We start from the raw sequence: 57671 nt of genomic DNA on the forward strand, positions 1-57671 counted from the left end.
TTGCGGAGTATGAAGCTACCTTAGAGAGCTCCGATCGGGAATCTTCTCTGGAAACACTCCTTAGTTGTGCTCCTCGTTACAACAGTTCCGGGCGTAGTCGCAGAGTTATCACAGGTGTTCTCAAAGACCTTATTGACGATTGTCTTCAGAAGAACATACAGAAGCGCTCTATTGGTCTTAAAAAGCAATGTATGCTGGGTAAGGATATTTACGAGTTCGTTCTTGATAAAGGTTTTAAAGTCAGCTACTCGGGCGTTTGTAAATACATCAAAGAGTCCAATAGTTTAAAGAAGGATCAAAGCAGTGAGGCTTTTGTTCGGGGTTATTATCCGCCGGGAGAAGCTTGTGAGTTCGACTGGGGCGAAGTTAAGCTTTATCTTGGAGGGAAGCTCCAACGACTGTATATGGCTGTCTTTACCTTCAGCCACAGTAATGGACGTTATGCCTGGCTCTTTCGTCATCAGGATACGCTGGCCTTCATGGAATCTCACCGTAACTTCTTCGCCCAAGTACATGGCGTTCCCGATGTGATGGTCTATGATAATATGCGGGTGGCTATCAAAGAGTTCGTGGGTGCAGAGAAAAAGCCTACCGATGCCTTGCTTGGCCTGATTTACAGCTACATATTCTGCTATCGTGCTCGGGATAAGAGCTATTACAGTAGAAGGTATTGCATTTGATTGTCTATTGATAGTTCCATCTATACTATCCCACTCCCCATCTAAATCAAACTCAATTTTGAATTTATCATAGATAACATCATAGCTATCATTATCTTTTGTTATATTCAAAATACCACTATTTCCTCCAAAATGAGTTTCTAAAAATGTTTGTGCTTTAGTTGGAAGGTCGCCGTATGTTGCTTTTTTATCATCATCATCGCTACATGCCACAAATGAGAATATAAAACCCAACAGAGTTAAAGTCATAAATAATTTTTTCATGTCTATTGCCTTTAAATTTTGTTTGTAATTAATTTATCTATCAAATTTTTCTTTAAGAATTGTCCCATCATATTTTATTTTCATTGTCACTTCCTTTTTATGATGCTCAAGTTCAACCTTATAAATAAGATCAGTTCCTATATTTATTTCTTCTATATCTTCAAAATCATAGTCTGGATATTTAGATATAGCCGTATTTTTCACGACAGCCGGCAATTCTGACACTTGAATATCACGAGTATACATAAGTAAATCTGTTCCTTTATAAAAGGCTTTATAGTCAACTCGTCCAATTTCAAACTCTACTTCATAAATATCGGCAACTGCTTCCCAGTCTATATCTTTTGCATTCGGAAAATCCAGATTAAATTTAGAAACTAAACTTGCTGGTGCTGTTGCATCCTGACTATATCCATTCTTGAAAGAAGAAATCATTTCTTGAATTTTCTCATTCGAATACTTCGTAGAAATAACAGGCTTTGGCTGCGCTACCACCGATTGACATGATAGCAACAAGGCTATTGTACATAAAACAGTTATAATCTTCTTCATAATCACATAATATTTATATTTTTTATGATACAAATATTGCATGCCAATTCTGAAAAGATTGACGGAGCTGTGGATTTTGAAGAAAATGCACAAATTTTGGGCAAAATTGATGAAGAGCCTAAGGTCATGTTGTGTTCCGGCGAAAATGCACAAATTTTGTGCAATTCTGACCAAAGTGCACAATTTTTGGGCAACAATAACGAAAGTGCACAAATTTTGAGCATCAGCAGTGAAAATGCACAATATTTGGGCACAGTAAATAATATAAATAATAAAATAAAAGAAATTAATCAAAGTTACTCTGAAATCGAGGTCGAAAATCGTCTTCTAAAAAATCATATTCATGTTCTTTTTGAAAAGAACCAAAACACTCAAGTGGAAGCTAGCGCTTCAATAAACTTTGACAACTTGTTCCCAGAACTGAGAAATAGTAAAAGAGAGGGAGACCGTTACGAAGAGGTAAGAGAAGAAGAAAACGAATACGTCTCAGCTTACAACCTAATTGGTGAATGGGTGGACTGCACCGTCAAAGAGAAAAACGAGTTTACTCAAGCTAAGCTAAACGACCCAAACTGCCAGCTTGTCTACCGGACAATAAAGAACGAGCTTGAAGAGGGTCAGCAGTTGAGTGGAAAAGAATTTCACGAACTCGTTCAAGCTGTCGTTGATGAAATACTTGTGATTGAATGTTCAGATCCAGAAACCGGAGAGTATGTCAAGAAAACATACGAGTCATTTGTGAAAGGTCTTGGAGAATATCAAGACTTATCTCCAGAAGAACAAGAAGAGTATTACGAAATGTTCAAGACTCTTGAGATACGAAGATTTTGCAAGAAGGAGTACCAAAAGATGTTCCCCCACTTCCAGTGGGAAGGTAGAACAGTATTCGCATACTTCAGCCCGAGAACAATCAAATCAGATGAAGAGCGTATCGAAGAGTTTGAAGCACTACACTCCCAGTTCGACCACACGTTCAGTGAAGAAGAGATCGCTCTCGAGAACTTCGAGAAACATGACGTGCTTGTAAAACGTTTTAACGAACGCTTCCCAGAAGATGAAGAATTCTTAGTCGCGGATATGGTAGAGGCCATGAGAACCGATATGATCGACATAGGCCTGTTTTCTATCAGCGGATACGAATACGACTCGTACAGCATACTTAACGGATTTGGTGGAATGATCAGGTTAGAATACGACATTGACGGCCGATTTGCAAAACGGCTTAAATGGAAGTCGTTTTACGACCTTAAAAAAGAGGCGGAGACCGAGAGGCTGGAAAAGGAGTTTGAGTCGCTTAAATCGAACGCAAATGTGGTCAGAAGCGATAATTTTGACTACGGTAGACTCCTCGATGGATTTAAACGCCCAAGAGTCAAGTTAACGTCGGAAGGACTCATCCCAGCCAATCCAGCTTTGGTTGAAGCCTTTAAATATCTCCAGTTTTTTGATGGCAAGGTGCTAGAGTACTGGGAGCTAGAGCAAATCTGCAACTGCTTATTGAAGAGTTACAACCATCTGGGGACTGGCATTAGCAACTTCCACAATATCAGCTGTTGCCTTGATTGTGATTGGGCTGCCGACAAATTCACTGTTAAGAACATCGGTTCCCAGACCGTTACAGAGCCTGTTACAAACAGCAACGAGGAAGCGGATACATACATCCCACTCCCTCGTGAAAAAAGAAGAACGACGCGACGTCGTTAATTCATGGATCAACATTAGATCGTAAAACGCCAAACAAGGCTACTCCCAATTGATTTAAGACACTTTGATCTCGGATTGGACTAACAGATCGTTTTGGATAAAACAATGGATTAAAACAGCTTAAAATCACTCGCTGGTTTATACAATCACACAACACCCTTGTTAGGTTCTGCGTGAAAAGTTTTGATGGCATGGATTGCTCGTGATAGGGCTTCCATGCCATCTTCTTTTGTCTTAAAATAATTTCCGCTAGCGTATCTCCTGTTGTCCAGTGTTGAAAGCGTTTCATGCACTTTGATGACATAAAAACGATCATTGATGAAGTAATACGGATCACCTTTCGGGACTCGGAGATTATTGTCTTCAATCCGTTTCACATACGGGTTCCATGACTTGCCAGCCCTATCCAGTTCATCTAAAAGAGATTTTTTCTCAACTGAACTAAGCACCCTAAACTGAAGCTCATCGGATAATCCGATATTGATTTCATAGCTATACCGAACTGGATCGTCACCTTTTTTAAAGCAATACATAATAACGTTGTAATCAATAATATGACTAAAAACTCCAGCCCCTTCCGAACCGTCAGGAAACGTTACACAAACATAGTTGCCGTTCAGTGGCATAAACTTTTCAACTGCTTTGCTGTATTCATAACTCCACTCCAGACCAGCTCTTGATAAAGCTTTGTGAATTGACTTCACTTCGGTTTCTGTTGACTCTCGATACCCGCTGATCGGAAAAGACAGGTAGTTTGTGACGAGGATTCCGTCTGAATACAAAGTTGCTCCGGATCTGATCTCGTTTATTCCTACAAAATAAACAATCACTACAACCTTTCCAGTGCCCTCTTCACACTCATACGTGACCACATCGCCATTACTCGGCGATAATGAATACAACCACTCTTTAAATTCCCCAAACGTGAGCTTTATAGGGTTCTTGACTGATTTTGCGGCGAAGTTAAATCGCTCGTTGAATAACTGGTGACAAAGCTGTTTGATGGCTAGTTCATCGATTTCATTTAGCCCTATTGATGATTTCAGTAACAGCTTTACGTGCTCGATTGTTTTAGCAATCACGTTGCTATCGCTTATTTTTTGGCTCATAAGTTTGATCGGTTTTTATTTCATAGTCCACCTCCAGACGTTTCTGCGGCGCATACTACAAAAATAATGTTATTTGTGAATTATATGTGCTTTGGGAGCGGTCACTTTTACCAACCACTTACAGCTTCGCTTTTAACGACATAAGAACTGGAAGATAATTCGGCTTAACATATCACATGTTTCAGAAGTGCTGCAATTGACAGCCAGAAATGATAGCATATTCCTTTGACCAATAAGTGCTTGTAGAGCGATTTTGAGACACGTTTTAGACACTTTTATTGCGTTCTGGGAGCGAAGATTGTTCAGCTATCTTAAAACGCCACAGAGAGCCTTTATTTTAAATCATTGAAAAGCTGGAAAAGCCGGACTTGGAAAAATCACCCCCGCCGGAAAATCAGAATTAGAAAAAAGTAGTTTTATAATAACCTATCCAGAAAAAGTCGGACTTGGGAAATCTGGTCAAATCGCACGTATGGATTTCGCTCCAGAGGAAGTACCCTCCCCGTTATTTTTTTATCAATAGCTACATCTACCTATTTTAATGATTGATAATCAAACTCTTCATTGTTCTATTTTTCATAAAAGTAAAACATATAAAAAAACAGTATATATATTACTCATTCATAAATATCATGAATAGTTATTTTCAAAGTATAAATTTATTTATCGGGGAAAGTGGGTTCAAACGCCACAAATTCTGTATTTCAATTCAAGAATAGAGAAAATTATATACATACATCCCACCCTATTCATCAAAAACCTTCTATGAATTTATCTACATAATCTTTTATCTTTGCCAGTATTTTTTCAGCTTTCGATTTGCGTTCTTTCAGAGCTGGACGGGTTTTCATTGTTTCTACCAGATCATCACGGAGAGGTGTTCGACCTGTATACAGATAGTCACTGATAACAGACTGAAGCTTATCTTCCTTCAATTCTTCCTCTTTCGACAACTTGTTTAGAGCTTTCAACTTCTCTTCATCCCAGAATTCGAAGAACTTGCTTTCCAAATCATCTTCATCAGTCAGGTGTAATAAATTCTCATTGATAAATTTCTCTATCAGTTCGCGCTTACTACGCATAGATGGTGTATTGGTCAATGAATCCATCAACGACTTGCGAATAGTAGCTTGCTCTTCATCCGAACTTTCACGCAAACGACCGAGCAAAGTCAGAATATAAGCTACATTGATCTCGTCGCGATGAATAAGCTCCAGTTCGAAGTTAATATCGTTCAATATGGATACTTTATCAGGCTTCTCCCGATCGACTTTTATATCTTCATACAGATCAAGGTACTTGCTCTTATAGTCTTCGTAAGTCTGTTTTTCGATATCCAGATCGGTGAACGTGAATTGCGAGAAACATTCCAATTTATTCATCAGTCGCATCAACAAGCGATAACTCTTTACAAAAGCAATCTGAGTATCTTCGTCTGCAAGTGAAGATACACTATCAGCCGTTGGTACAAGTTCGTAAAAATCGACTAAAGCAAGGTTAAACTCACGGACAAAGTCTTCGTAAGGTGGCATGATGATAATGCTTTGAGCCTCTTTGTTGGCAAAGAGTTCAATAGCTGCATCAGTTTCTGCTTTGAGATTGCGGAAACAAACAATGTTACCTTGCGATTTGACGGCATTCAATATTCTGTTGGTACGTGAATATGCTTGAATCAAACCGTGATATTTCAGGTTCTTATCCACATAGAGCGTATTGAGTGTCTTGCTGTCGAATCCTGTCAAGAACATATTGACAACAAGCAAGATATCCACTTGCTGAGATTTTACTTTCTTGGCTATATCTTTATAATAATCGTAGAATATATTGGTACTGAAGTTTGTACCAAACATCTTGTTATAATCGCCGATATACTCATCCAGCTTCTCACGTGAGTGTGCATATGGCACTGCCACTTCTTCTTCCATAAACTCGTCGTCCAGATCGACTGTTCCCATTCCGTTGGCTTCTTTGTCCTCCTCATTGGCCTGAAAAGAGAAAATAGTAGCCACACGAAGATTATGTTTGCCCTCTTGCTGCTTTTTCTTGAAAAGCTCGTAATACTGAATCAGCATCGGCACAGAAGAAACGCACATCATAGCGGTAAACTGACGAGAATGTGTTTTACGGTTGTGGTTGGCTAAAATATAATCTACATTATTCTCCAGACGACGGGGATCGTTCAATACTTCGGCGGTATCTATTGCCTGAACCTCTTCGTCTTGTATATTGTCTTTCTTCTTGTAAGTGCTGTAATATTCTACCGAGAATTTGAGGACGTTATTATCTCGTATCGCATCGGTTATCACATATTTATGCAAGCACTTGTCAAAAAGTTCTTCTGTGGTACGTTTGCCTAGTGCATTCTTGACTGCATTTTTAGGGAAAATAGGTGTACCCGTAAAGCCAAATAACTGAGCTTTAGGGAAGAAGTTGCGGATGCGTCGGTGTGTTTCGCCAAACTGGCTGCGATGACATTCGTCGAAGATAAAGACGACTTTCTCGTCGCGGAAACGCTCCATAACTTTGGCATAGCGTGAACCGCTGATAGCTATATCGAGCTTCTGAATAGTGGTTACGATCAGTTTCTTTTGCGGATCGGGATCTTTGAACTGCTTGACCAACGCTTGTGTATTGTTCGTACCGTCGATGCTACCTTTGCTGAAACTGTTGAACTCCTTGACAGTCTGATAATCCAAGTCTTTACGATCGACTACGAAAACAACTTTTGCAATATCGGGGATGGAAGTGATTATCTGGCTCGTCTTGAACGAAGTGAGCGTCTTTCCGCTACCCGTAGTATGCCAGATATAGCCGTTTTCGTCACTCTCTTTGACACGTTTCACTATCTCCTCCACGGCATAATACTGATAGGGGCGAAGCACCATCAGCGTATCAGTAGACTCGTTGAGAACGATGTATTTGGTTATCATCTTCGACAAGTGGCAAGTGTCGAGAAACTGATAAGTAAAGTCTTTGAGCTGCGTTATTTGATTGTTCAGTGTGTCAGTCCAATAGAAAGTCTGCTCGAAACTGCGGGCGCTGATCTTGCTATTGGCATAGTATTTTGTATTGACTCCGTTGCTGATAACAAAGAGTTGGATGTACTGAAACAGCCCATACCCTGCCCCATAGCTATGACGCTCGTAACGGTTGGTCTGATTGAAAGCTTCTTTCAACTCCAAGCCGCGACGTTTCAACTCGATCTGAACCAAAGGCAAACCGTTGATAAGGATAGTAACATCGTAACGATTCTGATATTTGCCGTCGATGGTCACCTGATTGGTTACCTGATAAGTGTTCTGACAAAAATCGAACATATCAATCAGATCAATATAGCCTACGGTATTGTCGTCGCGCGTATAATCCATTTTCTGACGAAGCGTCTTGGCTTTGTCAAAGATGCTGCCTTTTTGCAGCTTGTTGAGTATCTGATCGAACTCGCGATCGGACAAGGGTGCTATTTTGTTATGTCTTTCGAGCTGAAGCTTAAAATTGGCTAGTAAATCAGCCTCGTTGGCAATGGTGACGTACTGATATCCCAGCTGTTCGAGCTGTTTTACCAACTCGGTTTCCATTTGTGCTTCGGTCTGTATGTTGGTCATAGTATTTAGGTTTTTATCAGTCTTTACACAAACATCTGCTGAAGCAATCCTTTTTTGTATTGCTCGGTAGATGCGATTTGCTTGCTAAGTAATGAGATTTTATCGTCGATAGCCGACAAGAAATCGGCTATTTGGCGTTGTTCGTCTTCAGATGAAGGCAAGGATATACTTGCACCATTCAAAAATGTTTCATTATTTATATTCATTGTATTCTTTGCACCTTTTTGTACCAATGGAACTAAATAATTATAAGTTCTTATTTCTGAAGAAAAATAAGCATCCAGATAGTAACCTAGAAATTTATTGGTTGGTCTAAAAACTCCATAAAGTGTAGATACAACTCCTGTTCTATTTGTTTTGTTTTGTTTAATTATCCCAAAAGGGAAGCCACTTGTAGGACTTTTCGTATATATTATATCAAAGGGATAAACAACCTTATAATTGCTAATATCATCTGCGGCGTATGAACGTCCTAGATGTTCTATCTGATTTATTACACCTTTTTCTTTTGCAACAGAAAAGACTTCATCAACTTCAAGTTTTGAATTTCTAGATTTATGCTCAAATAAAACCTCCTCCAACCTTTTCTCCACCCAATCGGGATAAGCAGAGCCATCGGTACGAGTGAAGCGAAGTTCCTGCGAAAAGATGCGTTGCATCACTCCACGTTTATATTCTTCTAGCTTTGTTTTCTTGTCTTTCAATAGCTGCAATCGCTTGTCTATTGCCGATAGAAAATCAGCTATTTTTTGCTGTTCGGGAAGTGAGGGCAATAGCACCTCTAATTTGATTAAGTCATTAGTATATATTGCAGCTACACTAGTCGTTCCTGTTGCTAGTCTTCTTAATGCTTTCAACCCCAAAGAAGTATTAAAAAGAGCATTCATGAAGAAATTGTTTTCAAATTCTAATCTTAATATATTTGAATTGTAATAAGCTCTATCTAATTCACCCTTCCATATTGCGACTTTACCAACTAGCTCAAGAGTATTACGAGTATTAAATAATAAGTCTCCATACTTGAGAAGATCATTCTCATCGATTATCTCACCGTCCTTTATATATTCTATTTTATCTAGCTTAATAAATCCTCTGTCTAGATTTCCCATCTTAATTAAAGGATTATTATTGGAAGCTTCTGTATTTGTATAATTTCCCCCAAGCTTTTGAGAAATAATAATATCTCTCAATCTTTTCTCTTCCCATTCGCCCGAAAACTCAGGAAAACGCAATGCAGGTATTTTCTGTTCTGTATTCTTCATTGTTTTCTCCTCGCTCATTAGAATGGTGCATCTATACCCAGTTGTCGGCAAAAGTCGGCAATCTGCTTGTCGGCATCCGATAGCTGTAGGTCTATTTCTTTTATCTCCTTAGCCACTTGTGCAATATCTACACGCGGTTCGGCTTCGAAGGTATCCACATAGCGCGGAATATTCAGATTGTAGTCGTTTTCGGCTATCTCGTCCATCGTTGCCACATAGCTGTATCGATCTATATTGATGCGTTGGCGGTAGGCACTCACAATCTTGTCCACGTGTTCGTCGGTCAGTACGTTTTGCGTACCCTCTTTGTCGAAGTCTTTGCTGGCATCTATAAACAACACATCGTTGGGCGAAGTGCGGCATTTCTTCATCACCAATATACACGTAGGGATAGATGTCCCGTAAAACAGATTGGCAGGAAGCCCGATCACCGCATCCAGTGCATTCATATCCTTGATGATGTATTCGCGAATCACAGCTTCTGCACCTCCACGGAACAGCACGCCGTGTGGCAGGATGCACGCCATCGTGCCATTTTCGGCAAGCTGATAGAGCATATGTTGCACAAAAGCATAGTCGGCAGCACTTTTGGGTGCTACACGTCCGTATCGGCTGAAACGTTCGTCTTGTGCATTCAGTGGATTATCGTCGCCTTTCCATTTTGCCGAGAACGGCGGATTGGCAACAATCGCCTCGAACTGCTGATCTTTGTGCAAAGGATTTTCGAGCGTATCGTCTTGCTTCAGGTTGAACTTGCTATAATGCACTCCGTGCAGAATCATGTTCATACGAGCCAAGTTGTAGGTGGTACGGTTCATTTCCTGTCCGCAGTATTCCGATACTTCCACTTCTTTACCCACACGCAACAGCAGCGAGCCCGATCCGCAAGTCGGATCATAGACGTTTAGGATGCGTTTTTTGCCCGTTGTCACCAGCTTAGCCAGCACTTTCGATACCTGTTGTGGTGTATAGAATTCGCCTGCTTTCTTGCCAGCTCCCGATGCAAATTTTCCGATCATATACTCGTAAGCATCGCCCAATACATCCGATTCGCTGTTCGACAGTTCGAAGTCGATCGCATCCAAATGCGTCAGCACACGCACGATAATATCGTTACGGGCTTCGGTAGTACGTCCAAGTTTGGTGGAGTTCAGGTCTAAGTCTTCGAAGAGATTGATAAAATCGTCTTCGCTTTCAGTACCCATCGTACTGTTTTGTATATCGTTGAGTATTCGTTGCAGATCGTCAAGGATGAAATTGCTTTTCCCCGACTTGTCGCCATTGCCTCGTTTGGCTATATTGCTAAACAAGTCTTCGGGCGGCAGGAAATAGCCCAGTTTTTCGAGTGATTCTTCGCGGATTACGTCTATTGTTTCGGGATCGGTTACCAGACGATAGTCTTCTACTTCCTCGCCAACCAATAATTCGTTGTTGGCATACAAGTATTGCTTCTCCGACAGGTATTTAAAGAAAATGAAACCTAATATATAATCGCGGAACTCATCGGCATCCATCTTTCCGCGTAGTGTATTTGCTATATTCCAGAGCTGCTGCTCAAGCTGTTTTTTTTGATCTTCAGACATTCTTGTAAGGCAGTTATTAATTTTAGAGATCAAAGATACAAAATTCAAATCAGTTCAAACGAATACAAATTGTAATAAAAAAAGAGAATAAGCAATTGGAAAATCCAGTTCAGATTGCCCCCGTAAACCAAACGAATTTGCCCCTTGTTCTAAAATAAGGTTGCCCCTTCTATCCAAAATAAAAATGACACCCATTGAAATGTATGCCAAGATAGATTTTGTGTAATTCCATAATACAGATTGTGGGAAAGGAAAAGAAAACTGGATGAACGAAATAAAGAACCGCCTAAGGATGGTTTACTAAAATAAAAATGTCCCCACTCATCAGGATATTTGGGAGACAAAATTAAATAATTTTCAGGGGTCAAACCTGTTTGGGATTAAGGGGTCACCACACATTGGATTTTCCAAACGGCAACATTCCAGACGGATTACGACCCGTACAGAAACCCTTGGCTTACATAAAAACGGGGTGGGTATCAAAAAATAGTGATTGTCAAAAAGATGTCAAATCGATTTTGATGAAATTGTATGTGGTTGATTTTCAATCCATAAAGTAGCCAAAACACGTTACTCAAAGTAGCGTGTCTACCAATTCCACCACGTGTGCTTACGTGAACTACTGGACTTTCATTCTGGCGCGAAGATACAAAAAATATCATTATTCCATAATTTCATTATTATTATTTAATAGCAGATATTCTATATTTAAAAACATAGTTTTATCACTTTTTCGTTTTAATTAATACTAATTCAAAACTTTAATACGAGAATTAAGAAAAACTCATAGTTATAAAATGTATTTTTGCTCTCGATTAATGATTCATCTATATGAAAAAGATTTTTATTATACTCATCACAATATTCGTCGGAGCAAATCTATCAGCTCAGAGCTACGAAGAATTAGTCAATAAATCGTTCGATTTTGCCGATGCAAAAGATTATACGGGAGCTGAATTAACACTTAAACAAGCTATGCGCTTGGAGCCAGACAATCCAATGAACTCGGCTTTGTTACTCAATTTAGGAACGTATCAGCGTAATCTCGGAAAATTGGATGAAGCCTTGATATCGTATAATGCTGCATTAGGAAGATCACCACAAGCAACATTCTTACTGCACAATCGGGCAGCTTTATACTGCGAGATGGGAAGTTATGACAATGCCTTAATTGATTATAGTTCAATCTTAGCGAAAGACCCCGACGATATGGAAGCTCTGTACCGACGAGCCTTGATTTTCACTACGCGTGGCGGATTGCTTGAAGCTGAAGCCGATTTCAATAAAATTCTAGCAAAAGATCCCGATAATCTGGATGCAAAATCAGGCTTGGCAATGCTATTGAAACGCCGTGAACAATGGGAAGAAGCAGAAATAGCATATACATATCTCTTATCAAAAAATAAAAGTAACGCTGAATTATATTTCCAACGTGCAGAAGCATATTTTCAACAGAAAAAACTTGCTCGCACATTAGAAGATTTATCCAAAGCTCTAAGTCTTGGATATGACTACCCTACCCTATATATTCTTAGAGGGCGTGTACGACTAGCTCAATATGATAAATATTCGGCAAAACAAGATTTTCTTAAGGCTCAGGAAATGGGTGCTCAGGAGGATATCATCGAACCTCTACTGAAACTGTGTAAATAGGGGTTTCCTAAATGAGTTTTTTCAAGCAATCACTCGATTCCTCTGGAAACATCAACCCACTCTTCGAAATCAACATATTTTTCTAGCTCTGCTATAGTCAACTCTATAGCACTATTGCTGCTTCCACAAGCAGGGAATACAGTTTCAAATCTTTTTAATGATTGGTCCAAATAGATCGTAACATCTTCGTTGACTCCAAAAGGACAAACTCCGCCTACGGCATGTCCTATATTCTCTTCCGTTTCGGCAGGAGAAAGCATTTTTGCTTTGGTCTTAAACTTCGCTTTATATTTCGAATTATCAATTTTAACATCACCAGCTGTTACGACAATTATACAACTATCTTTTACTCTGAACGCAAGAGATTTTGCAATTCTTGCAGGTTCACAATTCAAAGCTTTCGCAGCTAGTTCGACAGTAGCACTCGACACTTCAAACTCTTGAATCCGATCAGAAATCCCATATTGGCCTAAATAAGTTCTAGCTTTTTCAATTGACATGATAATAGATTTTGTTAGTGTTTTCTTGAAAAATAAAGATACCCATTTCCTCTGATTTTAACTGTAACACACAATGTGAATGATTATCTTTCGCATAAAATTTAGAATAATCAATAACATATCTCTGAAACTTTATCTATACAGAAAATAATAAGCAAGCAAAGTCACACATTCTGAAAAACAACAAAAAACTGTGTACAAGTGTTACTTTTTTTTGTTTTACATTACTCTCGGCAAAAAAGTTTATGTTTGCAATCAATAAGCTGATGTACATTATGAATATCCGGAAATACATAAAATTTGTTCTGATAAATTTCATTATGATAGCATTCGTTCTATCAATAGTTCTTATTTTCTTCAATTTAGGACATGGTATTCCTTATAAGATGCTATCCATAGCATTAGTATGCGCATTGATAATTGTTTTTGCACAATATCCCATTCTATGCAAATCCAAAAATTGGTATTTGAAAACACTGGTATTTTTCTTATCAATGAATATATTTCTGCTTCTGTATGGCGAAGCACTTTGTTTTGCAGACGACTGCATAGGCGACTTCCCCGGATTAAAAATGATCGTATTCGGAAATATAATGGGTGCAGGTATTGGATTTATAGTCGTCATAGCAGTAAACTATATATTCAGGAAAGATTTATTCTAATATGTAGATATATTCGGAAAGTTTATCTATACAAGATAAGCTGTAAACCAGAAAAAGGTCAAATAAAAAACAACAGAAAACTGTACACAAGTGTTACTTTTTAACAACTCGCTATTTCGAGTTATTTTATGTAAGTTTGTACCTCGCTAAACGAGCCAGAAAATGAGCAAAAAGAAAATTATCAATGATCCGGTTTTCGGATTCATCAATATACCAAACGATTTTTTATACCAAATCATACAGCATCCACTGCTGCAAAGGCTGAATCGTATCCGACAACTAGGTCTCGCATCCTTTGTTTACCCCGGAGCGCAACATACCCGCCTACACCACTCTATCGGGGCAATGTATCTGATGGACGAAGCTATCAAAAACCTACGTCTCAAAGGACACGACATCACTCCCGATGAAGCTAATGGGGCAATGGCTGCCATATTGATGCACGATATAGGTCACGGGCCATTCTCGCACGTTTTGGAACATACGCTAACAAGCGGAATCCACCACGAAGAATTTTCGCTGGCTCTGATGCAGAAACTGAACGAAGAGTTGGACGGCGGTCTCGAACTTGCCATAAGCATTTTCAAGGATGAATACCCGAAGAAATATCTTCATCAGCTGGTCAGTGGACAATTGGATGTAGATCGCCTAGATTATCTGCGTCGCGACAGCTTTTTCACCGGAGTTACCGAAGGGAATATTGGATCGGCACGCATCATCAAGATGCTCGATCTGTACAACGATCGCTTGGTTGTAGAATCGAAAGGAATCTATTCAATCGAGAATTTTCTGATGGCTCGTCGTTTGATGTACTGGCAGGTATATCTGCACAAGGCATCCATTGCAGCCGAAAAGATGCTTATCAAGACTTTGACTCGCGCCAAAGAACTTACCGATCAGGGAGTCGATCTATTCGCTTCGCCATCGTTGAAGTACTTCTTCAAACAAACGATTAATAAAACCTACTTCAACTCCAATCGCGAAGAGGTTCTGACAAACTTCGTCAATCTCGATGATAATGATATCTGGTGCGCACTGAAAGTTTGGGCAAATCACGAAGACAAGATTCTATCCACTCTCAGCCAAGGATTGATATATCGTAAGCTATTTAAGATTAAACTTTCGGCAGAACCATTCACGCAAGATCAGCTTGAAAAATGCACCGAAGAATATGTAGACAAGATGTGTATCAGCAAACACGAAGCATCGTACTTATTCTCGACGGGCTCGGTCACAACCAACATGTACAACGAAGCCGACGACAGTATAGACATCATGTACAATGACGGCACAATAAAAGACATATCCGAAGCTTCGGATATGCTCAATATACAACTTCTATCTAAGAAAGTGGAAAAATACTACCTCTGTTATCTGAGGTAGTCTAGTTACATCACAAATTTCTCGGGATGACGAGCAGTCACTCCTTTATAGCATTCTTTGATGATCGCCAAATCTGCATCTACATCACCCGAAGGGATTAGTACTTTTTTGAAGTCGGCCACTTTCAGTTTGTAATCTATTGCAGCAACTACTACCGGTACTTTAGCCTCAAGAGCTATGTAGTAAAAACCTTTTTTCCAGTCGGAGTTAGGCTTGCGAGTAGCCTCGGGAGTGATAGCGATCTGAAACTTCTCACGTTTCGAGAATTCTTCTGCAATTTGCTCGGTCAACGATGATTTTTTGGAACGGTCTACGGGTATTCCGCCCAAGGCTCTAAAAATAGGACCTAACGGAAAAAAGAACCATTCTTTCTTCATCAGAAAGTATGATTTTCGTCCTAACGAAGTATTTACGATCAGACCTATCAGAAGGTCAAAATTACTAGTATGGGGAGCAACACAGATTACACATTTCAATGGATAATCAGTCTGTCCTATAACTTTCCACCCTATCAGATTAAGGATGGACTTACAAATAAATTTCATTCGCTAATATTTAAGGCAAGGCTTCTATTTCTTTGCCTATTTCGTCAACTCTAGTTTTAAAATCTGCTCTTAATTTTTTGAAATACATGCGAGCTCTACCTTTCACTTCTTTCCCTTCAGAGACGTTAGCACGACCAATGAATTCGCTATGCAGAACCGGTAGCTTTTTGATTATTTCATCAGCTGCAGCACGATCTGCACCTACCACATACACTTGGTACAATATGCAATCAGCATATAGCAATTCCATTGTTTTATCTATCTCTTTTTTCAGTAATCTTCTGCTACTCATAGCTATTTATCAATTATTAATGGTTACCTAAGTTTTTATTATGTAACTTTGTTCGTTTTTTTTTATCTTTATAGATGGTAAAGATAGGCAAAAAGAGCTAAAATTGCCCCTTATACCAAACTTTTAACTAGTCGTTCGTATATATTGATATTATACAACAGTACAAACTTGGAAATTTATATTAATAGATGTCAAAGAAGAATTTTACACCAGATTATATATTCGAAGCAAGCTGGGAAGTATGTAACAAAGTAGGAGGAATCTACACAGTATTATCAACAAAAGCCAAATCAATGCAAGAGAAGCATCAGGACAAAGTCATATTTATTGGACCTGATGTATGGAAAGACAATACCAATCCTTGGTTTATTGAAGACTCTTCATTACTTGCCGACTGGGCTGATGCAGCACGTTCGAAAGATCATTTAAAAATAAAAGTCGGAAGATGGGATGTTCCCGGAAAACCAATAGCTATACTGGTTGATTTTTCAGATTTATTTGTTCTGAAGAATACGATATATGGAGAAATGTGGGAAAAATTTGGAGTCGATTCACTGAATGCATACGGCGATTACGACGAATCATGTATGTTTGCCTACTCTACAGGATTAGTTATTAGCAGCTTTTATAAATTTTTCAAATTAGAAGAAAAGCAAGTTATAGCTCATTTTGACGAATGGATGCTAGGAATGGGATTATTATATATCAAGAGCCATTTACCACGCATTGCTACCGTATTCACAACACATGCCACAACAATCGGACGTTCTATCGCCGGCAATGGGAAACCGCTTTATAATTATTTATCAGAATATGATGGGAACCAAATGGCACGTGAATTGAATGTAGTAGCAAAACATTCAGTAGAAAAAGCAGCAGCACTACAAGCCGATAGTTTCACGACAGTAAGTGCTATTACGGGCAGAGAATGTAAATTCCTTTTAGGTCGCAATCCAATAGTAACGCCCAACGGATTCGAGAAAGACTTTGTCCCGAAAGGAGCTCAGTACACTAAAAAACGTAATGAGGCCAGAAAATCTCTTATCGGTGTTGCTCAGAAACTATTCGGATATGAATTGGAAGAAGATGCTGTACTAGTAGCAACAAGCGGACGTTATGAATATCGCAACAAAGGAATTGATGTATTTATTGATGCACTAAGCAGACTTAATCGCATCAAACAACTCAACAAGGACGTAGTTGCATTCATTATGGTACCCGCATGGGTTGACGAAGCTAGAAAAGATTTATCGGACAGAATTAACGGCAAGAACAATATTGTAGATGCCCTGCCCCACCCTAATATAACCCACTGGTTGAAGAATATGAACCATGATTCTGTACTCAATCAGTTATCATATCTTAACCTCCACAACAACCCAAAAAGCAACCGAGTTAAAATAATATTTGTACCTTCGTACCTAAATGGTAATGACGGTATATTTAACAAAACATATTACGATCTGCTTATAGGAATGGATATTACAGTATTCCCTTCGTACTACGAGCCATGGGGATACACTCCGCACGAAAGTATTGCTTTTTCGGTACCGACTATCACAACAAGCTTGGCCGGATTTGGGATGTGGATGCGCCAAATGGGAGACGAACCAGGCATGCATGACGGAATTGAAGTAATACAAAGAGATGACTACAACTTCATAGAAGTAGCAGAAGATATCTGCAATCGTGTATTTGAAATGACTACTAAAAGTAGTAAAGAAGAGAAAATCTTAAGACAAGCAGCACTTGACAGAGCAAATCGCTCAGGGTGGGAAGACTTTTACGTATATTACGATGAGGCATACTCTGAGGCTATAGTGAAATCGCTGGAAAGGAAGAATATTAACATTAGATATTAGTAAATGAGAATCAAAACAAGCTTAACAAACGCACCTAATTGGCGTAATGTTTACACACAGGCAAATCTGCCTGAGAAACTAGCAGGACTAGAAAAATTGAGCAAAAATCTTTGGTGGGTATGGAATAATGAGGCCACAGATTTATTCATGGAATTGGATAGAGAACTTTGGTCTAAAGTAGGACATAACCCAGTTATGTTATTGCAAAGATTAACATTAAACCGTATTGACGAGATTCTAAACGACAACAAACTACTAGCAAAAGTAGATAGCGTTTTAGCTAGCTTCGAGAAATACATGAGCGAAAAGATGGACGAAGCAAAACCTTCAGTTGCATATTTCAGCATGGAGTACGGTTTTACTCACGTATTGAAAATCTATTCAGGAGGTCTTGGAGTACTTGCAGGCGACTACCTTAAAGAAGCTAGTGACAGCCATGTAGATCTTACCGGAGTTGGTTTCTTGTATCGTTATGGTTACTTTACTCAGAGTATTTCGCCTGACGGACAACAAGTAGCAAAATACGAAGCGCAAAACTTCGGCGAACTTCCGATCGAACAAGTATTGAACGAAGACGGAAAACAAATGATTCTTGCAGTACCTTATCCAGATCGTTCTATCTATGCAAACGTATGGGTTGTAAACGTAGGAAGAATCAAACTATACTTACTGGATACAGATATTGATTTAAACAGCGAATTTGACCGTCCTATTACTCACCAACTATATGGTGGCGATTGGGAAAATCGTCTAAAACAAGAATATCTTCTTGGTATTGGTGGTATCATGCTACTAAATAAGCTTGGTGTTAAAAAGGATGTTTATCACTGTAACGAAGGACATGCAGCTCTTATCAACGTACAACGTTTACTTGATCTTATAGAAGGTGAAGGATTGACATTCAATCAAGCTCTTGAAGTTATTCGCTCTTCAGCTCTATATACAGTGCATACTCCTGTTCCTGCAGGGCACGACTATTTTGACGAAGGTCTTCTTGGCAAATATATGAGTTCATATCCGGCTCGTCTGGGTATCTCTTGGCAAGAATTCGTAGACATGGGGCGTGCAGTACCAGGATCGGGCGAAAAATTCAGCATGAGTAACTTTGCTCTGAATACTTGCTTGGAAGCTAACGGTGTAAGCTTGTTACATGGTAAAGTTTCTCGCGAAATGTTTAGCAACCTATGGCCAGGATACTATCCTGATGAGCTTCACGTTGGTCACGTAACAAACGGGGTACATATGCCAACATGGACATCGAAAGAAATGAAAGAGCTATACGAAAGTTCTTTTGATAAAAATTTCTACAACGATCAGTCTAATCACGCAATATGGGAAAAAATATATGATATTCCAGACGAAAAAATCTGGGAAATTCGTCAACAACAGAAAAGACGCCTTATCTCTTATGTACAAGAACAAGTAAAAGATGGTTGGATAAAAAACCAAACTGCACCATCTAAGATTCTTGATCTGGCTGACAAAATCAACCCAGATGCTTTACTTGTAGGTTTCGGACGCCGTTTTGCTACTTACAAACGCGCTCACCTATTATTTACAGATCTTGATCGTCTGGAAAAACTTGTAAACAACGAAAAATATCCGATCCAATTCCTATATACCGGAAAGGCTCACCCTGCTGACGGTGCTGGACAAGGTTTGATCAAACAAATCATCGAAATATCACGCTTACCACAATTCTTCGGAAAAATAATTTTCCTTGAGAACTATGATATGCGTTTAGCTAAACGCTTGATTTCGGGTGTCGACATTTGGCTAAATACACCAACGCGTCCTCTTGAAGCTTCAGGTACATCTGGCGAAAAGGCTGAGATGAATGGAGTTCTAAACTTCTCGGTGCTTGACGGATGGTGGTACGAAGGTTACAAAGAAGGTGCAGGATGGGCATTGACAGACAAACGCACATTTGATAATCAGCAATATCAAGATGAATTGGATGCTAAAATCATCTACAATACTTTCGAAAACAAGATATTGCCTCTTTATTACGCTAAGAACTCGAAAGGATATTCGCCAGAGTGGATTCAGTACATCAAAAATTCGATTGCTCAAATCGCTCCAGAGTACACAACTAAGCGTATGATTGACGATTATATAAATTGGTTCTATAAACCACTAGCTAAACGTCACGACATGGTATTGGCTGACAATTACAGCAAAGCTAAAGAATTAGCTGCATGGAAAGAAGATACTGCCAGCAAATGGAACAACTTTACAGTTGAATCGTTAGAAGTAGAGCGCGACTCGGAAAGCGTTCCACACTATGGAGACAACTTTGTATATACTATCGGATCAACTGTCACATTGAAAATAACTCTCGACAAAAAGGATCTAACAAGCGATCTTGGCATCGATATGATTATACTTCAATACGACACCGATCTAAATGTAGATAAATTTGTTAAAGTAGTTCCATTCGAACTTGTTAAACAAGAAGGCAGTCTACTACATTTCGAGCTTAAATACAAAGTAGATATTGCCGGAATAGGTAAATATGCATACCGTGTATATCCAAGACATAAGGATATGGCTCACAAGCAAGACTTTGCTTATACAAGATGGATATAAAATCCAATACAATTTAAAAGAGGCTTTCTAATAGAAAGCCTCTTTTTTTATAGAAGCTGAAATATGCTCTTAAACATCCAAAAAATGTTAATTCAATTAAAAACAATCCTAATTAATTCACTTATTATAAGTACACATATTATCTTTGTAACTATTTTAATTTAAAACTTAAGAATGATGACGGATAATGTAAACAAGGAGCTAGCATCACACGATGAGGCTGGTAATTTGATCCGAAAGATTATGAAAATGTGGCGACGAGCTGTAAGCAGAAGAATAGAAGAATTCAATGTTACAGTTCCGCAACTAGAACTACTTGGAGCAATTCTATATTTGAGATCTGAGAATATAGAAACAACCCAGATAGCTCTTTCGCAAGAAACGGATACAGATCCGATGACAACATCTACTATTATACGGAACTTACAGAAAAAAGGCTTAATCACACGAGTGGAAAGTAAAACCGACACTCGAGCCCGAATAGTTGATTTGACAGAGGAGGGTAGCAGAATAGTACATGAATCTAAAAATAGATTAATAGCACTACATAACGAGATTACTACTGACGAATTGGATAGGCTACTAATCAACAAACACTTAAAGATATTATACAACAATTTAATAAATATAGAAAACAACGATAAAATCAATTAACTAGGTATGAAGCTAAAAAGGATTAGTATTGGATTTTTCGCTTTATTATTACTCGTTTCGTGTGGTAATAAGCAAACGCAAGCAGAAGCAGCTGCTCCTGAACTGAAAGTAACGATAGCAAGTGAACAAAACATTGAACTAAACAAGGTTTTTGCTGCAACTATCAAAGGAAGCGATGATGCAGAGATTCGTCCTCGTATCGATGGTTACATCGATAGAGTATACGTTGAAGAAGGGCAGATTGTAAGAAAAGGACAACCATTATTTCTTATCAATTCACCAATGGCTCAACAACAACTCAGAACAGCAGAAGCCGCTCTTAAAAGTGCTGAAGCTAATGTAGCGACGGCAAAACTAAATGTAGACAGAACTCGTCCACTTGTAGAAGAAGGTATTATCAGTGCTGTTCAGCTACAGACATACGAGAATGTTTATCAAACAGCTCTTGCAGCTCAAGCCCAGGCTCAAGCAACGCTAGACAACGCGAGATCTACAATAAGCTGGACACGCGTTGAGAGCCCGATTGATGGTGTAGTAGGACGTATCAATATGCGTATTGGTAACCTTGTCAATGCATCAAATATATTGACTACTATTGCAAATACAAAGAATGTATATGCTGAATTCTCGCTGAACGAAAAAGATTTAGCTAGCTGGCTAAAAAATCTTGATGGCAAAACTCAAGCAGAGAAAATCAAGAATATACCTCCTGTCACACTACGTCTGAAAGATGGCACTGAAATTCCTGAAAAAGGGAAAATTGAAACAATTGCAGGAGTAATTGACGTAACTACAGGATCAGTTAATTTAAGAGCTGAATTTCCTAACTCTGATGGATTGATCAGAAGCGGAAATAGCGCAACTGTAATTATACCCGAATATCTTAACAATACAATCGTTATACCACAAAGCATAACTACAGCTCTACAAGACAAAGTGATTGTATTTAAACTAGTGAATGATACAGCTAGACAAACTGTTATTGATGTAGAATCAACTCCTGATGGAAAACAATACGCTGTACTAAGCGGTCTTGCTACCGGAGACAAAATCATCTCCGAGGGCATAGGTACAATACGTAACGGAATGGCTGTAAAAGAGAAAAAATAAACATACAGGTAACAAATATAAAATAGAAGTAAAATGCTAAAAACGTTTATAGAAAGACCTGTATTATCTACCGTTATATCTATCATCATCGTGGTGTTAGGTATTATCGGTTTGGCAACCTTACCGGTCGAACAATATCCAAGCATCGCACCACCTACCGTTCAGGTTATAGCAACATACCCTGGTGCGAATGCCGATGTGGTTATGAATAGTGTCGTAATCCCTCTTGAAGAACAAATTAATGGTGTAGAGGGAATGACATACATGACGTCATCTGCAAATAATAGTGGTAGTGCAAACATCACCATCTACTTTGCGCAAGATGTCAATCCCGACATTGCCGCGGTAAACGTACAAAACTTGGCTGCTCGGGCAAACCCTTTGCTCCCAGCAGAGGTAACAAAAAATGGTGTAATCGTACGTAAACAACAAAGTAGTACGATCATGATGATCTCTTTGACATCAACCAATCCCGAATACGACGCCCAGTTTGTACAGAACTACGCAAACATCAATATCCTACCACAGATCAAGCGTGTATATGGAGTTGGTGATGCCAATGTTTATGGAGCGAAGGACTACACTATGCGCATCTGGCTGAAGCCTGATGTGATGGCAGGCTACAAGCTAACACCTCAAGAGGTGATGGCTGCGCTTTCGGATCAAAATATAGAAGCTGCCCCGGGAACACTCGGAGAGAATGCTGATCAGACATTCCAATATACAATGAAATTTACCGGACGTCTGAAAACAACCGAAGAGTTTGGTAATATCATCATTCGTTCGCAGAATGGTCAGATTCTATATATGAAAGATGTAGCAGACATCGAACTTGGTGCTGCCAGTTACGCTGTAAGATCGCAAAGAAATGGACTGGAAACAGTATCAATCGCTATTGCTCAAACAGCTGGATCGAATGCTCAAGAAGTTATTAATAATGTAATCACAGTATTGGATGATGCTCAGAAATCCTTCCCTCCGGGAATGGAATACACGTTGCTAATGAATGCTAATGAATTCTTGGATGCATCTATCGAAAAAGTTATACATACTCTTATTGAAGCATTCTTGCTAGTATTCTTGGTTGTATTTATATTCTTACAAGATTTCAAATCGACACTTATCCCGGCTATTGCTGTTCCAGTGGCTATTGTGGGAACGTTCTTCTTCTTGCAAGTTTTCGGTTTCTCTGTAAATATATTAACTCTATTTGCCCTAGTATTAGCTATCGGTATTGTCGTCGATGATGCCATCGTCGTCGTCGAGGCCGTCCATGCTCAATTAGATGCTGGAGAAAAAGATCCGAAGCAGGCCACAATGACTGCAATGAAAGAAATTGCACCAGCGATTGTTTCCATCACACTAGTTATGTCGTCGGTATTTATTCCAGTAAGTTTTATTGGAGGTACATCCGGTGTATTCTACAAGCAATTTGGTTTGACTCTAGCTGTAGCGATTTTGATTTCGGCGGTCAATGCACTTACTCTAAGTCCAGCTCTTTGTGCTATATTACTAAAACCACATCAAGAGCATGAAAAGAAAGGCTTACTGCAACGTTTCTATTACTCTTTCAACATTGCATTTAACGCTGCAACTCTGAAATATAAATCATCTCTACATTTCTTAGGGAAACGAGGCAATCGTTGGATCACTGCCGGAATCATTATTGTCAGCAGTTTGATTTTTGTTCGTCTAATGGAAAAAATACCTCAGGATTTCGTTCCGAATGAAGATAGTGGTGTACTTATGGGTATCATTACCATGCCTCCGGGAACTTCTTTGGAAAGAACAGACTCTATGGTCTTGCAAATCGTAGATTCGGTACGCAGTGTTCCGCATATGGCACATGTCATGAACCTAACTGGTGTGGACTTCCTAGGTGGTGGTCTTGGATCTTCATTTGGTGCTATTATTGCAAAAATGGACAATTGGGCTGATCGTCCTGACTATACAGTGAATGACGCAGTAGCAGAAATGACCGCCAAAACAAAATCAATCAAAGACGCAACATTCCTATTCATGGGTGCTCCTACGCTGCAAGGTTTTGGTTTAGGTGCAGGGGTAGACCTTCGATTACAAGATCGTACGGGTGGTGATATAAGCACATTCTATGATATTACAACAAATTTCATACAGAAGCTTAATGAACATCCTGACGTAATGATGGCAATGACTACATTTAACCCTAATTTCCCTCAAAAAGAAATTGTGGCAGACATTGCTAAAATCAAAGAATCGGGACTAACACTTAGTACTGTGATGTCTACACTACAAGCTTATGTAGGTAGTATATATGCATCGAACTTCAACCTATATGGTAAACAATTCAAAGTATTTGTTCAAGCATCACCTGAATACAGAAGTAAACTTGAAGATCTTAGTCAAGTCTTTGTGCAGACAAGCAGTGGAGAAATGGCTCCGATTACAACCTTTATAAGCATAAATGATGTAGTAGGACCACAGACATTGAATCGTTTCAATATGTTCTCGGCGATGTCTTTAACAATCATACCAGACCTACGTAACGGTAAGAGTACTGGTGATGTTATCAACGCTATTGAAGAAATATCTAAGACTACCTTACCTCAAGGTTTCAGTTACGAATACGCAGGTATGGCTCGTGAGCAAGTTCAAAGCAGCAGCCAAACAGGATTGATTTTTGCTCTTTGTTTGATATTCGTTTATTTACTACTAGCGGCATTGTACGAAAGTTATATTATACCATTAGCCGTGATCTTCTCACTACCGGTAGGTCTTGCAGGTGTATACATCTTCTTGATGATATTCGGGGTGACACAAGGTATAGTAAATAATATCTATGTACAGATCTCGCTCGTCATGCTTATCGGACTGCTCGCCAAGAATGCCATTCTGATTGTAGAGTATGCTGTTCAGCGTCGTCTGCAAGGAATGAGTATCATCGAAGCAGCCGTAAATGGTGCAGTTGCTCGTCTCCGTCCTATTTTGATGACATCATTTGCATTCATCTTTGGTCTGATGCCTTTGGCTATATCAAGTGGTGCTGGAGCAGTAGGTAATAAATCAATTGGTATCAGTGCTATCGGAGGTATGTTCATTGGTACAATGATTGGAGTGCTTGTAATTCCATCGCTTTATATCATATTCCAAACAATTCAAGACAAGTTTAGTAAATCGGGTATGGTAAATTCAAATGATGAGCTAATTAAAAGCCAACAAAACAAATAAATCAGTATGAATAGAAAATATATAAAAGGAATCGCATTGTTGGGGCTAATTGCCTCAATAATGCTACCATCCTGCCAATTGGTAAATAAATACAAGACGCCTGAAATTGATACTGAAAATATGTTCCGCGACCAGACTTCGTCTGACACGACAACAATTGCCAATATCCCATGGCGCCAGTATTTCAACGATCCTATTTTGCAAGGTCTAATCGAAGAGGCATTGACCAACAACTTCGATATGCAAATTGCCGAAACCAGAATCAAACAAGCTGAAGCTAGTTTAGGCATGGCTCGTGCAGCTTACTTCCCTAACGTAGCTTTAGTCGGTAATTTTGACCAAACCCGTTTAAGTGCAAACGACCCTCTAACCGGAGCTCCCAGAGACAGAAATAGCCTTGCTTATCATAAAGAAAGTTACACTTTGGGTATTTCAGCAAGCTGGGAACTTGATATTTGGGGAAAAATCAATCGTCAGCACCGTGCTAGCCGCGCACAACTGATGGCTACTCAGGCTGGTAAGAACTTAGTTCAAACTTCATTGATCGCCAACATTGCAACAACTTATTATTCATTGCTGGCACTTGATGAAAAAATGAGCACTACGCTTGCCATGATTGAGTTGCTAAAAGAAAGCACGAATACAATGGAAAAACTGATGCAAAGCGGTTCTTCGGGTATTACAGGCGCTGCTGTTGAACAAAGTAAAGCTCAGCTATACTCTACTCAAGTTACAGTAAACACTTTGAAAAGTTCGATCCAAGAGTTGGAGAATGCATTGTCAACAATGCTAGGACGCAAACCAGGACCTATATTTCGCTCTCAGTTTACGAACCAACAAGTGGTTACACAACTAAACTACGGAGTACCTGCACAAATGTTGGCAAAACGTCCGGACGTACAACAAGCTGAACTTGCATTCCGCTCGGCATTTGAACTAAAAGTTGCAGCACAAGCAAGCTTCTATCCTCAGATTACACTTACATCGGGTCTGTTAGGATATAGCCAGACAAATGGTTTAGCTCAATTTTTCAAACCTGAAAATCTGTTTGCAAGCATTGTTGGAGGATTAACTCAACCTTTATTTGCTAAAAATCAGTTACTAGGCCAGTTGAAAACTCGTAAAGCTCAGGAAGAAGAAGCATTGCTGACATTCCAAAAAACTGTACTTGGAGCTAGCCAGGAAGTTTCTACTATTTTGTATTCGTACCAACAATCGTTAGCTAAAAACGAGACTCGTTCGAAACAAGTGGAATCGCTTGAAAAAACCGTAGACTACACTCAACGTTTGCTGAACAGTGGTTTTGCCAATAGCTATTTGGAAGTCATCACAGCTCAGCAAGGATTGTTACAAGCTCAGCTAGATCAAATCAGCGACAAGCTAGAACAATTACAATATGGTGTAAACCTATACAGAGCTCTTGGTGGAGGTCTAGAATAAGAAATAAACTTCAATAATGAAAGGAGTCATATCTATTGCTTAGGTACGGCTCCTTTCTCTTTCGTAGACATAGGATGCTCGTTATAAATAGATTATCATCCAACATCAAAAAAATGCATCTAAAAATCAAAAAAACATGAGCAAAAACCTTGCAAATACTAGAATATTATCTATCTTTGCACCGCATTGAGACAAATGGTGGTTGTAGCTCAGTTGGTTAGAGCGTCGGATTGTGGTTCCGAAGGTCGCGGGTTCGAGACCCGTCTCCCACCCCAAGAAAAGGATCTATAGTATTATAGATCCTTTTTTCTTTTTATACGCCCTAAATTTACTAAGGACATTTATGCAAACAGATTTTTACTTATCTTTATTCAGCATAAACGCACCTCTACAAATCTATAACACGTAAGAGACAATGATTATTAAATATTTTACAGATAACGACCTCTATAAATTCTCGGTAATGTATGCTATACAACGACTATACCCATGGTCGTATGTGAAGTATGAATTTACAAATCGCGGAGAGAATTCATTCCCCGAAGGTTTTGCCGAACGCCTGAAAGAAGAAGTAGCAGCTATGGCTACATTGAAATTAACAAAAGAAGAAAGAAGCTTCATCGAAAAAAGATGCTATTTCTTCGATCCTGTATTTTTCGACTTCCTTGACGGATATCGTTACGATCCCAACGAGGTTCAAATAAGTCAAGAAGGAGGAAAGCTCTCGGTACAGATAGAAGGTTTTTGGTACAGAACCGTATTATGGGAGGTTCCTCTCATGGCTATCATATCCGAATTATACTTCATCATGGCTGGAGCAAAACCAAACGACTTCGAACAAAAAACGATCGATAAAGCCGTTGCTCTGAGAGATATTAAAGCCGATTACTCCGAATTTGGTACTCGCCGAAGATATTCACTTGATGTTCAGGACAAAGTAGTAGGACTATTAAAAGCGAATTCCGGCGATTATTTCAAAGGTACAAGTAACATGTATCTGGCAATGAAACACAATACAACACCTATTGGTACAATGCCACACGAATGGTTTATGTATCATGGTGCATTGTTTGGCTACCGCGCAGCCAATATCAAGGGACTCGAAGCTTGGGTAGATGTATTTCAAGGTAGTTTAGGGATATCCCTTACCGACACCTATACAACTGACTCATTCTTCAAATCATTCAGCTTGAAACAAGCTAAATTGTTTGACGGAGTACGTTGCGATAGCGGAGACCCGATCGAATTTACCGATAAAGTCATCAAATTCTACGAAGGATTAAGAATAGATCCTGAGCTGAAAACTGTTGTCTATAGCGATTCGCTCAATATTGACGTAGTTAAGAAGATTAAAGAACATGTAAACGGACGCTTGCACGACACATATGGTATAGGAACATACTTCTCGAACGATGTTGGTGTAAAACCTCTGAATATGGTAATCAAAATGTCGGGAGTAAAGGTTCATCCGAACGAAAAGGAATTCCTTTCGGCAATAAAATTATCTGATGTTTATGGTAAGAACACAGGTAATAAAAAAGAGATCGAAATATGTAAACTAACACTAGGGCTGGATTAATCCAGCCCAAAAAAGATATAGCATACGCATATATCCCTACCATAAAACATCTATATTTTTAATATTGATTGCTTCTTGGATATATTTCAAGCATATATTCTGCATAACACTCAGTTCGCACTCTAAATTTTTCTTATCAACAACATACTCCAGCACTAGAAAAGAATCATCATCGTAATTTATTCTAAAGTTTCCGGTACGAACAAATAATTTATTTACAGAATAATTTTCTTCGTCATAACCATCAACGATAGATGCAATATCATTAAATGATACTATACTGTTTAGCATACCAGTACACTCATTATTAACAATCCTTAGATTATCATTTTCATCCCATAAACATAGATGTATTCGCTCTATTTCGAGTATTTCCTCATCCTCAAAAAGAAGACATACCTGCCTAAACGTCACTGGTATTATTGTCAAATTAATGGCAGACTTATCTTCGTCAAAATCTAATTTAAAATTCAATCCACTCATAAGCAAATCCATAAATAACTACCTCAAGATAACAATTAGATTGATAAAAGCCTGAAATAAGCATAAGTAATTTTTACGATTAAGACTATTATAATGTAGTAAACGAAATCTTCATAAAAAACGATTCGTAACAACAACCGCATCGTTCGAGCTAATCGGGTGATAAACATCACATTTCGCGATCTAATTTTTAGCCACTTTTTCTTTTTTAACCCGATTTAAAAGGCTACTTTTGTAAGGATACTTTGTGCTCAAAAAGCTTTTATAGAAGCCTCAAATCGGGCAAAAAGCATAAGTAGTTATAAATAAATGCTATATAGCATAAATAGAAATTATATAGAGATCAATATACTTGTAAATTAAAAAAGAATTTAAGAATTATGGCTAACAAGAACGAAAAGCTTTTCTCTGAATTCCCACCAGTATCTACCCAAGAATGGATGGATAAGATCACTGCCGATCTGAAAGGTGCTGACTTCGAGAAAAAACTCGTTTGGAAAACAAACGAGGGGTTCAAAGTAAACCCATTCTACAGAAGTGAAGACAACGAAGGTTTGAAAACCGTAGATTCACTTCCTGGCGAATTTCCTTACGTACGCGGAACAGAAAAGACTAACAGCTGGTACGCACGTCAGGACATCGAGGTTAACGATATCAAAGCTGCCAATGCTAAAGCTTTGGATCTTTTGACTAAAGGAATTACATCTCTTGGATTTAAAATCAACAAAACAGATGTTAATGCTGAGAATGTGAAAGCTCTACTACAAGGTATTCCGGTAGAGGAAGTCGAACTTAACTTCAGCACATGCAACCAAAAATCTATTGAATTGACTAAAATTTTGGCTGACTACTATGTCGAGTCAAAAGCTGATTTATTCAAATGTTATGGTTCAGTTAACTACGATCCATTCAAGAAAATCTTGAAAAAAGGTCGTGACTGCGAAGGATGGGTTGAAAAAGCTTCTGAAATCGTTAAAGCTGCTGCTAAACTTCCACGTTTCCGTGTATTGGCTGTTAACGCATTCCAATTGAGCGACGGCGGAGCATACAGCTACCAAGAACTTGGCTATGCACTTGCAAATGCAAACCAACTGCTATCAGCACTTGTTGAAGCAGGACTAGATGCAATGGTAGTAGCTAAAAAAATTAAATTCAACTTTGGAGTAGGACCAAACTACTTCATGGAAATAGCAAAATTCAGAGCTGCTCGCTGGTTATGGGCTCAAATAGTTGATGCTTATCACCCACTATGCAAATCTGAAACTTGTACAAACAAAGCAGAAGATGGTACTTGCAAATGTGCTGCCAAAATTTACACACATGCACAAACATCTCGCTTCAACATGACTATTTACGATGCACACGTTAACTTACTACGTACTCAGACTGAAGCTATGTCGGCTACTATCGCAGGAGTAGACTCGTTAACTGTTCTTCCTTTCGACGAAACATACAAATCGGCTGATGATTTCTCTGAAAGAATTGCACGTAATCAACAATTAATTCTGAAAGAAGAATGTCACTTCGATAAGATAACTGATGCTTCAGCAGGTTCATATTATATCGAACATCTGACTAAAGCTATTGCTGAGCAAGCATGGGCTCTATTCTTAGAAGTTGACGAAAAAGGCTTCTACGAAGCTATAAAAGCTAACATTATTCAGTCTGCAGTTAAAGATTCTGCCGATGCTCGTTTCAAAGCATTAGCTACACGTCGCGAGTCGTTGCTAGGAACTAACCAATTCCCTAATATTACAGAAATGGCTACAAGCAAAATTGTAGAAAGCTCTCATAGCTGTGGATGTGGTTGTTCTGCCGAAGACGGAGATGCTCCATATATGGCATTACCGAAAGGACGTCTTGCTGAAGATTTCGAAAGAATGCGTATCGCTACCGAAAAACATGGTGCTCCAAAAGTATTCATGCTTACTATCGGAAACTTAGCTATGCGCTTGGCTCGTTCTCAGTTCTCAGGAAACTTCTTTGGTTGTGCAGGATACAAAATTATCGATAACCTTGGATTCGAAACAGTAGAAGCTGGAGTAAATGCAGCTCGCGAAAAAGGTGCAGATATCATCGTTCTATGTTCAAGCGATGACGAATATGCAACATTCGCGCCTGAAGCTCACAAACTAATCGCTGGAAAAGAACATTTCGTAGTAGCAGGAGCACCTGCATGCATGGACGAATTGAAAGCTCAAGGAATAGAACATTTCATCAACGTGAAGAGCAACGTTCTTGATACATTGAGAGTGTTTAACGCTAAATTGGGTATCCAATAATTAAAACGAAGAAACATGAAACCAAATTTCAAAGATATAAATATAAATACGTCAGGTTTTGCTGCAACAGATGCTGCAAAATGGACTGCAGACAACGGTATCAAAGCCGACTGGATGACTCCAGAGCTAATTGCCGTTAAGTCTGTTTATACAAAAGAAGACTTGGAAGGTATGGAGCACCTTAACTATGCTGCCGGACTTCCACCATTCCTTCGTGGACCATATTCAGGTATGTACGCTATGCGTCCATGGACAATCCGTCAGTATGCAGGATTCTCTACAGCTGCCGAATCAAATGCATTCTATCGTCGTAACCTTGCAGCAGGGCAGAAAGGTCTTTCTGTTGCATTCGACCTTGCTACACACCGCGGATACGATGCTGACCACCCTCGCGTAGTTGGTGATGTTGGTAAAGCGGGTGTATCTATTTGTTCGATTGAAGATATGAAAGTTTTGTTCGATGGTATTCCATTGAATAAAATGTCAGTATCGATGACAATGAATGGTGCTGTACTTCCTATCCTTGCATTCTACATCAACGCTGGTTTGGAACAAGGAGCGAAATTGGAAGAAATGGCAGGTACAATCCAAAATGACATTCTGAAAGAATTCATGGTGCGTAACACTTACATCTATCCACCTGAATTCTCAATGAAGATTATTGCTGATATCTTCGAATATACATCTCAAAAGATGCCTAAATTCAACTCGATCTCTATTTCGGGTTACCACATGCAAGAAGCGGGTGCTACTGCCGATATCGAGTTGGCTTATACACTTGCTGATGGTATGGAATACTTGAAAGCTGGTATCGATGCTGGTATCGATGTTGATGCTTTTGCTCCACGTCTATCATTCTTCTGGGCTATCGGTATGAATCACTTCATGGAAATAGCTAAGATGCGTGCAGGACGTTTGTTGTGGGCTAAGATTGTTAAGAGCTTCGGTGCTAAAAACCCTAAATCTCTTGCACTTCGTACTCACTCTCAAACATCAGGATGGTCACTTACTGAGCAAGATCCGTTCAACAACGTTGGTCGTACTTGTATCGAAGCTATGGCTGCTGCTTTAGGACATACACAATCATTGCATACAAATGCACTTGACGAGGCTATTGCACTTCCTACTGACTTCTCAGCACGTATTGCTCGTAATACACAAATCTATATCCAAGAAGAAACTAACATCTGTAGAGAAATCGACCCTTGGGCAGGTTCTTACTATGTTGAGTCGTTGACTAACGAGCTAGTACACAAAGCTTGGGCACACATCCAGGAAATCCAGAACCTTGGCGGTATGGCTAAAGCTATCGAGACTGGTCTTCCTAAGATGCGTATCGAAGAAGCTGCAGCTCGTACACAAGCGAGAATCGACTCAGGAAATCAAACTATCATCGGTGTTAACAAATACCGTCTTGAGAAAGAAGATCCGATCGATATTCTTGATGTGGATAATACTGAAGTGCGTCGTCAACAAATCGAACGTTTGAACGATTTGAAATCTAAGCGTGACAATGCAGCTGTACAAAAAGCTCTCGAAGCAATTACAGAATGCGTTAGAACTAAGAAAGGTAACTTACTTGAGCTTGCTGTTGAAGCAGCGAAAGTTCGCGCTACACTAGGCGAAATTTCAGATGCTTGCGAGGCTGTAGTAGGTCGTTATAAAGCAGTAATCAGAACAATTTCAGGCGTGTATTCATCAGAGACTAAAAAAGATCCTACATTCCAAGAAGCATGCAACTTGGTAGAGGAATTTGCTAAGAAAGAAGGTCGTCAACCTCGTATCATGATCGCTAAAATGGGTCAGGACGGACACGACCGTGGTGCAAAAGTAGTAGCTACAGGTTACGCTGACTGCGGATTCGACGTAGATATGGGACCATTGTTCCAAACTCCGGAAGAAGCTGCTCGTCAGGCTGTAGAAAACGACGTTAATGTACTTGGTGTATCTTCATTGGCTGCTGGACACAAAACTCTGGTTCCTCAGGTTATGGATGAATTGAAGAAACTTGGTCGCGAAGACATCATTGTTATTGCTGGAGGAGTTATCCCTGCACAAGACTATGACTTCTTGTATCAAGCTGGTGTTGCAGCAATCTTCGGTCCTGGTACATCAGTGACTAAAGCTGCTGTTGAAATCATGAAAATTCTTTTGGCTGACTAATACTAAGCTATAATATTGCAAAAGCCCCGATAGTATCCTATCGGGGCTTTTTTGGCACAAGATGTATTATCAACCTATTTATAGCATCTTATAGGATTATTTTTAATTATTTATGTATGTTTACTTATCAAGAGAAACTATACAAACGATAAAATCGGATCATGAGAAAAGTACAAATCATTCTTTTTGCTTTACTAATATCATTTACTAGTTGCGAATATGGTGAGACTTTTACATTTAGCATCAATAATAATTCTAGTAAGACAATCGTAATTGAAACTTTGCGATTCTATAATAGTTTTCATTCTACAGACACGATACATATAATAAAAGAAGGAGAATCAAAAGAAATAGCTTTCGAAAAAGGAGGGATATCTGCTTATTGGGAATATCCTGAGTCGATATATAAAGATGGAGATATTATCCCCAGGCCTGATTATAAATTTGACATCTATGTTGATAGTATTTTAATGCCAGAATTGAAGCTTTATGAATATTGGACTTACAAAACTGAAAAATATTATAATGGTACATATGAATTGGTAGTGACAGATGAACTGCTAGAAAAAATATCTCAAAAAGAATAACCAATTCCACTTGCTTCATATGTATACTTTAATTGCCATAAAATAGTATACAAAGAAAAGCCCTTGATAATTATCAAGGGCTTTTCTATATATAAATGTATCTTACAGTGTCACATTCAATTTCATCAGATAAGTACGCGGTGCAGCTACGTTCATTGGGCGAGTGCTATATTCTTTATTCAATAGGTTATTGATCGTCATTTGCACACTCACCTGTTTAGTAACATTAACTCCAAAACGGAAATCCATAACAAAATAGTCTTTATTATGTTTTTTCCAATATGTATCCAAATCCCCAAATAAAATCTTACGAACCGGATCCATTATATCGATATCGTATTTTCCGTCAGCCGAAGTTCTTTCATCCAAAATGAAGTAGTCAGCAGCTAAAGTTTTGCTTTTCCATGCAAAGTTAGTACCGATAGAAAAGCGTTCCCATTGGAAATCAAACGAACCTTTAATATCATGTTTTTGCCTATATTTCAAATACTTAGAAGTATTCGATTTCGATTTCATTGCAAGTAAATCAGTATTAGCTGCTTCCTCAGCATTAATCTTGTCAGCATCCATATCTATCGGATTAGAATAAACATATCCTAAAGAGTAAATCATTTTAAGTTTAGGACTAATATCACAGAATCCAGTAAAAGATACATCTACTCCATAAATCTCTGCACGATTCACGTTATCAAATTTAACGCCGATGGCTGGCATTCTACCTGCCATTATCATACTACCAACATCTCTCAGATTTGTAACAAATGGATATCCTTGAGTTGGATCTGGGTCAATCAAGCCAAAATTAAATTCAATCATATCTCTATAACGAGTATAGAAAGCGGCCATATCGAAATAACCATAGAAAGGTCCGAATTTATATCCTTGTTTGATACCGATCTCTGCATTAAATCCGCTTTCGGCTTTCAGTTGTTCATTAGGATAAGCACCTACCCCTCCGATATTTCTCAACACAAACTTCTCGGTGATCGAAGGATAACGATATCCTTGCCCGAATGATGCTCTCAAAAATGAATGTTCTGCCAACTCGTAGTTCAATCCTCCACGGAAGATAGGTTTAAATGGCATCTTCATTCCCCAAAATTTTGTTTCAGCTTCGCGATAGTAAGAATCGACACGATAATATTCGAATCGGGCACCTGCTGATATATTCAGACGATCGAAGAATTTCTGGTCATATTGGAAGAATGCTGCTACATTATCACTCTTATGATTATCGGTAGTAGTTGATCTTACATTGACATGTTCGTATGTCAGACCGGTAGTAAAAGTTGCAGAATAGATCTTCTTGGCAAACTTATAATCCAGATAATACGATGTTGTTTGGTCTGGTCTTTGAACATTCTCTTTCGGGCTCAATACATTGGCAGCCCATTCCGGATAATTTTCACCATTAGGCAATCCATTATTCATCAGCCATGCAATCATATCCGAATAATCTGCCGAGCTGGCATCCGGAAAATATTTGTTTCCAACACCAATAAGCGCATCAATAGCTCCAGGCAGATCATTAGTCAACAGCGGTGGAATTATCGGAGCAATTACTTGCCCCGGATTATTTATTATACTTTCTATCGAACTGCCTGTCACACCCATATTACGAATTATATCCAATAGATTGCGGTCATCATTGTGCTTGAAAATACTGTTTTCTAAGAATGTAAAACGGGTATTCAATCTATGGCTATATCCTTTTTCATCATTTTTGTAGTTCAAGAATGGTGAAAATGTAAAGAATGATTCCTCACGTCCCATATTCGTAAGAGCCGAGCGATCGTATGCTTCTTTATCTGAACGCCAGATGAAGAAATCGCCCGATTTGTTAGCCATATAATTTACATTGAATCCATAGTCTAAATAACGTACATTCGGATCATGATATGTAAGATTACCACCTATTCGTGCTCTTTTATTAAAGTCACCTTTACGGTATCCTTCATCTGTCATAATATTTACACCTCCCGACACATCAAAGTTTTCGATTCTGCGTGAGTGTGAAAAATCGATACCTGTATAGATTGGAGTTTTGATACTCGTTAGTAAATGTTCACGATATAGTGGTGTAACCGGATATTTACCTTCTTTCCAAAAGTTTGCATCAGACCATTGATAACCTTTATTTTTAGCATCTCCATAAATACCTACATAGGTGCTTATATCCGTTTTAGGAGTAAGACCTGGACGATCGGTACGAATATCGATAATACCATTCAATGCTGATGATCCGTAAAGGACAGACGATGCTCCTTTGATAATCTCAATCTGAGCTATATTTTCCATAGGAATTGTATTCCAGTTGATTTCCCCTTTACCAGGAGCTAATACCGAAATTCCATCAACCAATATCTGGCTACGACTTCCTACTCCATATGTCCATCCGCTGCCACCTCTGATAGAAGGTTGCTTATCTGTAACATCGACACCCGGAACTGTGACCAACACATCGCGAAGATCTTTTGGCGACTGGCGCTTAATTTCTTCAGGTTTTAATACAACCATAGAAACTGTAATATCGCTCAATTTTTGCTCGAAACGACCTGCACTTACTACAACTGCATCCAATAGCTTCGATTCTACTTCGAGGTGAATATCTTGTTTCACTTCTGTCTTACCTGAAAATACCATCGGATAGGTCTCAGTCTTGTAGCCCATATAACTAACGACAAGCATTACCGATTCTGATTCTACATTATTCAGTTCGTAGTAACCGTTTTCGTCAGACATTGTACCTCTATTCTCACCTTTATGAGTATAGGATATAGTTACACCCGGAAGTGTTTCGAATGTCTTGGCATCGTAAACAACTCCCGATATTTTTTGTGCAAATGCATTACCCAACGCAATGGTGCACAGTATTAATAGAATTAATATTTTTTTCATCGATTATCTTTTTACCTATTTTACAACCTTACGATTTAAATTAAGTACTAAGTCAAACTTAGGACTTTCATCCATCACTCTTACCAATTCATTCAATACACCGACTACTGCTTCTGAAGATAGATTAAGCTCTAATCCTCCCATTCCCTTTGCTTCGTCATTAATCGATTTCCAATTTAGTTTTTCAAGCGTAGGAGTAAGCAATGGCACTGCTAGTTTTAAGATTGGAAGTAAGTACTCTTTTGGAATACGTAATTCTAAAATCTCAGTTCGCCCATTTTTCGATGTAGTTATTGTATATTGTATTGGTAGACCAGTATATGCCTTTTGCGCTAAAGCATATAGTTCTTTTATCTCTTGCTCTGATATACTGATTCCACTTATTGATGAAAGTCCATCTAAAGTAATACCAGGGAACATCTCTGCAACAATCGCATCTAATGCTAAAGAAAGATATAGATTCTCCTGATCTACGTTATAATAAAGCATATTGCCCGAATAAGAACCAGCTGGCAATATGGGCATTAGCGGATTCCAAGCAATAGTAACACAACCATTATCTTTAAAATCTAAAGACGGTTTAATCATACCAGCAAATAGACCTAATGTTCCGAAAAATGTATTTAGATCTGAAGATTCGTCGCTAACCAGAGGTGTTACACCATAAGTCATAATCCCATGCATATCAATCGTAGCATCCGGAGTTATGGGAATAATATCTAGCATGATATTCTGAGGAGTAGACAACATTGGTAAATCCCATTTCCCAATAAAATGATTTGTTATGGTAGGGTTTAAATTAATTTTCAATTTAGAATCAATAACCTCACCTGCAACTTCTAGACTCAAATTTTCATTTTCGGTATAAGTTAGAAATGTGTAGTTACTATTTTTATTGCCAAAATTCTCAAGTTTTACATCCTTGAATATAATAGTATCTTCTAAGGGCATTACATAGTATAATGAAATAGTTGCATTTCCTTGTTCGTCTGCTACTAATAATACACGACCTTTATTATAAGGAATTGTATCGTTCAACGTAATTTCAAGATTGTCTCCTCTGTAGACTTTCGAAATCCTTAAACTTTCATCTTTTTCCCAATTCTCGTCGTCACTACATGACGTTGCCAGGATTGTCGAAAGAATCAACATTATTAAGACAAAATAATTCTTCTTCATATAATCTTATTTAAATTATTGACTTGGGTTTATAATTATATATCATCGTTAAAGTCCTTTTGACTGATAGTAGAAGTATACTTACAGGTTTCGCCAACCTTTTTCATATAGAATGTGTAGTATCATTTTTTTATTCTTTTCACAATTCAGCCCCAAAATTACAAAATATCTTTCATTATTTACTGCATAGTCCATTTTTTTGCACATTTATTTACATTCTGTGCGTTTTTATCAACTATGGATCGAATCACATACTCGAAATTAATCGATATATTTGTGATAGTTACTGTCAACGAATTTAACACATTATGACGATGACATTATTTGAGCAGCAAGCCAAGGAAGTATTTCAACAAATTGACTACGATAATATTTCGCAAGCAACAAAACGGATAATCGACTTCACTCTTGATAGCGAGTCTGTTGAGCTATATCGAAAGGTGCTTAACTTTTTAGATCTGCAAGATCGAGAGATAAACAAAATAAGCCTGAAAGACTCTATGCGCGATTTGCTTGGCGAAGTCCTTCAAGTTCTAGAACTCAAACAGCAAAAAGATTATCAGAACCCCAATACATTACTTACGGTAGAAAATCTGATTCGGTCATATCCTAAATCAGGATTTGCTTTAGGACCGATAAGCCTCACTATCAAAGAACGACAGATTATTGGCTTGGTCGGCGAAAATGGGAATGGCAAGACTACTCTGCTTCGCTCGCTATGTGGCGAGCTACGTCCGACAAGCGGACATATTAAGTACCATTTCGACTATAAAGACGATTACGATCTTCGATCTCACCTTATATATATACCTCAGCGAACAGATTCGTGGCAAGGATCGCTCCTTTCGAATCTCAAATTTACAGCTTCGACCTATGGTATAAATGGAGAAAATAACGAACTTGTCACACAACTAGTCATTGCCCGTATGGGACTTCGTCAATTCAGAAATCATAGTTGGAAAGATTTGTCGTCAGGTTATAAAATGCGTTTTGAACTTGCACGTGCTTTGCTGCGAAAGCCTAAACTATTGCTGATAGACGAGCCTCTGGCTAATCTTGACATTCTTGCACAGCAAATTGTTCTGGATGATTTCAAAGACATTAGTAACTCTGCTTTCCGTCCAATAGGAATAGTTCTCAGTTCGCAACAATTGTACGAAGTCGAAAAGACTTCTAATTCCGTTATTTTTCTGAAAAATGGATCACCAAGAAATATAGCTGAAGATACTGATGTGACATATACTGAAGTTCCTAAATTCATCATAGAATTCGAAACCCGCTACACTCAAGAAGAAGTTAGAACAGCCTTTGCCCCTTTATCGCTCGAAAGACTGGATATCAATGGCGGAACTTATGTAGCAACCTTTCCAGACTCCGTTACTACCGATGATTTCTTACTATTGGTTTTGGAAAGAAAAATACCAATTGCCTATTTCCGAAACATTTCGAAATCGACTCGCAGATTCTTCTTATCTTAATACTCAAAGACAATGATCAAAAAGATTCAAACTTATTTACTGGAAAATTATCCGCTACTTTGGAACATACGTATTTTTCCCATAGGAATATTAATTATTGTAGTAAATCTCATCTTTTTCGCACTAGGATACGTATTTACTGATACCAGCTTCAATGGTAAAAGCTATTACAGACCTCTTGGCGGAGATTTATCACTTGTATATTTTGCTAGTATTGTTATTTCAATTATTATTTTCGTAACATGGCTCATTTTTTACTTTCGCAATAATGCACTGAAAGTCTACTATCCTCGCCGTACTAGCCACGTATTACTCGAATGGATAATATGCTATATACTTTGTATCGGAATAACTTTCATACCTCGCTCACTTAATGCAGGTTCTAATTACAAATGGGAAGTTACAACTTCAGTAGAAGAGGCCGAAGATGCTCTGAAAATTATTTACAAAGCCCAACAATTAATGCCATACGATATGCACTCAGATAAATATGATGCCGACAAAAACGACACACCAATACCCGTTCCGGAAGAATTTAAGAAAAACATAAAGCTTGATTCGGCCAACTTATCTCGATATGCATTCGAATATGATAAAAAAAACAATATTATCATTAAAGGTTATATAGGTCCATCACTACTATTTTACAAATCGAGAACTTACTTTTATTATCTCGAATGTTTTGGCGATAGTTTATCCAGTGTACAGATGAATAAAGATATCAATGAAGTTAAACTCTGGTTACAAAATGGAGATACTACTAAAATCAAGTCTTTAATGAAAGACTACATGCAACTTATTAACAAGCATAAACTCGAAGCATCAATCAATACAGACCAATGGTTCAAACGTATATATAATCCTCCATTCTTTCAGGTTGACACATCAACTGTTATTCTCCGAAGTATTCACAGTTCAACTCTATTTTGGGAGGACAAACGTTATGCTGTAAATACTCCACACCCTACATATGAGACTATTAGTGCTCCGCTAATTGAAAACGATACTTTGACAGATGGTTATGAAAGAATTATACAAAACCGAAACTATGCTGAGGGTTTCCGCGTCGTTACTCTATTTTGCCTATGCTTAGCTTTGGCTTTATCAATACTTGTATTTTCTTATCGTGTGACCGGTGGACGTAAATGGCTAAAATCACTTCTTTTCGTAGGTATATTCGCGTTATGTTCTTCGCTACTTACAGCTCTTATATCTCAGATTGGCTATAGTGACGACAGACTTTTCGTAATGACTATTGTCTGTTTATGGCTACTATTGTTCATCGTTACGCTAGGCCTTCTACTATACAAAGTCTATAGCAAAGCTGAAAAGACGAAATCCAATGTAGCTATGACAATTTCACTTTGGTTCATACCTTGTGTATTCCCATTAATATATGCACTGATTACAATATTTTTGAATTATAATTATAGGGAATTTTTAGAGAAGACTCTACGTATTGAATCCATGTACTGGATAAATCTCATCGTAAGCGTAATAGCTATGATACCAGCATCCATACTTGTACGCAAATGGAAAAGTTTAGCTGAAGAATAAATAAAGCATCAGTTATAAACAAAAAAACGGTTACGAAATTCGTAACCGTTTTTTTATCTGTATAAAAAGCTTATCCATTCAAAGCAGATGCACCACCGATTATATCTAATAGTTCGTTGGTAACAGCTTGCTGACGTGTCTTATTATACACAATTGTCAAATCACCAATCAATTCGTCGGCATTATCCGTTGCTGTCTGCATAGCCATCATTCTAGCTGCATGTTCTGATGCTGCCGAATCGAGCAATGCTGCAAACATTCGCGAATAAAGTACTACCGGAACCAGTGTCGAGATGATAACATCTTTCGATGGCTCGAGTATGTAGTCTGTATTTGCATTTGACGATTTTGCGCTATCGTCCTCAGTTGCTCCCAGAGCAAAAGGCAAATACACCGTATTAGTCAGAACCTGAGTTCCTGTACTCTTGAAGTGGTAATAAATTGCGCGTATCTCATCAACCTCTTTATTTACAAATCTAGCGTTCAATTCTTTGGCCAATTCTTGTACAGCTTCATAAGTCGGAATATCTGCCATCGAAGTGTAATCTCCTTCTGGTTTGACACCCAACTTTTTGACTGCATCCGTAATTTTTTTACCTACGGGATATACAAGAATATTTTCTTTTCCAAGAGTAGAAGCGTTAGCTTTATAAACTTGTGCGAATTCTTTAATGATATTCGAATTAAATGCTCCACACAAACTTGAGTTTGACGAAAATACAACTATAGCTATGCGTTTTACTTCGCGTTGCTCGGTAAAAGGCAAGTCCAGAGTCGTGTCTGATGACAAAAGACGAGTCAGTATGGCATCCAGCTTTTGCTGATAAGGCAAGAAGTTGGTGATTGCCGTCTGAGCCTTACGCAATTTGGCCGAAGCAATCATCTTCATCGCAGATGTAATCTTCCGTGTACTTTTCACGGAGCCTATTCTGCCTTTAATTTCTTTCAAAGATGCCATAATTCAATTATTTTTTAAATTGAGCTGCAGTATTTGCTGCTACTTCTTTTAATATACTTTCTATCTTATCATCCAACTTACCAGCTTTCAACTGATCTAGTACATCAGCCTGGTTATTCATTTCCAGATGACGAAGGAAATCAGCTTCAAACTGTTTTACTTTATCAATCGGAACATTTCTCAACAAACCATGTGTACCGCAATACAATATTGCAATTTGTTTTTCAACAGACATTGGCGAATATTGAGGTTGGATAAGTAATTGAGTATTTTTCTGACCTTTGTCAATTGTCATAGCTGTTACGGCATCCAGATCTCCTCCGAATTTCGTAAACGCTTCCAACTCACGATACTGAGCTTGGTCGATTTTCAGTGTTCCTGCTACTTTTTTCATAGCTTTCACCTGAGCCGAACCTCCCACACGAGATACCGAAATACCTACGTCGATAGCCGGACGTACACCCGAGTTGAACAAGTCAACATCAAGGAAAATCTGTCCATCGGTAATCGAAATCACGTTAGTAGGAATATACGCCGAAACGTCACCCGCTTGTGTTTCGATGATTGGAAGAGCTGTCAACGAACCTCCTGCCTTTACGCGTCCTTTCAAACTTTCAGGAAGGTCGTTCATTTTTTCTGCAACTTCTTGCTGACCGATAATCTTAGCAGCACGTTCCAGTAGACGAGAGTGCAAATAGAAAATATCTCCCGGATATGCTTCACGTCCTGGTGGACGACGAAGAATCAAAGACACCTCACGATATGCAACAGCTTGTTTAGACAAATCATCGTAAACAACCAATGCATGACGACCTGTATCGCGGAAATACTCACCGATTGCAGCTCCTGCAAAAGCAGAGAAATACTGTACAGCAGCAGGTTCAGCAGCTGTAGCTGCTACTACTATTGTATAATCCAGTGCTCCTTTTTCTTTCAGAGTTTGTACGATGTTAGCTACAGTAGATGCTTTCTGACCGATAGCTACATAGATACAATACACCGGTTCACCGGCTTCGAAATTAGCTCGTTGATTGATAATCGTATCGATCGCAACAGCTGTTTTACCAGTCTGACGGTCACCGATGATCAACTCACGTTGTCCTTTACCAATCGGAATCATCGAGTCGATAGCTTTCAATCCCGTTTGTAATGGCTGAGTTACCGGCTGACGATATACAACTCCCGGAGCTTTACGTTCTAATGGCATTTCAAGCATTTCGCCCAAAATAGCTCCTTTGCCGTCAATTGGATCCCCAAAAGGAGTAATCACACGTCCCAACATACCTTCTCCGACTTTGATCGAAGCGATACGTCCAGTACGTTTTACTGTAAAGCCCTCCTTTATCTGATCCGACGGGCCTAATAATACTGCACCCACGTTGTCTTCTTCGAGGTTCATCACAACGGCACGAAGGCCATTGTCGAACTCTAGAAGTTCGTTTGCTTCAGCATTTTTTAGTCCGTATACGCGAATTACACCATCTCCGACATAAAGAACTGTACCAACCTCGTCAAATTGGACTTGGTTGTCGATCTTTGCCAACTGCATCTTCAGTATTTCGGAGACTTCGCTTGCTTTTATATTTTCAGACATAAAAATTCATTTAATTTAAAATCCACTAGCTCTCAGATCAAGAAAATTTCTTGCTTCGGCTTTATCATACATTATTTGCTTGTCAACTGTTGACGTATTCGGTTCAATTGTGTCAAGACGCTGGCATCGTAACGATAAGTATCGAAAAACAGCATAAATCCGCCTTCGATATCGGGATTAACTTCTTGTTCGAAGTCCAATTCGCCGGGTTTTATACGTTGTACTAATGCTTTCATCTTGGCAACCACTTCTTTGTCAACCGGTGTTGCTGTCACTAGTTTACCCGTACTGATGTTTTTATCTTCGCAATACATATCGCCATAGCTCAAAGCCATCGATTGCAGATATGTCTGACGACGATTATTTATTACCAGTTCGATAAAACGAACCGACACATTACTGGGATTCGATCCTAATGCAGCTATCAGCAAATCTTGCTTATCTTGCATTGTCAGCGTAGGATTATCCATTGCTGTACGCAAAGCCGGAATATTGGCAAAGGCTTTTGCCAATTCCTTCATTTCCGAATAAACTTTATCTTCGTTTTTTTCTGCTACTGCATACTCCAATAGAGCTTTAGCGTAACGCTTCGAAATCATTCCTACATTCATAACATTTAAGATTTAGAAACCAAAGCCTCATCAACCAGGCGATCAATCATTGACATTTGTTCTTTAGGATCTTTCAAAGAATTGCGTAATACTTTCTGAGCAACGTTTACCGAAAGGTCTGCCACCTGAGCGCGAATTTCGCCGATAGCTTGTACTTTTTCTGCTTCTATTTGCTGACGTATTGCGTTCAATTCTTTTTGTCCTGCAAGACGAGCCTGCTCGCGCGCTTCGGCAATGATGCGGTCGCGCGTTTCGGCAGCCTCTTTCAAGATTTTCACCTGTTCGGCTTTAGCTGAATTTAAAAGTTCTTCGCTCTTCTGCTGTATTGTAGCCAATTGTTCATTGGCTTTTTGGGCTGCATCCAACGAATTCTGAATGTATTCTTTACGATCGCTAACAGTCTTGGTGATCACGGGGAACCCAAATTTAGCCAGGATAAAGAACACTATTCCGAATGAGATGATCATCCAAAACAGAAGTCCAAAATCAGGTGTTAATAAAGACATATTTTTCTTTTTAGGTTTTTATTTTCTCTCGAACGGGTAGCTTATAGGATAAATCCACAAACAACCACAGCAAACAGAGCCACACCCTCGATAAGAGCCGCAGCAATAATCATAGTTGTACGGACATCGCCCGCAGCTTCTGGTTGACGTGCAATACCATCCATTGCCGAACCACCGATTTTTCCGATACCTAAACCTGCACCGATAACCGCTAAACCTGCACCAAGTGCTGCTCCTAATTTTGCTAAGCCTACGCCAGCTACTGCTTCTAATAACATAGTTCTAAAATTTTAAGTTATTTAATTAATTGATTTATTTTTTGTTTTAATGTTTTGCATTGTGAGGCTCTACACGTGCCAGACCGATAAATACGGCTGATAGCATTGTAAAGACATAAGCTTGGATATATGCAACCAAGATTTCGACCAAGTCGATAAAGATGGTCAGTAATACTGATACGAGCGTCATCGATGAGTTAATTACTACTCCCAGATTAGCTGTAACGAATACCAGACAAACCAATCCTAAAACGATAGAGTGACCAGCAAGAATATTCGCAAACAAACGAATAATCAATGCGAATGGTTTTGTGAAGACTCCAACGATTTCGATTACCGGCATCAACGGGAATGCTTTCAAGAAAATAGGCACATCAGGCCAGAATATTTCTTTCCAGTATTCTTTTGTTCCGAATATATTCACAATAAAGAATGTAGTCAGACCCAATACCAATGTCACGGCAATATTACCGGTTACGTTAGCTCCTCCGGGGAAGATAGGGATCAGACCCATAATATTATTGATAAATATAAAGAAGAATGCTGTCAGCAGGTAAGGCGAGAACTTACGATAGTCTTTCCCTACACATGGCTTGATAATGTCGTCTTCGACACTCATGATAAACATTTCCATTGCACCCACAAAGCCTTTCGGAGCATGATATACTCCGTCTTTGCGCTGTTTTTTATACCAGTTGGCTACAGTCATAATGATGAATATGAGCAATGCCGAACAGATAAATAATGATGCTACGTTTTTTGTTATCGAGATATCGATCGGACGAATTTCTTCGCCTGCCGCATTCAATTCTACGATCTTACCTCTATTATCACCCTCTTGAGCAATATAGAAGCCCTCGTATGCCTCGTGTCCGTGATGGAATCGCGATGACGAAAAGAAATGGAAACCCGAGTTTTCGCTATAAAGAATGATCGGCAACGGAATGGTGATGTGATTTTCTCCAATCGTTGTAATGTGCCATCCATAGCCATCGCCCAAGTGATCCAAAATCAGTGTCTTGATATCCAGCGGAGCTTCCTTTGCGGCTGCATCTTCAGCGTGCGCCTCTTGGGCACGTAGCTGAGAGCCTCCGAGGAAGGCAAACAAGGTGACGAATAACAATATGTTTCTCAAATAGTTTTTCATTCTATTTATCTTTTTTTATTTCTTTCAAATGTTTCTCGATCTTGAAAAACATACGACTTTCGATGATTAGAACTAGCAAATAAAGCGATACAAAACTCAAAGCAAAGGGTTTAATTCCTTCTTTGACTACCAATGCATATATTGTTATAAAAAATAGCGATAATATGATTTTCACTACTTTGGTCAACATATACACATTCACCATTGCTTTTTGATCTACTTTCCGGCTTTTATCCTCTACATAAGCTACTGACAATGTTGATAGTATTGAGAAATACATCAATACGCCAATATACCAGTTGAGATTAAATCCTTCGAGAAAATTATTAAATATAACTCCCAATATTGTTCCTCCTACGAGTGCCAGACAAAGGGTAGTTAATATTATCTTATTTCTAAACATCTACAACAAGCAGTTTATATGACACAAATTGTCACAACATTGTTATTTACTTCAACAACGCCACCTTTCACTTCCAACGATTCTTCTTTGCCTTCGGTTTCATACACGATGGCACCTTCCTGCAAAGGCGAGATCAATGGAGCGTGGCTCGGCTTAACGCCGAACTTTCCAGCAATACCAGGTATCACAATCGAAGTTACTTCTCCGTTGAAGAGTTTCTTTTCGGCTGATATGATATTTAATTGTATTTTCGATCTGTTCATATAATACTTTTTATAACAATGTTTTCATTCAGGCTCAATGTGTGCCAAAATGAGGCGATCATTAAGCTGTTACCTGCTCTTTGATACGTTTTCCTTTCTCGATAGCTTGTTCTATTGTACCAACATTCAAGAACGCTTGTTCTGGAAGATCATCAACTTCACCGGCCAAAATCATCTTAAACCCTTTGATTGTATCTTGAATATCCACAATCACACCCGGTACACCTGTAAATTGCTCGGCAACGTTGAACGGCTGAGACAAGAAACGTTGTACACGACGAGCACGGTTCACTACCAGACGGTCTTCGTCTGAAAGTTCTTCCATACCCAAGATCGAGATAATATCTTGAAGTTCTTTATAACGTTGTAGGATTTGTTTCACTTGTTGAGCTACTTCGTAGTGTTCGTCACCAACAACCGTAGCATCCAAGCTTCGCGAACTAGACTCCAATGGGTCTACCGCAGGATAGATACCTAGCTCGGTAATCTTACGGCTAAGTACCGTAGTTGCATCCAAGTGGGTAAATGTAGTTGCCGGAGCTGGGTCGGTCAAGTCATCGGCAGGAACGTATACGGCCTGAACCGAAGTAATTGATCCGTTTTTAGTTGAAGTAATACGCTCTTGCATAGCACCCATTTCGGTTGCCAATGTAGGCTGATAACCTACGGCAGATGGCATACGACCTAATAGAGCCGACACCTCTGATCCTGCTTGCGTAAAACGGAATATATTGTCGATAAACAATAGAATATCTTTTGGTCCTTCAGCTTTCGAGTCACGGAACGATTCGGCAACAGTCAAACCAGAAAGAGCAACCGAAGAACGTGCTCCCGGCGGTTCGTTCATCTGACCGAACACCAATGAAATCTGAGATTTCTCAAGTTCTTTAGGATCTACTTTCGATAAGTCCCAGTTTCCTTCGTCCATACTTTTTTTGAATTCTTCACCATAGCGGATAACTTCCGACTCGATCATTTCGCGAAGAAGGTCATTACCCTCACGAGTACGCTCTCCTACTCCGGCAAAGACTGAGTAACCATTGTGTTTTTTAGCAATATTGTTGATAAGTTCCATAATAAGTACGGTCTTACCTACTCCTGCTCCTCCGAAGAGACCAACTTTACCTCCTTTGGCATATGGTGCTAGCAAATCCACAACCTTGATTCCTGTGAAAAGAACTTCACGCGAAGCTTCAAGTTCTTCAAATTTTGGTGGTTCGCGGTGAATAGGTGATCCTCCTGCATTGTCAAGAGCAACCATACCATCAATTGCTTCCCCTACTACATTCATCAAGCGACCTTTCACCTGCGATCCTGTAGGCATTTTAATAGGAGAACCGAGTGCTTTCACCTCTAACCCTCTTGATAATCCATCAGTACTATCCATAGCAACTGTACGAACTGTGTCTTCGCCAATGTGTTGCTTTACCTCAAGAATCAAAACACGACCGTCAGGTCTTGCAATCTCCAACGCATCGTTGATTTCCGGTAAATCGATAGAAGGATTCTTCGTATCGAAGTGTACGTCAATCACCGGACCGATAACTTGGGAGATGTGTCCAATTTTTTGTGACATAAGCTAAAATTCTTTTATAATTATTTTGTTTTATGATATATTCAAAATTTCAATACTTCTACATTAGTTAAACAATCAACTTATATACATTTTACATAATAGGAACTCAACGCAATTACTAACGTAATTAACTGCCAATTATACGTATAATAAGTTTTGCGTATAAGTTCAATATGTAGTTTTTCTTTAAGGCCGACTGTTTTTCCAATAGTAGATCGCTACATCCCGCTTCCGGGTTGTAGCAGCAAATATAAAGATATTTCATCTTTTAATACCCTATTTTAAAAAGAAAAAAGTAAGCACACTTACATTTTTAAGATTTTATTAACGTTCTAACTGCAACTAAATAGTTAAAATGTGTAAGTTAAATGAGATAACTTGACACCGTTATAATAGTTAGCTCAAAAAACAAGCATTTAGCAAATAAGTGGAAGATGTAACACAAGGCAAATCGATCAACCCAAACAATTACAAATAAACAATTTAGATACAAAAATAAAAGCTAAAATGAAATTTCGTCTCATAAAAATAGATTTCAAGATAAAAGAAAAGCAGTACCATTCTACGCATGCTAAAGAACATAAACAAATAGGCAAAATACGCTTACATTTACACCGTACAATATGATAGATCGCATCTATTTCATTTTAAAATGCATAATTCACAGACACTCACGAAATAGAATAAAATTGTTTAATATTACGATGCAATTTTTAGAATCCGGCAGAATGTTGTATTTTTATGCTCAGAAAAAAGCAGTACATATTTTATTAAGTAATATAACTTTTTAATCATATAAAATGGGAAGAGTATTAATTATCGGAGCTGGTGGTGTAGGTACAGTTGTTGCCCACAAAGTAGCTCAAAACTCGGATGTTTTTACCGATATTATGCTGGCTAGCCGCACCAAATCGAAATGCGATGCAATTGCTGCAGCCATCGGAGGTAATAAAATAAAAACAGCGCAAGTTGATGCTGACAATGTTGAAGATTTGAAAAACCTGTTCAACTCGTTCAAACCCGAGTTGGTAATCAATGTGGCTCTACCATATCAGGATCTGACAATCATGGATGCTTGTCTTGCTTGTGGTGTCAATTATCTTGATACAGCCAATTACGAGCCGAAAGACGAAGCTAAATACGAATACAAATGGCAATGGGCATATCAAGACCGTTTCAAAGAAGCTGGTCTTACTGCAATCTTAGGTTGCGGATTCGACCCGGGTGCAACTAGTGTGTTTACGGCTTATGCTGCAAAACACCATTTCGATGAAATGCATTACCTGGATATCGTAGACTGTAATGCCGGAGATCATGGTAAAGCTTTTGCTACGAACTTCAATCCGGAAATCAATATCCGTGAGGTTACTCAAAAAGGTAAATATTGGGAAAATGGCGAGTGGGTAGAAACTGAACCGCACGAAATCCACAAACCGCTGATCTATCCTGAAATTGGACCAAAAGAATCATACTTGATTTATCACGAAGAATTGGAATCGTTGGTTAAAAATTTCCCAACATTGAAACGCGCTCGTTTCTGGATGACATTCGGTCAGGAGTATTTGACTCATCTTCGTGTAATTCAAAACATAGGTATGGCACGTATCGACCCTGTTATTTATAACGGAGTTGAGATCATTCCGATACAATTCCTTAAAGCAGTGCTTCCTGATCCGGGAGAACTTGGAGAGAACTATACTGGTGAAACTTCAATTGGTTGCCGTATCAGAGGTATCAAGGACGGAAAAGAACGCACATACTATATATACAACAATTGCTCGCACGAAGCTGCTTACAAAGAAACCGGAGCTCAGGGTGTAAGTTATACTACCGGTGTACCGGCAACTATCGGAGCAATGATGTTTATGAAAGGCCTATGGCGTAAACCGGGTGTGTTCAATGTTGAAGAATTTGATCCGGATCCATTCTTGGAACAAATGAATAAACAAGGACTACCTTGGCATGAAAGATTTGATATAGATCTTGAACTATAATAACAGACAAAATAGATCAACTAGGAATAGCACTGCTGGCAAAGCGGTGCTATTTTTATTATTTCGATATTTATTTTGCCATTCCATCCAATATTTAATAACTATATTTGTTATTAATAGAAATGGATAATTAGAACTTTGAGATATTTACGCTACATATTTTTACTTTGTATCTTTTATTCGGCGAATAATATAGCTTTTGCATCAACAGAAAGAAGCTATAGTATTGTTCGCCCCGATTCGCTACGCCCTCATCTAGGCAATATTGAAGCGCGAGACACTGCACGCATCTATGAATTGCCCGACGAGTACAAAGCTGTGAAAAGAGCAACAAGCCAGCGTAGATGGACACAAAAGGCATTCGATATCATAATCCGCGAACCAAATCCACCAAAAGACGCGAAACATTCTATCAGTGAAGATTACACCGAATATGAAGGGAAAATAATACGTAACATCACATATACAAGACTTAAACCATTTGGAACAAATGTTATAAATCCCGACTCGGTAAATACTAAATACAAAAAGTTTAATAATCTTCATGCATCTACTAAGTCTTCGGTAATACGCCGCATGCTCCAGTTCAAACGTGGCGATCATCTGAAAGCCATCATGTTATCTGAATCTGAAACAATTCTTCGTGATGCCGATTACATAAATGATGCACGTATCAATGTTATATCATTAGGTCACACTAACGACTCGGTAGATATTCAGGTCATTACCCGAGATAAGTGGACAATGGGAGTAGAACTCCACCGACTGACATCGAAAAGAACAGACATTGAACTCTTTGATAAAAATCTTTTTGGTTATGGTAATCGGGGAAGTGCAAGTTTAATATACAGCTCTCGCTATTCGGGAAAACTCAGATTCGGAGGTGATTACTTATTCCGAAATATCGGAAAAACATCTATCGATATAGGAGCCAAATATATCGACAAGGTCGACTCTCGTGAAATGTCTTATATAGCTGAACGCAGACTTCGTCCGAATATGAACTATTTCGGGAAAATCGAGTACAATCAGGCAAATTATCGGACCGAATACCTTGTTTGGGATTCTATCAGTCCCGATTATACTCAGAATTTCAAAGTAGCTCTAGGACGAGCATTTACGCTACCATCACAAAATACGATCAAACGTTTTGTTATATCTGCAATGTTCGAACAAAAGCAACCTGAATATCGTAAATTAGAACATGCGCAACATATAGAAGACCGACTGCTTCCATACCGAGGAATTCAAAATAAAATCTGGCTAGGACAATTGACGCTTTACGAAAATTCGTATATGCGGGATTATATGATTCATAATTTTGGAGTAACCGAAGACGTTGCACAAGGATACAACATATCTCTGCAAGGAGGTTATAGTAAATACTCGACACCGGGAATCCCCGATGCAACATATGCATCTTTACGCCTTTCGTACGGAACACACCGTATGATACAAGGCTATTTATTCTCGGAGTTTACTTTATCTTCTTTTTTCAGCAAAAAGAAAACATACGAAAGCCTCATCGACTACAAGCTGAAATATTATTCACGGTTGGTCAAACTTCCATTCGGACGATTTAGACAGTTGATTACATTCCGCTACACAAAGATGCTTTCGCCCGAACGTTATTTCTACAATCGGATACACCTTGGCGATTACCTCTTCTGCCGTACACGCGACAGAGACAAGACCCGTGGAGGTGTTGAACAAATATGGCTCAGACTAGAGAATAATCTATTCTCAAATTATTCAGTTGCAGGATTCAGATTTATGTTATATAATTTCATGGACTTTGGTTACCACACACCAAAGAATGATTTATTCAACTCGCGAAATATGTTTCTCGGAGCAGGTATTGGCATCCGAATACGAAATGATCTTTTGGTATTCAGAAGTATAGACATCAAATTTGGATATTATCCGAAAGTAGGGCCTTATGACCAAAATAAAGCTTTCGACATAAGCACATCAACGCCAAACGTTTCGCCACGTTTTACGCCTGAATATCCTGAGGTTATTCTTATGAAGTAAAAAATGTTTTAATTAATAAAGAAACCATGAGAAATATAATAAAAGGGTATTTAATAGCGCTAACAATCGTATTCTTCTATCTTCTGTTAAGATGTAATTCTTTATTTTTAGATTTTAAATATTATAGAGATCCCTCATTTAGTATGATGAATCATGAAGAAATACCATGTGATAAGATTTTAGTAAATCACGTATCTAATGAGATAGATATATTATTGATACTCTCTCTATTTACGTTAATTGGAATTGTAGTAAATACATGTTTACTTTTTAAGGTTCGAAAAGATAAACCTACAAATCCCTAACCATAGTATATTAAGATTACAAGAATTTATCAGTTTTTAGTAAACTAAACTACATATCTATAAGCCTGTAATTAAATGGGAGGTCAGTGGCAATGCTTAGTCAAAGTTACCTATTAGCAATCAAAACACAAAAGCTTTATCTATATTGTTTTATACATAAGGATTTTGTAGTACAATCGGTAACAATATAGAATATGATGAAAAGTTGTACACAAGTGTCACTTTTTGAAGCTGAACTTTCTCAGTGCGACAAAATTTAACAAAGCTGCTGCTAAACAATGCAGTTCAGACAAAATATTTATACATTTGCATAGTAAATTAAAAAGTAAACTATGTTAACGCTCAAGACAATCAGTGAAAACCCTGAAGAGGTTATCAAAAAGCTAAAAAAGAAGCATTTCGATGCAAAAGAAATGATCGCGCGAGTATTGGAACTCGATGCAATTCGCAAGCAAACTCAAACATCGCTGGATAGCAATCTGGCGGAACAAAATAAATTGGCAAAAGCTATCGGCGGCCTTATGAAAGAAGGCAACAAAGCCGAAGCCGAAGCTACGAAAGAAAAAGTAGCATCCATCAAAGAAGAATCGAAAGCGATGGAAGAAACGCTACGTGATGCTGAAAGCCAAATACAAGACATATTAGTACAGATACCTAATATTCCGGCTGATATCGTTCCTGAAGGAAAGGCTGCTGAAGACAACATCGTTGTGAAAGAAGGCGGCGTATTCCCGGACTTAGGAGATGAAGCATTACCACATTGGGATTTGGCTAAAAAATACGATCTGATTGACTTCGAACTAGGCGTTAAAATTACCGGAGCAGGTTTTCCTGTATACAAAGGTAAAGGAGCCCGTCTGCAACGCGCATTGATCAACTTTTTCTTAGATCGTGCACGCGATGCAGGATATCTTGAAGTTCAACCTCCGTATGTAGTAAATGCAGCATCGGGATACGGAACAGGACAGCTTCCTGACAAAGAAGGACAAATGTATCATGCTACGGCTGATGATCTGTATCTGATACCTACGGCTGAAGTTCCGGTTACCAATATCTATCGTGATGTGATATTGGAAGAAAAAGACCTTCCGATCAAAAATACTGCTTACTCGGCTTGTTTCCGTCGCGAAGCAGGTTCGTATGGCAAAGACGTTCGCGGATTGAACCGTCTACACCAATTCGATAAAGTAGAAATCGTTCGTATCGATACACCTGAGCATTCATACGAATCGCTCGAAGAAATGGTGAACTATGTACAATCGTTGGTTGAAGAACTAGAATTGCCTTGGCATATCCTACGTTTATGCGGTGGAGACATGAGCTTTACTTCGGCACTTACATATGACTTCGAAGTGTATTCGGCTGCACAGAAACGTTGGTTGGAAGTTAGTTCGGTATCGAACTTCGAAAGCTATCAGGCAAATCGTTTGAAATGCCGTTACCGCGGTACTGATAAGAAAACTCAATTGGTACATACATTAAACGGAAGTGCTTTGGCATTGCCGCGTATAGTTGCCGCACTGCTGGAAAACAATCAAACACCTGAAGGAATACGCATTCCGAAAGCGTTAGTACCTTATACAGGTTTTGACATAATTAACTAAACAGCAAACTTTTGGGAAAGAAATTGCTGTTAACATAAAATGATAATTCATATATTTGTAGTCAGAACAACATAAAAAACAAGCTAAAGATGAATAAGAAAACAATTGCATTAGGACTGATCGTAGGTAGCGTACTACTATTCGGATCATGTAAGCCTAAACAAAGCGCATACAAATCGGTATACGAAGCAGCTAAGGAAAAAGAAACTACTGCTCCCGAAACAACTGTATCGAGCCAAGACCCGACTCCGGTTTCTACAAGACCATATTCATACGAAAGCTCTAACGAGTCGGTTCGTAAAGAAAAAATCACTCCGGTTTATGAAAGTGATGCAAACGGCTTGAAAGCTTATAGCGTAGTTATTGCAGCTATGGGAATGAAACCAAACGCAGAAGCTTTGAAAGAACGTATCGAAAATGATGGTTACTCAGTTATTCTTGCTCGCAACGAAGCTGGCATGTTCCGCGTTATCATTGCAAGTGCAGATTCGAAAGACGAAGCTGCTCATCTGAAAAACCAGATCCTTTCAGAATACCTAGCTAAAGGAACAGCTGAATCTCTTCGCGCTAAATATGGTATTCCATTCAATGACTGGTGGATACTTCAACGTACATACTAATCTCGGACGAGATATAAAATAGAAAAGGAGAGCTAAAACTCTCCTTTTTAATTGAAAGATATTCATGAAAATTACATTCTTAGGAACAGGTACATCAAGCGGAGTCCCCGTAATAGGCTGTCAATGCACAGTTTGCAGATCTGACAATCCTAAAGATAAACGTACAAGATCATCGGCTCTGATAGAAACGGATGGCAAGCGAATACTGATCGATTGCGGACCGGATTTTCGTCAGCAGATGATGAATATGCCATTCTCGAAACTTGACGGCGTATTACTTACCCACGAACATTATGATCACGTTAGTGGCATAGACGACTTACGCCCTTTTTGTCAATTCGGCGATATACAGATCTATACAGAGAAGAATGTAATTGAGGCTCTTCACAATCGAATTCCTTATTGCTTCAAAGAACATAAATATCCAGGAGTTCCTCTCATCAAATTGAACGAAGTCACAGAGGGAATACCTTTCGATATCGAAGGCGTCGAAATAATGCCTATACGTGTAATGCATAATTCGCTACCGATAGTAGGTTATCGAATTGGAAGCTTTGCTTATCTGACCGATCTGAAATATATTCCCGAAAATGAGTTCGATAAATTAAGGGATCTGGATATTCTGGTTATCAATGCTCTTCATCACAAAGATCACATTGCGCACGAAACATTGGAGGAAGCTTTGGTCAATATCAAACGTATTACACCGAAGAAAGCCTACCTTATACATATGTCGCATCAGATTGGTCTGCATGACGGGGTACAAGCATATTTGCCCGAGAATGTATTCTTGGCTTATGACGGACTGGAGCTAAAGCTATAATTCTATTTCTTCTTTTTTACCGACCAACCAAAACGTCCGATATTCTCGCCCATTTTATAATACTGTCCGTGCGAATATGCAATCGGGTTAGTTGCCTCTAACGAAAACTTACCCGTTTCGGGATCAATATATTTTTCATCGGCTTTTACATTCACAACATCGGCTATAAACATATCGTGTGAGCCTAGATGAAGAATTTCCTTCACTCGGCATTCAATATTAATAGGTGACTCCTCGATAATAGGCGATTGCACGATTGAAGCTTTACCGGCAGTAAGTTTCATTTCTTCAAACTTATCGTATTCCCTACCCGATCTCACTCCACACCAATCAGTGGCCAAAGCTAGTTCTTCGGTAGTTATATTGATCACAAAATCCATCGTACGGCTGATTATATCATACGAATGTCTTTCGGGACGAATCGACACATAACACATCGGCGGATTGGTACAGATAGTACCTACCCAACTTGCAGTAAAAATATTATACTCTTCGGCATTTGCACCACAACTAATCATTGCTGCAGGCAATGGATATATCAAATTTCCGGGTTTCCAGTCTTGTTTCATAATTTACAAAATTAAACAATCTTTCTCGAAAATACTTTCATATTCAGACTTAAGGCTGTACTTTTAGTAGATAATTACCCAGCCCATTCACTACAAATCACATATAAGTATGAAAAAGGCAATTTACTTTATTTTAAGTCTAGTTATTTTTATGTCGTGTACCACAAATGACAAAGGAGGTTTCAAGCAGGCAACTCCTCCTATTGCTGAGAAAAAAGAGCACCTGCGTGTAATTCACAACGATACAGTTGTTGATAACTACTATTGGATGTATGATTTCTTTGGCAAAGGTCCTGACAGCACTCAGGTAGTTGACTATCTGAAAGCAGAAAATGCATATCTTGATACCGTTATGAGCGGAACTGCCGAATTTCAGAAAGCACTCTACTCTGAGATGAAAGGGCGTATCAAAGAAACTGACGAAAGTGTTCCAGTTTTCGAAAATGGATATTATTACTATAGACGCCAAGAAGAGGGAAAAGAATATTATAAATACTGCCGTAAAAAAGGCAGTTTGGATGCATCAGAAGAAATTCTTTTAGATGTCGATAAGATGGCCGAAGGACAAGCTTATTATTCGATTGGCGGAGTAGCAATCAGCGAAGACAATAAGCTGATGGCTTATTGTGTGGATAATGTAAGCCGCCGTCAATACACAATCTACTTCAAGAACCTCGAAACGGGAGAGATGTACGACGAAACAATATCAAATACAGATGGCGATATTACTTGGGCAAACGATAATAAAACTGTTTTCTACGTGTCCAACAATCCAAATACACTTCTTAGCGAAAAAATTAAACGTCATACTCTGGGCACTAATCCTTCAACGGATATCACTGTCTACGAAGAAAAAGACAAGAGCAATTATATAGGTGTTAGTAAATCGAAAGATAGAAAGTATATTTTTATTCACTCGCAAGCTACATTATCATCCGAAGTATATTTCATTGAAGCAGACAAACCTACATCGGCATTCAAGTCGTTCCAGCCTCGCATGAAAGATGTTATTTATGCTGTAACTCCACTTGCTGATCGTTTCCTGATCATCACAAACCAAGATGCTCTGAACTTCAGAATAATGGAATGTCCTCTTAATAAAACCGGTATCGAAAACTGGAAAGAGTTTATTCCTCATCGCTCGGATGTACTACTTGAAGGCATCGAAGAATTCAAAGACTTTATTGTTATAGCAGAACGTAAAGAAGGACTTCTTCAGCTATGTGTTCGCAATCTGAACAATGGTAAACAACATTATCTCGATTTTGGAGAACCCGCTTACACAGCATACATTTCAGCCAATCGCGAATACGATACCGATGTTGTACGCTACGGATACACTTCGCTGACTACACCTAACTCGACTTACGATTACAATATGTCGACACAAGAAAAAACGCTATTGAAACAAAGCGAAGTTGTTGGCGGATACAACAAAGATGAATATACATCGGAACGCATTTATGCAACAGCTCAGGACGGAACCAAAATTCCGATTTCATTAGTTTATAAAAAGACTACGAATTT

44 protein-coding genes, 1 tRNA gene and 1 pseudogene (1 of these 46 running past the window's edge) are annotated in these 57671 nt (G+C 38.7%); 24 read left to right on the forward strand and 22 right to left on the reverse strand.

Annotated elements, in window-relative coordinates; genetic code table 11:
* Nucleotides 1-131: 131 nt before the first annotated feature.
* Nucleotides 132-272 (forward strand): annotated as a pseudogene (locus C1A06_RS15425) (hypothetical protein); the annotation flags it as partial.
* Between the two features lie 12 nt (nucleotides 273-284).
* On the opposite strand, the gene C1A06_RS15040 reads toward C1A06_RS15425, so the two are convergent.
* Together C1A06_RS15040 and C1A06_RS03620 are read right to left on the reverse strand one after the other, a co-directional pair.
* Entirely contained in the window at nucleotides 285-944 is a 660-nt protein-coding gene (locus C1A06_RS15040; protein WP_159461378.1) for a PepSY-like domain-containing protein, read from the reverse strand.
* Between the two features lie 33 nt (nucleotides 945-977).
* Complete coding sequence (locus C1A06_RS03620) at nucleotides 978-1496, reverse strand: hypothetical protein (protein WP_101688879.1); 519 nt, start codon at nucleotides 1494-1496, stop codon at nucleotides 978-980.
* Nucleotides 1497-1520: 24 nt separating this feature from the next.
* On the opposite strand from C1A06_RS03620, the gene C1A06_RS03625 reads away from it, so the two are divergent.
* On the forward strand, nucleotides 1521-3200 hold the full coding sequence (locus tag C1A06_RS03625) for a hypothetical protein (RefSeq protein ID WP_101688880.1): 1680 nt from the start codon (nucleotides 1521-1523) through the stop codon (nucleotides 3198-3200).
* 146 nt (nucleotides 3201-3346) lie between these two features.
* On the opposite strand, the gene C1A06_RS03630 is transcribed toward C1A06_RS03625, so the two are convergent.
* The 4 genes from C1A06_RS03630 to C1A06_RS03645 all read right to left on the reverse strand — a co-directional run bounded on the left by C1A06_RS03630 (nucleotide 3347) and on the right by C1A06_RS03645 (nucleotide 10756).
* The gene (locus C1A06_RS03630) at nucleotides 3347-4309 is read right to left on the reverse strand and encodes a hypothetical protein (protein ID WP_101688881.1); all 963 of its coding nucleotides are present in this window, start codon (nucleotides 4307-4309) and stop codon (nucleotides 3347-3349) included.
* Between the two features lie 752 nt (nucleotides 4310-5061).
* Nucleotides 5062-7911 (reverse strand): type I restriction endonuclease subunit R, encoded by a 2850-nt coding sequence (locus tag C1A06_RS03635; protein WP_101688882.1) that lies wholly within the window; start codon nucleotides 7909-7911, stop codon nucleotides 5062-5064.
* 23 nt (nucleotides 7912-7934) lie between these two features.
* Nucleotides 7935-9173, reverse strand: coding sequence for a restriction endonuclease subunit S (locus C1A06_RS03640; protein WP_159461379.1), 1239 nt, complete (start codon nucleotides 9171-9173; stop codon nucleotides 7935-7937).
* Nucleotides 9174-9190: 17 nt separating this feature from the next.
* Entirely contained in the window at nucleotides 9191-10756 is a 1566-nt protein-coding gene (locus C1A06_RS03645) for a type I restriction-modification system subunit M (protein ID WP_101688884.1), read from the reverse strand.
* Nucleotides 10757-11587: 831 nt separating this feature from the next.
* Between C1A06_RS03645 and C1A06_RS03650 the strand changes: the two genes are divergently transcribed.
* Nucleotides 11588-12409: a tetratricopeptide repeat protein gene (locus C1A06_RS03650; RefSeq protein WP_101688885.1), complete on the forward strand. Its 822-nt coding sequence runs from the start codon at nucleotides 11588-11590 to the stop codon at nucleotides 12407-12409.
* Nucleotides 12410-12438: 29 nt separating this feature from the next.
* Here the strand turns inward: C1A06_RS03650 and C1A06_RS03655 are convergent, their stop codons facing one another.
* Nucleotides 12439-12909 (reverse strand): YbaK/EbsC family protein, encoded by a 471-nt coding sequence (locus C1A06_RS03655; RefSeq protein ID WP_101688886.1) that lies wholly within the window; start codon nucleotides 12907-12909, stop codon nucleotides 12439-12441.
* A 320-nt stretch (nucleotides 12910-13229) separates the two neighbouring features.
* On the opposite strand from C1A06_RS03655, the gene C1A06_RS03660 reads away from it, so the two are divergent.
* Complete coding sequence (locus tag C1A06_RS03660; RefSeq protein ID WP_159461380.1) at nucleotides 13230-13571, forward strand: hypothetical protein; 342 nt, start codon at nucleotides 13230-13232, stop codon at nucleotides 13569-13571.
* Between the two features lie 162 nt (nucleotides 13572-13733).
* Nucleotides 13734-14954: an HD domain-containing protein gene (locus C1A06_RS03665; protein WP_101688888.1), complete on the forward strand. Its 1221-nt coding sequence runs from the start codon at nucleotides 13734-13736 to the stop codon at nucleotides 14952-14954.
* Between the two features lie 5 nt (nucleotides 14955-14959).
* Here the strand turns inward: C1A06_RS03665 and C1A06_RS03670 are convergent, their stop codons facing one another.
* Both C1A06_RS03670 and C1A06_RS03675 read right to left on the reverse strand, forming a co-directional pair.
* Entirely contained in the window at nucleotides 14960-15499 is a 540-nt protein-coding gene (locus C1A06_RS03670) for a 1-acyl-sn-glycerol-3-phosphate acyltransferase (protein ID WP_101688889.1), read from the reverse strand.
* A gap of 10 nt (nucleotides 15500-15509) precedes the next feature.
* Nucleotides 15510-15791 (reverse strand): hypothetical protein, encoded by a 282-nt coding sequence (locus C1A06_RS03675; protein WP_101688890.1) that lies wholly within the window; start codon nucleotides 15789-15791, stop codon nucleotides 15510-15512.
* A 188-nt stretch (nucleotides 15792-15979) separates the two neighbouring features.
* On the opposite strand from C1A06_RS03675, the gene C1A06_RS03680 reads away from it, so the two are divergent.
* From C1A06_RS03680 to pncB, 8 genes are all read left to right on the forward strand, one after another.
* Nucleotides 15980-17653, forward strand: coding sequence for a glycosyltransferase family protein (locus C1A06_RS03680; RefSeq protein ID WP_101688891.1), 1674 nt, complete (start codon nucleotides 15980-15982; stop codon nucleotides 17651-17653).
* Between the two features lie 3 nt (nucleotides 17654-17656).
* Nucleotides 17657-20242: an alpha-glucan family phosphorylase gene (glgP, locus tag C1A06_RS03685; protein ID WP_101688892.1), complete on the forward strand. Its 2586-nt coding sequence runs from the start codon at nucleotides 17657-17659 to the stop codon at nucleotides 20240-20242.
* 174 nt (nucleotides 20243-20416) lie between these two features.
* Nucleotides 20417-20896, forward strand: coding sequence for a MarR family winged helix-turn-helix transcriptional regulator (locus C1A06_RS03690; protein WP_245871998.1), 480 nt, complete (start codon nucleotides 20417-20419; stop codon nucleotides 20894-20896).
* Nucleotides 20897-20902: 6 nt separating this feature from the next.
* Nucleotides 20903-22006 carry an efflux RND transporter periplasmic adaptor subunit gene (locus tag C1A06_RS03695; RefSeq protein ID WP_101688893.1) on the forward strand — a complete coding sequence of 368 codons (1104 nt, stop codon included), beginning with the start codon at nucleotides 20903-20905 and terminating at the stop codon, nucleotides 22004-22006.
* A 33-nt stretch (nucleotides 22007-22039) separates the two neighbouring features.
* Nucleotides 22040-25213 carry an efflux RND transporter permease subunit gene (locus tag C1A06_RS03700; RefSeq protein ID WP_101688894.1) on the forward strand — a complete coding sequence of 1058 codons (3174 nt, stop codon included), beginning with the start codon at nucleotides 22040-22042 and terminating at the stop codon, nucleotides 25211-25213.
* Nucleotides 25214-25219: 6 nt separating this feature from the next.
* On the forward strand, nucleotides 25220-26653 hold the full coding sequence (locus tag C1A06_RS03705; protein ID WP_101688895.1) for an efflux transporter outer membrane subunit: 1434 nt from the start codon (nucleotides 25220-25222) through the stop codon (nucleotides 26651-26653).
* A gap of 198 nt (nucleotides 26654-26851) precedes the next feature.
* Nucleotides 26852-26928: transfer RNA gene (locus tag C1A06_RS03710), tRNA-His, on the forward strand.
* Between the two features lie 140 nt (nucleotides 26929-27068).
* Nucleotides 27069-28232, forward strand: a complete 1164-nt coding sequence (gene pncB, locus C1A06_RS03715) for a nicotinate phosphoribosyltransferase (RefSeq protein WP_101688896.1) — start codon at nucleotides 27069-27071, stop codon at nucleotides 28230-28232.
* A 36-nt stretch (nucleotides 28233-28268) separates the two neighbouring features.
* Here pncB and C1A06_RS03720 read toward each other — a convergent pair whose 3' ends face one another.
* A complete protein-coding gene (locus C1A06_RS03720; RefSeq protein ID WP_145996333.1) occupies nucleotides 28269-28715 on the reverse strand; it encodes a hypothetical protein in 447 nt (148 codons plus the stop codon).
* A 380-nt stretch (nucleotides 28716-29095) separates the two neighbouring features.
* Between C1A06_RS03720 and mutA the strand changes: the two genes are divergently transcribed.
* The 3 genes from mutA (at nucleotide 29096) to C1A06_RS03735 (ending at nucleotide 33747) form a co-directional block, all read left to right on the forward strand.
* Nucleotides 29096-30997, forward strand: a complete 1902-nt coding sequence (gene mutA, locus C1A06_RS03725) for a methylmalonyl-CoA mutase small subunit (protein WP_101688898.1) — start codon at nucleotides 29096-29098, stop codon at nucleotides 30995-30997.
* Between the two features lie 15 nt (nucleotides 30998-31012).
* Nucleotides 31013-33160, forward strand: coding sequence for a methylmalonyl-CoA mutase (gene scpA / locus C1A06_RS03730; protein WP_101688899.1), 2148 nt, complete (start codon nucleotides 31013-31015; stop codon nucleotides 33158-33160).
* A gap of 161 nt (nucleotides 33161-33321) precedes the next feature.
* The gene (locus C1A06_RS03735; protein ID WP_101688900.1) at nucleotides 33322-33747 is read left to right on the forward strand and encodes a hypothetical protein; all 426 of its coding nucleotides are present in this window, start codon (nucleotides 33322-33324) and stop codon (nucleotides 33745-33747) included.
* A gap of 102 nt (nucleotides 33748-33849) precedes the next feature.
* Here the strand turns inward: C1A06_RS03735 and C1A06_RS03740 are convergent, their stop codons facing one another.
* Together C1A06_RS03740 and C1A06_RS03745 are read right to left on the reverse strand one after the other, a co-directional pair.
* A complete protein-coding gene (locus tag C1A06_RS03740; protein WP_101688901.1) occupies nucleotides 33850-36645 on the reverse strand; it encodes a TonB-dependent receptor in 2796 nt (931 codons plus the stop codon).
* A gap of 15 nt (nucleotides 36646-36660) precedes the next feature.
* On the reverse strand, nucleotides 36661-37824 hold the full coding sequence (locus C1A06_RS03745) for a hypothetical protein (protein WP_145996334.1): 1164 nt from the start codon (nucleotides 37822-37824) through the stop codon (nucleotides 36661-36663).
* Nucleotides 37825-38138: 314 nt separating this feature from the next.
* Here C1A06_RS03745 and C1A06_RS03750 point away from each other — a divergent pair, with 314 nt between their 5' ends.
* Nucleotides 38139-39302, forward strand: coding sequence for an ABC transporter ATP-binding protein (locus C1A06_RS03750; RefSeq protein WP_101689105.1), 1164 nt, complete (start codon nucleotides 38139-38141; stop codon nucleotides 39300-39302).
* Between the two features lie 12 nt (nucleotides 39303-39314).
* On the forward strand, nucleotides 39315-40859 hold the full coding sequence (locus C1A06_RS03755; protein ID WP_101688903.1) for a hypothetical protein: 1545 nt from the start codon (nucleotides 39315-39317) through the stop codon (nucleotides 40857-40859).
* A 70-nt stretch (nucleotides 40860-40929) separates the two neighbouring features.
* Here C1A06_RS03755 and C1A06_RS03760 read toward each other — a convergent pair whose 3' ends face one another.
* The 9 genes from C1A06_RS03760 to atpD form a co-directional block, all read right to left on the reverse strand.
* Nucleotides 40930-41817, reverse strand: coding sequence for a F0F1 ATP synthase subunit gamma (locus C1A06_RS03760; protein ID WP_101688904.1), 888 nt, complete (start codon nucleotides 41815-41817; stop codon nucleotides 40930-40932).
* Nucleotides 41818-41824: 7 nt separating this feature from the next.
* Nucleotides 41825-43411, reverse strand: coding sequence for a F0F1 ATP synthase subunit alpha (atpA, locus tag C1A06_RS03765; protein ID WP_101688905.1), 1587 nt, complete (start codon nucleotides 43409-43411; stop codon nucleotides 41825-41827).
* A 71-nt stretch (nucleotides 43412-43482) separates the two neighbouring features.
* Nucleotides 43483-44022: a F0F1 ATP synthase subunit delta gene (locus C1A06_RS03770; protein ID WP_101688906.1), complete on the reverse strand. Its 540-nt coding sequence runs from the start codon at nucleotides 44020-44022 to the stop codon at nucleotides 43483-43485.
* Nucleotides 44023-44027: 5 nt separating this feature from the next.
* Complete coding sequence (gene atpF, locus C1A06_RS03775) at nucleotides 44028-44528, reverse strand: F0F1 ATP synthase subunit B (protein ID WP_101688907.1); 501 nt, start codon at nucleotides 44526-44528, stop codon at nucleotides 44028-44030.
* Between the two features lie 41 nt (nucleotides 44529-44569).
* Nucleotides 44570-44806, reverse strand: coding sequence for an ATP synthase F0 subunit C (gene atpE, locus C1A06_RS03780; RefSeq protein ID WP_101688908.1), 237 nt, complete (start codon nucleotides 44804-44806; stop codon nucleotides 44570-44572).
* Between the two features lie 46 nt (nucleotides 44807-44852).
* Nucleotides 44853-45953, reverse strand: coding sequence for a F0F1 ATP synthase subunit A (gene atpB, locus C1A06_RS03785; RefSeq protein ID WP_101688909.1), 1101 nt, complete (start codon nucleotides 45951-45953; stop codon nucleotides 44853-44855).
* Between the two features lies 1 nt (nucleotide 45954).
* Nucleotides 45955-46356 (reverse strand): hypothetical protein, encoded by a 402-nt coding sequence (locus C1A06_RS03790; protein ID WP_101688910.1) that lies wholly within the window; start codon nucleotides 46354-46356, stop codon nucleotides 45955-45957.
* A 14-nt stretch (nucleotides 46357-46370) separates the two neighbouring features.
* The gene (atpC, locus tag C1A06_RS03795) at nucleotides 46371-46619 is read right to left on the reverse strand and encodes an ATP synthase F1 subunit epsilon (protein WP_101688911.1); all 249 of its coding nucleotides are present in this window, start codon (nucleotides 46617-46619) and stop codon (nucleotides 46371-46373) included.
* Nucleotides 46620-46680: 61 nt separating this feature from the next.
* Complete coding sequence (atpD, locus tag C1A06_RS03800) at nucleotides 46681-48195, reverse strand: F0F1 ATP synthase subunit beta (protein ID WP_101688912.1); 1515 nt, start codon at nucleotides 48193-48195, stop codon at nucleotides 46681-46683.
* 800 nt (nucleotides 48196-48995) lie between these two features.
* On the opposite strand from atpD, the gene C1A06_RS03805 reads away from it, so the two are divergent.
* The 5 genes from C1A06_RS03805 to C1A06_RS03825 all read left to right on the forward strand — a co-directional run bounded on the left by C1A06_RS03805 (nucleotide 48996) and on the right by C1A06_RS03825 (nucleotide 55575).
* Entirely contained in the window at nucleotides 48996-50189 is a 1194-nt protein-coding gene (locus tag C1A06_RS03805) for a saccharopine dehydrogenase family protein (protein ID WP_101688913.1), read from the forward strand.
* 138 nt (nucleotides 50190-50327) lie between these two features.
* The gene (locus C1A06_RS03810) at nucleotides 50328-52223 is read left to right on the forward strand and encodes a hypothetical protein (RefSeq protein WP_101688914.1); all 1896 of its coding nucleotides are present in this window, start codon (nucleotides 50328-50330) and stop codon (nucleotides 52221-52223) included.
* 637 nt (nucleotides 52224-52860) lie between these two features.
* Nucleotides 52861-54132, forward strand: a complete 1272-nt coding sequence (gene serS, locus C1A06_RS03815) for a serine--tRNA ligase (RefSeq protein WP_101688915.1) — start codon at nucleotides 52861-52863, stop codon at nucleotides 54130-54132.
* Nucleotides 54133-54221: 89 nt separating this feature from the next.
* Nucleotides 54222-54752, forward strand: a complete 531-nt coding sequence (locus tag C1A06_RS03820; RefSeq protein ID WP_101688916.1) for an SPOR domain-containing protein — start codon at nucleotides 54222-54224, stop codon at nucleotides 54750-54752.
* Nucleotides 54753-54816: 64 nt separating this feature from the next.
* Nucleotides 54817-55575 (forward strand): MBL fold metallo-hydrolase, encoded by a 759-nt coding sequence (locus C1A06_RS03825; RefSeq protein WP_101688917.1) that lies wholly within the window; start codon nucleotides 54817-54819, stop codon nucleotides 55573-55575.
* 2 nt (nucleotides 55576-55577) lie between these two features.
* On the opposite strand, the gene C1A06_RS03830 is transcribed toward C1A06_RS03825, so the two are convergent.
* Nucleotides 55578-56144 carry a flavin reductase family protein gene (locus C1A06_RS03830; RefSeq protein WP_101688918.1) on the reverse strand — a complete coding sequence of 189 codons (567 nt, stop codon included), beginning with the start codon at nucleotides 56142-56144 and terminating at the stop codon, nucleotides 55578-55580.
* Nucleotides 56145-56253: 109 nt separating this feature from the next.
* Between C1A06_RS03830 and C1A06_RS03835 the strand changes: the two genes are divergently transcribed.
* Nucleotides 56254-57671, forward strand: the 5' portion of a protein-coding gene (locus C1A06_RS03835) for a S9 family peptidase (RefSeq protein ID WP_101688919.1). The gene runs 721 nt beyond the window's last position; the window shows 1418 of its 2139 coding nt (coding positions 1-1418); the start codon lies at nucleotides 56254-56256; the stop codon falls past the right edge of the window.

Source organism: Dysgonomonas massiliensis (assembly GCF_900240225.1).
GTDB lineage: Bacteria > Bacteroidota > Bacteroidia > Bacteroidales > Dysgonomonadaceae > Dysgonomonas > Dysgonomonas massiliensis.

Bases quoted from the DNA above. Each gene is read 5' to 3' on its own strand.
- C1A06_RS03825 (WP_101688917.1), top strand. From the start codon at position 54,817: ATGAAAATTACATTCTTAGGAACAGGTACATCAAGCGGAGTCCCCGTA.
- C1A06_RS03665 (WP_101688888.1), top strand. From the start codon at position 13,734: ATGAGCAAAAAGAAAATTATCAATGATCCGGTTTTCGGATTCATCAAT.
- C1A06_RS03705 (WP_101688895.1), top strand. From the start codon at position 25,220: ATGAATAGAAAATATATAAAAGGAATCGCATTGTTGGGGCTAATTGCC.
- atpC (WP_101688911.1), bottom strand. From the start codon at position 46,619: ATGAACAGATCGAAAATACAATTAAATATCATATCAGCCGAAAAGAAA.
- C1A06_RS03625 (WP_101688880.1), top strand. From the start codon at position 1,521: ATGATACAAATATTGCATGCCAATTCTGAAAAGATTGACGGAGCTGTG.
- atpD (WP_101688912.1), bottom strand. From the start codon at position 48,195: ATGTCACAAAAAATTGGACACATCTCCCAAGTTATCGGTCCGGTGATT.
- C1A06_RS03770 (WP_101688906.1), bottom strand. From the start codon at position 44,022: ATGAATGTAGGAATGATTTCGAAGCGTTACGCTAAAGCTCTATTGGAG.
- atpE (WP_101688908.1), bottom strand. From the start codon at position 44,806: ATGTTATTAGAAGCAGTAGCTGGCGTAGGCTTAGCAAAATTAGGAGCA.
- C1A06_RS03700 (WP_101688894.1), top strand. From the start codon at position 22,040: ATGCTAAAAACGTTTATAGAAAGACCTGTATTATCTACCGTTATATCT.
- C1A06_RS03635 (WP_101688882.1), bottom strand. From the start codon at position 7,911: ATGACCAACATACAGACCGAAGCACAAATGGAAACCGAGTTGGTAAAA.
- C1A06_RS03620 (WP_101688879.1), bottom strand. From the start codon at position 1,496: ATGAAGAAGATTATAACTGTTTTATGTACAATAGCCTTGTTGCTATCA.
- C1A06_RS03820 (WP_101688916.1), top strand. From the start codon at position 54,222: ATGAATAAGAAAACAATTGCATTAGGACTGATCGTAGGTAGCGTACTA.
- C1A06_RS03675 (WP_101688890.1), bottom strand. From the start codon at position 15,791: ATGAGTAGCAGAAGATTACTGAAAAAAGAGATAGATAAAACAATGGAA.
- C1A06_RS03630 (WP_101688881.1), bottom strand. From the start codon at position 4,309: ATGAGCCAAAAAATAAGCGATAGCAACGTGATTGCTAAAACAATCGAG.
- C1A06_RS03690 (WP_245871998.1), top strand. From the start codon at position 20,417: ATGATGACGGATAATGTAAACAAGGAGCTAGCATCACACGATGAGGCT.
- C1A06_RS03645 (WP_101688884.1), bottom strand. From the start codon at position 10,756: ATGTCTGAAGATCAAAAAAAACAGCTTGAGCAGCAGCTCTGGAATATA.
- mutA (WP_101688898.1), top strand. From the start codon at position 29,096: ATGGCTAACAAGAACGAAAAGCTTTTCTCTGAATTCCCACCAGTATCT.
- C1A06_RS03740 (WP_101688901.1), bottom strand. From the start codon at position 36,645: ATGAAAAAAATATTAATTCTATTAATACTGTGCACCATTGCGTTGGGT.
- glgP (WP_101688892.1), top strand. From the start codon at position 17,657: ATGAGAATCAAAACAAGCTTAACAAACGCACCTAATTGGCGTAATGTT.
- C1A06_RS15040 (WP_159461378.1), bottom strand. From the start codon at position 944: ATGAAAAAATTATTTATGACTTTAACTCTGTTGGGTTTTATATTCTCA.
- C1A06_RS03680 (WP_101688891.1), top strand. From the start codon at position 15,980: ATGTCAAAGAAGAATTTTACACCAGATTATATATTCGAAGCAAGCTGG.
- C1A06_RS03735 (WP_101688900.1), top strand. From the start codon at position 33,322: ATGAGAAAAGTACAAATCATTCTTTTTGCTTTACTAATATCATTTACT.
- C1A06_RS03805 (WP_101688913.1), top strand. From the start codon at position 48,996: ATGGGAAGAGTATTAATTATCGGAGCTGGTGGTGTAGGTACAGTTGTT.
- atpF (WP_101688907.1), bottom strand. From the start codon at position 44,528: ATGTCTTTATTAACACCTGATTTTGGACTTCTGTTTTGGATGATCATC.
- C1A06_RS03755 (WP_101688903.1), top strand. From the start codon at position 39,315: ATGATCAAAAAGATTCAAACTTATTTACTGGAAAATTATCCGCTACTT.
- C1A06_RS03750 (WP_101689105.1), top strand. From the start codon at position 38,139: ATGACATTATTTGAGCAGCAAGCCAAGGAAGTATTTCAACAAATTGAC.
- atpB (WP_101688909.1), bottom strand. From the start codon at position 45,953: ATGAAAAACTATTTGAGAAACATATTGTTATTCGTCACCTTGTTTGCC.
- C1A06_RS03720 (WP_145996333.1), bottom strand. From the start codon at position 28,715: ATGAGTGGATTGAATTTTAAATTAGATTTTGACGAAGATAAGTCTGCC.
- C1A06_RS03760 (WP_101688904.1), bottom strand. From the start codon at position 41,817: ATGGCATCTTTGAAAGAAATTAAAGGCAGAATAGGCTCCGTGAAAAGT.
- C1A06_RS03830 (WP_101688918.1), bottom strand. From the start codon at position 56,144: ATGAAACAAGACTGGAAACCCGGAAATTTGATATATCCATTGCCTGCA.
- C1A06_RS03790 (WP_101688910.1), bottom strand. From the start codon at position 46,356: ATGTTTAGAAATAAGATAATATTAACTACCCTTTGTCTGGCACTCGTA.
- C1A06_RS03655 (WP_101688886.1), bottom strand. From the start codon at position 12,909: ATGTCAATTGAAAAAGCTAGAACTTATTTAGGCCAATATGGGATTTCT.
- C1A06_RS03660 (WP_159461380.1), top strand. From the start codon at position 13,230: ATGATAGCATTCGTTCTATCAATAGTTCTTATTTTCTTCAATTTAGGA.
- C1A06_RS03695 (WP_101688893.1), top strand. From the start codon at position 20,903: ATGAAGCTAAAAAGGATTAGTATTGGATTTTTCGCTTTATTATTACTC.
- serS (WP_101688915.1), top strand. From the start codon at position 52,861: ATGTTAACGCTCAAGACAATCAGTGAAAACCCTGAAGAGGTTATCAAA.
- C1A06_RS03640 (WP_159461379.1), bottom strand. From the start codon at position 9,173: ATGAAGAATACAGAACAGAAAATACCTGCATTGCGTTTTCCTGAGTTT.
- atpA (WP_101688905.1), bottom strand. From the start codon at position 43,411: ATGTCTGAAAATATAAAAGCAAGCGAAGTCTCCGAAATACTGAAGATG.
- pncB (WP_101688896.1), top strand. From the start codon at position 27,069: ATGATTATTAAATATTTTACAGATAACGACCTCTATAAATTCTCGGTA.
- scpA (WP_101688899.1), top strand. From the start codon at position 31,013: ATGAAACCAAATTTCAAAGATATAAATATAAATACGTCAGGTTTTGCT.
- C1A06_RS03650 (WP_101688885.1), top strand. From the start codon at position 11,588: ATGAAAAAGATTTTTATTATACTCATCACAATATTCGTCGGAGCAAAT.
- C1A06_RS03670 (WP_101688889.1), bottom strand. From the start codon at position 15,499: ATGAAATTTATTTGTAAGTCCATCCTTAATCTGATAGGGTGGAAAGTT.
- C1A06_RS03745 (WP_145996334.1), bottom strand. From the start codon at position 37,824: ATGAAGAAGAATTATTTTGTCTTAATAATGTTGATTCTTTCGACAATC.